This window comes from Burkholderia sp. 9120 (genome assembly GCF_000745015.1).
Taxonomy (GTDB): domain Bacteria; phylum Pseudomonadota; class Gammaproteobacteria; order Burkholderiales; family Burkholderiaceae; genus Paraburkholderia.
Genome location: NZ_JQNA01000002.1, coordinates 1,492,140 through 1,549,810 on the forward strand (window position 1 = coordinate 1,492,140; position 57,671 = coordinate 1,549,810).

General features: G+C 63.4%; 50 protein-coding genes, 1 other RNA gene and 1 pseudogene (2 of these 52 cut by a window edge). 25 read left to right on the forward strand and 27 right to left on the reverse strand.

The genetic code is table 11. The features are described from left to right. The 5 genes from FA94_RS14925 to apbC form a co-directional block, all read right to left on the reverse strand. Window positions 1-441: the 5' portion of a lysozyme inhibitor LprI family protein gene (locus FA94_RS14925; protein WP_081935942.1), read on the reverse strand. It extends 393 nt beyond the left edge of the window; 441 of the gene's 834 nt are visible here — the first part of the coding sequence; its start codon is at window positions 439-441; its stop codon lies off the left edge, out of view. A 2-nt stretch (window positions 442-443) separates the two neighbouring features. Further along, complete coding sequence (locus FA94_RS14930) at window positions 444-2,729, reverse strand: arginine/lysine/ornithine decarboxylase (RefSeq protein WP_035552457.1); 2,286 nt, start codon at window positions 2,727-2,729, stop codon at window positions 444-446. An 87-nt stretch (window positions 2,730-2,816) separates the two neighbouring features. Beyond that, window positions 2,817-3,386 (reverse strand): dCTP deaminase, encoded by a 570-nt coding sequence (gene dcd / locus FA94_RS14935; protein WP_035552459.1) that lies wholly within the window; start codon window positions 3,384-3,386, stop codon window positions 2,817-2,819. 216 nt (window positions 3,387-3,602) lie between these two features. Beyond that, window positions 3,603-4,136: a superoxide dismutase family protein gene (locus FA94_RS14940; protein WP_035552461.1), complete on the reverse strand. Its 534-nt coding sequence runs from the start codon at window positions 4,134-4,136 to the stop codon at window positions 3,603-3,605. A gap of 131 nt (window positions 4,137-4,267) precedes the next feature. Then, window positions 4,268-5,356, reverse strand: coding sequence for an iron-sulfur cluster carrier protein ApbC (gene apbC, locus FA94_RS14945; RefSeq protein WP_035552464.1), 1,089 nt, complete (start codon window positions 5,354-5,356; stop codon window positions 4,268-4,270). Between the two features lie 344 nt (window positions 5,357-5,700). Here apbC and FA94_RS14950 point away from each other — a divergent pair, with 344 nt between their 5' ends. Next, a complete protein-coding gene (locus FA94_RS14950; RefSeq protein ID WP_035552468.1) occupies window positions 5,701-6,354 on the forward strand; it encodes a YiaD family glycine zipper/OmpA-like lipoprotein in 654 nt (217 codons plus the stop codon). A gap of 370 nt (window positions 6,355-6,724) precedes the next feature. Beyond that, on the forward strand, window positions 6,725-8,860 hold the full coding sequence (gene metG, locus FA94_RS14955; protein ID WP_035552471.1) for a methionine--tRNA ligase: 2,136 nt from the start codon (window positions 6,725-6,727) through the stop codon (window positions 8,858-8,860). Window positions 8,861-9,033: 173 nt separating this feature from the next. On the opposite strand, the gene FA94_RS14960 is transcribed toward metG, so the two are convergent. Beyond that, window positions 9,034-13,422, reverse strand: a complete 4,389-nt coding sequence (locus tag FA94_RS14960) for a translocation/assembly module TamB domain-containing protein (RefSeq protein WP_035552473.1) — start codon at window positions 13,420-13,422, stop codon at window positions 9,034-9,036. A 28-nt stretch (window positions 13,423-13,450) separates the two neighbouring features. Then, a complete protein-coding gene (locus FA94_RS14965) occupies window positions 13,451-15,289 on the reverse strand; it encodes an autotransporter assembly complex protein TamA (RefSeq protein ID WP_035552475.1) in 1,839 nt (612 codons plus the stop codon). Window positions 15,290-15,698: 409 nt separating this feature from the next. Between FA94_RS14965 and FA94_RS14970 the strand changes: the two genes are divergently transcribed. The 4 genes from FA94_RS14970 to panD all read left to right on the forward strand — a co-directional run bounded on the left by FA94_RS14970 (window position 15,699) and on the right by panD (window position 18,212). Continuing rightward, entirely contained in the window at window positions 15,699-15,884 is a 186-nt protein-coding gene (locus FA94_RS14970; protein WP_035552477.1) for a DUF3460 family protein, read from the forward strand. Window positions 15,885-15,894: 10 nt separating this feature from the next. Next, window positions 15,895-16,770 carry a segregation and condensation protein A gene (locus FA94_RS14975; protein ID WP_035562181.1) on the forward strand — a complete coding sequence of 292 codons (876 nt, stop codon included), beginning with the start codon at window positions 15,895-15,897 and terminating at the stop codon, window positions 16,768-16,770. Window positions 16,771-16,937: 167 nt separating this feature from the next. After that, window positions 16,938-17,771: a pantoate--beta-alanine ligase gene (gene panC / locus FA94_RS14980; protein ID WP_035552480.1), complete on the forward strand. Its 834-nt coding sequence runs from the start codon at window positions 16,938-16,940 to the stop codon at window positions 17,769-17,771. A 54-nt stretch (window positions 17,772-17,825) separates the two neighbouring features. Next, complete coding sequence (gene panD, locus FA94_RS14985; RefSeq protein ID WP_012432059.1) at window positions 17,826-18,212, forward strand: aspartate 1-decarboxylase; 387 nt, start codon at window positions 17,826-17,828, stop codon at window positions 18,210-18,212. Between the two features lie 89 nt (window positions 18,213-18,301). On the opposite strand, the gene FA94_RS14990 is transcribed toward panD, so the two are convergent. Further along, window positions 18,302-18,940, reverse strand: a complete 639-nt coding sequence (locus FA94_RS14990; RefSeq protein WP_035552481.1) for a nucleotide-binding protein — start codon at window positions 18,938-18,940, stop codon at window positions 18,302-18,304. Window positions 18,941-19,173: 233 nt separating this feature from the next. Here FA94_RS14990 and FA94_RS14995 point away from each other — a divergent pair, with 233 nt between their 5' ends. Further along, entirely contained in the window at window positions 19,174-19,593 is a 420-nt protein-coding gene (locus FA94_RS14995; protein ID WP_035552483.1) for a PaaI family thioesterase, read from the forward strand. Between the two features lie 124 nt (window positions 19,594-19,717). Here FA94_RS14995 and FA94_RS15000 read toward each other — a convergent pair whose 3' ends face one another. Both FA94_RS15000 and FA94_RS15005 read right to left on the reverse strand, forming a co-directional pair. Next, entirely contained in the window at window positions 19,718-20,134 is a 417-nt protein-coding gene (locus FA94_RS15000) for a DoxX family protein (protein ID WP_035552485.1), read from the reverse strand. Between the two features lie 141 nt (window positions 20,135-20,275). Beyond that, the gene (locus FA94_RS15005; protein ID WP_408307345.1) at window positions 20,276-21,736 is read right to left on the reverse strand and encodes a cobyric acid synthase; all 1,461 of its coding nucleotides are present in this window, start codon (window positions 21,734-21,736) and stop codon (window positions 20,276-20,278) included. Window positions 21,737-21,882: 146 nt separating this feature from the next. On the opposite strand from FA94_RS15005, the gene cobU reads away from it, so the two are divergent. Genes cobU through FA94_RS15025 form a run of 4 tightly spaced genes read left to right on the forward strand, consistent with a single transcriptional unit; the run spans window position 21,883 to window position 25,372 of the window. Then, on the forward strand, window positions 21,883-22,437 hold the full coding sequence (cobU, locus tag FA94_RS15010; RefSeq protein ID WP_035552487.1) for a bifunctional adenosylcobinamide kinase/adenosylcobinamide-phosphate guanylyltransferase: 555 nt from the start codon (window positions 21,883-21,885) through the stop codon (window positions 22,435-22,437). Then, complete coding sequence (cbiB, locus tag FA94_RS15015; protein WP_035552489.1) at window positions 22,437-23,372, forward strand: adenosylcobinamide-phosphate synthase CbiB; 936 nt, start codon at window positions 22,437-22,439, stop codon at window positions 23,370-23,372. The genes cobU and cbiB overlap by 1 nt, the downstream gene beginning before the upstream one ends. Next, complete coding sequence (cobD, locus tag FA94_RS15020) at window positions 23,365-24,420, forward strand: threonine-phosphate decarboxylase CobD (protein WP_051980582.1); 1,056 nt, start codon at window positions 23,365-23,367, stop codon at window positions 24,418-24,420. Before cbiB ends, cobD begins: the two co-directional genes overlap by 8 nt. 40 nt (window positions 24,421-24,460) lie before the next feature. After that, window positions 24,461-25,372: a cobalamin-binding protein gene (locus FA94_RS15025; protein ID WP_035552491.1), complete on the forward strand. Its 912-nt coding sequence runs from the start codon at window positions 24,461-24,463 to the stop codon at window positions 25,370-25,372. Window positions 25,373-25,463: 91 nt separating this feature from the next. Here the strand turns inward: FA94_RS15025 and cobC are convergent, their stop codons facing one another. Genes cobC through FA94_RS15050 form a run of 5 tightly spaced genes read right to left on the reverse strand, consistent with a single transcriptional unit; the run spans window position 25,464 to window position 29,869 of the window. Beyond that, entirely contained in the window at window positions 25,464-26,054 is a 591-nt protein-coding gene (cobC, locus tag FA94_RS15030; protein ID WP_035552493.1) for an alpha-ribazole phosphatase, read from the reverse strand. Continuing rightward, complete coding sequence (locus FA94_RS15035; RefSeq protein WP_035552496.1) at window positions 26,039-26,824, reverse strand: adenosylcobinamide-GDP ribazoletransferase; 786 nt, start codon at window positions 26,822-26,824, stop codon at window positions 26,039-26,041. Before FA94_RS15035 ends, cobC begins: the two co-directional genes overlap by 16 nt. A 43-nt stretch (window positions 26,825-26,867) precedes the next feature. Further along, window positions 26,868-27,929 carry a nicotinate-nucleotide--dimethylbenzimidazole phosphoribosyltransferase gene (gene cobT, locus FA94_RS39450; protein WP_035552500.1) on the reverse strand — a complete coding sequence of 354 codons (1,062 nt, stop codon included), beginning with the start codon at window positions 27,927-27,929 and terminating at the stop codon, window positions 26,868-26,870. A 39-nt stretch (window positions 27,930-27,968) separates the two neighbouring features. Next, window positions 27,969-28,808, reverse strand: coding sequence for an ABC transporter ATP-binding protein (locus tag FA94_RS39455; RefSeq protein ID WP_035552503.1), 840 nt, complete (start codon window positions 28,806-28,808; stop codon window positions 27,969-27,971). Beyond that, on the reverse strand, window positions 28,805-29,869 hold the full coding sequence (locus tag FA94_RS15050) for a FecCD family ABC transporter permease (protein ID WP_035552505.1): 1,065 nt from the start codon (window positions 29,867-29,869) through the stop codon (window positions 28,805-28,807). The genes FA94_RS39455 and FA94_RS15050 overlap by 4 nt, the downstream gene beginning before the upstream one ends. 516 nt (window positions 29,870-30,385) lie before the next feature. Here FA94_RS15050 and FA94_RS15055 point away from each other — a divergent pair. From FA94_RS15055 to FA94_RS15070, 5 genes are all read left to right on the forward strand, one after another. Next, entirely contained in the window at window positions 30,386-30,742 is a 357-nt protein-coding gene (locus tag FA94_RS15055; protein ID WP_035552507.1) for an ATPase, read from the forward strand. Continuing rightward, the gene (locus FA94_RS15060; protein ID WP_035552510.1) at window positions 30,739-31,053 is read left to right on the forward strand and encodes a cell division protein ZapA; all 315 of its coding nucleotides are present in this window, start codon (window positions 30,739-30,741) and stop codon (window positions 31,051-31,053) included. The genes FA94_RS15055 and FA94_RS15060 overlap by 4 nt, the downstream gene beginning before the upstream one ends. 129 nt (window positions 31,054-31,182) lie before the next feature. Beyond that, window positions 31,183-31,364, forward strand: a non-coding RNA gene (gene ssrS / locus FA94_RS37565) — 6S RNA. A gap of 94 nt (window positions 31,365-31,458) precedes the next feature. Then, entirely contained in the window at window positions 31,459-31,920 is a 462-nt protein-coding gene (locus FA94_RS15065) for an EVE domain-containing protein (protein ID WP_035552512.1), read from the forward strand. Between the two features lie 156 nt (window positions 31,921-32,076). Further along, window positions 32,077-32,811: an SIMPL domain-containing protein gene (locus tag FA94_RS15070; RefSeq protein ID WP_035552514.1), complete on the forward strand. Its 735-nt coding sequence runs from the start codon at window positions 32,077-32,079 to the stop codon at window positions 32,809-32,811. Window positions 32,812-32,968: 157 nt separating this feature from the next. On the opposite strand, the gene lgt is transcribed toward FA94_RS15070, so the two are convergent. Beyond that, window positions 32,969-33,874, reverse strand: coding sequence for a prolipoprotein diacylglyceryl transferase (lgt, locus tag FA94_RS15075; protein ID WP_035552517.1), 906 nt, complete (start codon window positions 33,872-33,874; stop codon window positions 32,969-32,971). A gap of 143 nt (window positions 33,875-34,017) precedes the next feature. Further along, on the reverse strand, window positions 34,018-35,028 hold the full coding sequence (locus tag FA94_RS15080; RefSeq protein WP_035552519.1) for a LysR family transcriptional regulator: 1,011 nt from the start codon (window positions 35,026-35,028) through the stop codon (window positions 34,018-34,020). Between the two features lie 197 nt (window positions 35,029-35,225). Here FA94_RS15080 and ilvD point away from each other — a divergent pair, with 197 nt between their 5' ends. Then, a complete protein-coding gene (ilvD, locus tag FA94_RS15085; RefSeq protein ID WP_035552521.1) occupies window positions 35,226-36,899 on the forward strand; it encodes a dihydroxy-acid dehydratase in 1,674 nt (557 codons plus the stop codon). 82 nt (window positions 36,900-36,981) lie between these two features. On the opposite strand, the gene FA94_RS15090 is transcribed toward ilvD, so the two are convergent. Next, window positions 36,982-39,585 (reverse strand): enterotoxin A family protein, encoded by a 2,604-nt coding sequence (locus FA94_RS15090; RefSeq protein WP_197070207.1) that lies wholly within the window; start codon window positions 39,583-39,585, stop codon window positions 36,982-36,984. A gap of 651 nt (window positions 39,586-40,236) precedes the next feature. Here FA94_RS15090 and FA94_RS15095 point away from each other — a divergent pair. Next, window positions 40,237-40,578: a c-type cytochrome gene (locus tag FA94_RS15095; protein WP_035552523.1), complete on the forward strand. Its 342-nt coding sequence runs from the start codon at window positions 40,237-40,239 to the stop codon at window positions 40,576-40,578. A 113-nt stretch (window positions 40,579-40,691) separates the two neighbouring features. Here the strand turns inward: FA94_RS15095 and FA94_RS15100 are convergent, their stop codons facing one another. The 3 genes from FA94_RS15100 to FA94_RS15110 form a co-directional block, all read right to left on the reverse strand. Beyond that, window positions 40,692-41,399, reverse strand: a complete 708-nt coding sequence (locus FA94_RS15100; RefSeq protein ID WP_035552525.1) for a DUF2486 family protein — start codon at window positions 41,397-41,399, stop codon at window positions 40,692-40,694. A 93-nt stretch (window positions 41,400-41,492) separates the two neighbouring features. After that, complete coding sequence (locus tag FA94_RS15105) at window positions 41,493-41,909, reverse strand: DNA polymerase III subunit chi (protein WP_035552527.1); 417 nt, start codon at window positions 41,907-41,909, stop codon at window positions 41,493-41,495. Between the two features lie 106 nt (window positions 41,910-42,015). Next, entirely contained in the window at window positions 42,016-43,527 is a 1,512-nt protein-coding gene (locus FA94_RS15110) for a leucyl aminopeptidase (RefSeq protein ID WP_035552530.1), read from the reverse strand. Between the two features lie 137 nt (window positions 43,528-43,664). Between FA94_RS15110 and lptF the strand changes: the two genes are divergently transcribed. From lptF to FA94_RS15130, 4 genes and pseudogenes are all read left to right on the forward strand, one after another. Further along, window positions 43,665-44,762: an LPS export ABC transporter permease LptF gene (gene lptF, locus FA94_RS15115; RefSeq protein ID WP_035552534.1), complete on the forward strand. Its 1,098-nt coding sequence runs from the start codon at window positions 43,665-43,667 to the stop codon at window positions 44,760-44,762. 3 nt (window positions 44,763-44,765) lie between these two features. Then, window positions 44,766-45,914 carry an LPS export ABC transporter permease LptG gene (gene lptG / locus FA94_RS15120; RefSeq protein ID WP_035552536.1) on the forward strand — a complete coding sequence of 383 codons (1,149 nt, stop codon included), beginning with the start codon at window positions 44,766-44,768 and terminating at the stop codon, window positions 45,912-45,914. A 12-nt stretch (window positions 45,915-45,926) separates the two neighbouring features. Further along, entirely contained in the window at window positions 45,927-46,307 is a 381-nt protein-coding gene (locus FA94_RS15125; RefSeq protein ID WP_035552539.1) for a sirohydrochlorin chelatase, read from the forward strand. A 1,364-nt stretch (window positions 46,308-47,671) separates the two neighbouring features. Beyond that, window positions 47,672-48,125 (forward strand): annotated as a pseudogene (locus tag FA94_RS15130) (hypothetical protein). 481 nt (window positions 48,126-48,606) lie between these two features. On the opposite strand, the gene cobA reads toward FA94_RS15130, so the two are convergent. The 6 genes from cobA to FA94_RS15160 form a co-directional block, all read right to left on the reverse strand. Continuing rightward, entirely contained in the window at window positions 48,607-49,365 is a 759-nt protein-coding gene (cobA, locus tag FA94_RS15135) for a uroporphyrinogen-III C-methyltransferase (protein ID WP_035562193.1), read from the reverse strand. A gap of 76 nt (window positions 49,366-49,441) precedes the next feature. Next, a complete protein-coding gene (locus FA94_RS15140) occupies window positions 49,442-50,758 on the reverse strand; it encodes a sulfate adenylyltransferase subunit 1 (RefSeq protein ID WP_035552541.1) in 1,317 nt (438 codons plus the stop codon). Window positions 50,759-50,779: 21 nt separating this feature from the next. Further along, window positions 50,780-51,742 carry a sulfate adenylyltransferase subunit CysD gene (cysD, locus tag FA94_RS15145; RefSeq protein WP_035552543.1) on the reverse strand — a complete coding sequence of 321 codons (963 nt, stop codon included), beginning with the start codon at window positions 51,740-51,742 and terminating at the stop codon, window positions 50,780-50,782. Between the two features lie 106 nt (window positions 51,743-51,848). Next, window positions 51,849-52,604: a phosphoadenylyl-sulfate reductase gene (locus tag FA94_RS15150; RefSeq protein ID WP_035552545.1), complete on the reverse strand. Its 756-nt coding sequence runs from the start codon at window positions 52,602-52,604 to the stop codon at window positions 51,849-51,851. Continuing rightward, window positions 52,601-53,152, reverse strand: a complete 552-nt coding sequence (locus tag FA94_RS15155) for a DUF934 domain-containing protein (RefSeq protein WP_035552549.1) — start codon at window positions 53,150-53,152, stop codon at window positions 52,601-52,603. The genes FA94_RS15150 and FA94_RS15155 overlap by 4 nt, the downstream gene beginning before the upstream one ends. 22 nt (window positions 53,153-53,174) lie before the next feature. Continuing rightward, complete coding sequence (locus tag FA94_RS15160; protein WP_035552552.1) at window positions 53,175-54,854, reverse strand: nitrite/sulfite reductase; 1,680 nt, start codon at window positions 54,852-54,854, stop codon at window positions 53,175-53,177. A 237-nt stretch (window positions 54,855-55,091) separates the two neighbouring features. On the opposite strand from FA94_RS15160, the gene FA94_RS15165 reads away from it, so the two are divergent. From FA94_RS15165 to FA94_RS15175, 3 genes are all read left to right on the forward strand, one after another. After that, window positions 55,092-56,033 carry a CysB family HTH-type transcriptional regulator gene (locus tag FA94_RS15165; RefSeq protein ID WP_035552554.1) on the forward strand — a complete coding sequence of 314 codons (942 nt, stop codon included), beginning with the start codon at window positions 55,092-55,094 and terminating at the stop codon, window positions 56,031-56,033. Window positions 56,034-56,079: 46 nt separating this feature from the next. Continuing rightward, the gene (locus FA94_RS15170) at window positions 56,080-57,249 is read left to right on the forward strand and encodes an ABC transporter substrate-binding protein (protein WP_035552556.1); all 1,170 of its coding nucleotides are present in this window, start codon (window positions 56,080-56,082) and stop codon (window positions 57,247-57,249) included. A 304-nt stretch (window positions 57,250-57,553) separates the two neighbouring features. Then, window positions 57,554-57,671 carry the 5' end (the start) of an efflux RND transporter periplasmic adaptor subunit gene (locus tag FA94_RS15175; RefSeq protein ID WP_035552559.1) on the forward strand. Its footprint extends 1,076 nt past the window's final position, so 118 of the gene's 1,194 nt are visible here — the first part of the coding sequence; its start codon is at window positions 57,554-57,556; the stop codon falls past the right edge of the window.

Below are 57,671 nucleotides of genomic sequence, written 5' to 3' on the forward strand. Positions count from 1 at the left end.
GGCGTCGCGTGAAGCGAGCCAGCTTGCCTGGCTCTTTTCCCACTGCTTGCGACGCGCGGCCGGCAACTTCGGCTGAAGCTGCTGCCACGCGTTGTCGAGCGCGGTCTTCCAGCCGATCCGCGCATTGTCCATGCACTGCACCTGCCCGGTCGTCGACGACATGTCGCTGCGCGCCAGACACGCGCGCATCGACGCATCGATCGGATCGGCGGCGGCGACTTCGGCATGTGCCAACAAAGGCGCAGCGCCCAACAACGCGGCGAACAAAGTGGCCGCGGCCAGCGCCGAGGTCAACGTCGACGTCAACGCCGAAGTCAACGCAATCGGCAACGGCAGCGACAACGACAGCGCCGCAACCGCACGCCGCCATCCGCCGCGCGGCGACCCAATCGCGTCGCCGCCGCCGACCACCTCGACCACCTCGACCACCTTCTTCCGCATCCTCAACCGCGCACGCAATCGACGAAGTACTCGATGCGCCCGTTGATCGTTTCGCCCACCAACCCGTGGATATCCGTATGGAACCCCGGGAAGCGCTCGTTGAACTCGCGCGCGAACCGCAGATAGTTAACGATGGTCTTGTTGAAGCGCTCGCCCGGAATCAGCAGCGGAATGCCCGGCGGATACGGCGTCAACAGAATCGACGTGACGCGGCCTTCGAGTTCGTCGATCGGTACCCGGTCGATCTCGCGGTGCGCGAGCTTGGCGAACGCGTCGGACGGCTTCATCGCCGGTTCCATGCTCGACAGGTACATCTCGGTTGTCAGACGCGCAATGTCGTTGGCACGGTAGACGCCGTGGATCTGCTGGCACAGATCGCGCAGACCGACGCGCTCGTACATCGGGTGATGCGCGACGAACTCGGGCAGCACGCGCCACAGCGGCTGGTTGTTGTCGTAGTCGTCCTTGAACTGTTGCAGTTCGGTGACCATCGAGTTCCAGCGGCCCTTCGTGATGCCGATCGTGAACATGATGAAGAACGAATACAGCCCGGTCTTCTCGACGATGATGCCGTGCTCGGCCAGGTACTTCGTGACGATCGCGGCCGGAATGCCGGTCTCGCCGAAGCCGCCGTCCATGTCCAGACCCGGCGTGACGATGGTCGCCTTGATCGGGTCGAGCATGTTGAAGCCTTCGGCCAACGGGCCGAAACCGTGCCACGCTTCGTTCGGACGCAGCACCCAGTCTTCGCGCGAGCCGATACCTTCTTCGGCGAACTGTTCCGGGCCCCACACCTTGAAGAACCAGTCGTCGCCGTATTCGGTGTCGACCTTGATCATCGCGCGGCGGAAATCGAGCGCTTCGGCGATCGATTCTTCCACCAGCGCGGGACCGCCCGGCGCTTCCATCATGGCAGCGGCCACGTCGCACGAGGCGATGATCGCGTACTGCGGGCTGGTCGACGTGTGCATCAAGTACGCTTCGTTGAAGCGATGCTTGTCGAAGCGGCTGTTCTTCGAATCCTGCACGACGATCTGCGACGCTTGCGAAATGCCGGCCAGCAGTTTGTGCGTGGAGTGCGTGGCGAACACCAGCGCGCCGATCCGCGGACGACCCGCGCCGATCGCGTGCATGTCCTGATAGAACTCGTGGAATTCCGCGTGCGGCAGCCAGGCTTCGTCGAAGTGCAGCGTATCGAGCCAGTCGCCGAGCATTTCCTTGATCATCTCGACGTTGTAGATCACGCCGTCGTAAGTGCTCTGCGTGATGGTCAGAATGCGCGGCTTGAGACCCGGATTCTTCGCCAGCGCTTCACGGGCGAACGGGTTCGCTTCGATCTTCCGGCGGATGTTTTCCGGCTCGAACTCGCTGCGCGGAATCGGACCGATGATGCCGAAGTTATTGCGCGTCGGCGTCAGGAACACAGGAATCGAGCCGGTCATCGTGATCGCGTGCAGGATCGACTTGTGGCAGTTGCGGTCCACCAGCACGATGTCGCCCGGCGCGACCGTGCCGTGCCAGACGATCTTGTTCGACGTGGACGTGCCGTTGGTCACGAAGAACACGTGGTCGGCGCTGAAAATGCGCGCGGCGTTGCGCTCGGAGGCCGCCACCGGACCGGTGTGGTCGAGCAGCTGACCGAGCTCGTCGACGGCGTTACACACGTCGGCACGCAGCATGTTTTCGCCGAAAAACTGGTGGAACATCTGGCCGAGCGGGCTCTTCAGAAACGCCACGCCGCCCGAGTGCCCCGGGCAGTGCCACGAATACGAACCTTCATCCGCGTACTGCACCAGTTCCTTGAAGAACGGCGGCGCGAGCGAGTCCAGATACACCTTGGTTTCGCGGATGATATGGCGCGCGACGAACTCCGGCGTGTCCTCGAACATGTGGATGAAGCCGTGCAGTTCGCGCAGGATATCGTTCGGCAAGTGCCGCGACGTACGCGTTTCGCCGTACAGGAAGATTGGAATGTCCGCGTTGCGGCGGCGCACTTCGGTCACGAACGCGCGCAGCGCGACGATCGCGGCGGCCAGTTCGGGCGTCTCGCCTTCCACCACCACGTTATCGACGTACGGCAGCAGTTCGTCGTCGTCGATCGACAGGATGAAGCACGACGCGCGGCTCGATTGCTGCGCGAACGAAGTCAGATCGCCGTAGCTCGTCAACCCGAGGACTTCCGCGCCTTCTTTTTCGATGGCTTCGGCCAAAGCCCGGATGCCGGAACCCGAGATATTCTCGGAGCGAAAATCTTCGTCGATGATGACGACGGGAAAACGAAACTTCATGGGCGATTCTCCAAAAAGAACGACCGCTGCATTCTGTAAATAGCAGCGGTCACCCGGTGTAGCTGGTGAGTCAATACGCTGCCGGCGTCAGGTCCTGGGCAACGTGACGCCGTGCTGACCTTGATATTTGCCGCCGCGATCCGCGTACGACGTTTCACAAATCTCGTCGCTTTCGAAAAACAGCACCTGGGCGACGCCTTCGTTCGCGTAGATTTTCGCAGGCAAAGGTGTCGTATTCGAGAATTCCAGCGTGACGTGCCCTTCCCATTCCGGCTCGAACGGCGTCACGTTGACGATGATCCCGCAACGCGCATACGTGGACTTACCCAGACACACGGTCAGGACGCTGCGCGGAATGCGGAAATACTCGACCGTGCGGGCCAGCGCGAACGAATTCGGCGGGATGATGCAGACGTCGCCCTTGAAGTCGACAAACGACTTCTCGTCGAAGTTCTTCGGATCGACGATGGTCGAGTTGATATTGGTGAAGATCTTGAATTCGTCGGCGCAGCGAATGTCGTAGCCGTAGCTCGACGTGCCGTAGCTGACGATCTTCCGGCCGTCTTCGGAGACGCGCACCTGATCGGGCGCGAACGGCTCGATCATATTGGTCGACGCGGCCATGCGGCGGATCCACTTGTCGGATTTGATGGTCATAGGTGAACGCTGCTCGACGTGAATGACAGAGGTGTGACGGATAACAACCCGGTTGGGACCGGGATCCGCCGACGAAAGGCGCTTATTTTACGCGATCGTGAGAATGCTGCCGCGGGTAGGGGCTGAGATCGACCCGACGCGCGCCTCTAGACGGCTGGCCGGCCAGCCGGGCTGTTCGGCCGCGCCCTATGGAGCGCCCTCGGGCGGCGCCGCCAATTACTGACGAATCAACCCGCAAGCGAGCGCGGGGCCCGCGCCATGCGGCGGATACGCGTACGAATCGCTCGGGTCGCGATGCAGCACGACCGCGCGTTGCAACACCGAGCGGATGCCGTCCAGCGACACATCTGGCGCGACGATGAAACCGGTGGCCACGCCGTTCGAATCCGCATGAATATTGCCGAGGTCGCCTTCCACCCGCGCGCCCGCTTTCAGACGCTCGGCGGCCGGCGAGAACACTTCACCCGCGCTGGAGCCGTCGGCGGCATTGCAGTCGCCGCGCTCGTGAACCTGCAACGCGTGGTCGCTATTGGGCGGCATGCCCGCAAGGTTGTAGGTCACTTGCACGCCGTCCGACCGCTCGATGAACGTGACGAGGCCGCGCGCCTGGTTGCCCACGGTGGGCAGCAACTGCGCGTCGGCGCGCTTTTCCTGTGGTCTCAGGAACGTGCTGCAGCCGCACAGCAGCACGCTGCCGGCAGCCAGGACGATGAACGCATGTACCGCGTGCCCGTCGATTCGTTTTCCCATGCGATCCTCTTGCCGGCCAGGCGGCCGCCCCTGCGGCCGCTGAGCCGAACTTGTGAAGCCGACATGATACCGCGAGACCCGGCGCAAATAGCCCCCTTGCGCCCTGCATAAGCCCTTTGGCCAGGGGCCGCTCAGGTGTTCTGCACGACGATGCTGGGAAACTTCGACGTCATGTCGCGCGCGCGCTCGGCGATATGGACCGCGACCTTGCGCGCGATCGACCGGTAGATCTCCGCGATACGCCCGTCCGGGTCCGCCACGACAGTCGGCTTACCCGAGTCGGCCTGCTCGCGGATCGCGATGTCGAGCGGCAAGCTGCCGAGCACCTCGACGCCATATTCCTTGCCCATCCGCTCGCCGCCACCGGCGCCGAAGATATGCTCTTCGTGCCCGCAATTCGAGCAGATATGCATACCCATGTTCTCGACGATACCGAGAATCGGAATGCCGACCTTCTCGAACATCTTGAGGCCCTTCTTCGCGTCGAGCAGCGCGATGTCCTGCGGCGTCGTGACGATCACCGCGCCGGTCACCGGCACGCGTTGTGACAGCGTCAGCTGAATGTCGCCGGTGCCCGGCGGCATGTCGACGATCAGGTAGTCGAGGTCGTGCCAGTTGGTCTGCCGCAGCAACTGTTCAAGCGCCGACGTGGCCATCGGGCCGCGCCACACCATCGGGTTGTCCTGCTCGATCAGAAAACCGATCGAATTGGCTTGCAGGCCGTGGCCGGTCATGGGGTTCATCGACTTCTCGTCGGGCGACTCGGGCCGGCCTTCGATGCCCAGCATCATGGGCAGCGAAGGGCCGTAGATGTCCGCGTCGAGGATGCCGACCGAGGCGCCTTCGCTCGCCAGCGCCAGCGCGAGGTTCACGGCGGTCGTGCTCTTGCCGACGCCGCCCTTGCCCGACGCCACCGCGACGATGTTTTTAACGTTCGGCAAGAGTTTCACGCCGCGCTGTACGGTGTGCGCGGCGACGTCCTGGCTCACCTCGACGCGCGCGTTCGCCACACCCGGCACGGCTTGCAGCGCCGCGCCGAACTGCGCGCGGATCGCCTCGAACTGGCGCCTGGCCGGATAGCCGAGTACCACCTGGAGGCTAACCGTGTCATCCTGCACGGCGACGTTTTTGATGTTCTTGGCCGCCGCGTACGGCCGGCCGGTGTTGGGGTCAGTGACGGCTGCGAGGGCAGCGTCGACCATAGCCCGATCGATACTCATTGACACTCCGTGGGGAACACCTGCGGCGCGGCGGAATCGAAGTCTCGGCCACGCGCCGGAATTTGAAAGAAATTGTTAGACGGCATTGCGAAAACCAGACGTGCCGGGCACGCTTCGGGCAGGCGAAACGCCATGGGGCCGCATCGCCGTGTACGTCTGCCATTATTGTAGTGGCTCGCGCCGGGCCGTGCCTGAAGACCCTGCTTCACTGTCGGACCGGGGCGGTGAAAGAGCCGGAATTTCCCGTCTTTCGATCCGTCTGCTTTACTGAATTACTGGAACGGTCAGCTCCTAGATTGGCCGCCACTCGCTGCTTTACCCGCTTCACTCAAGAGGAATCGAAAATGAATGCAAAAATCATGACTCGCCTGGCCGTTTTCGCCGTTGCCGGCTCGCTGCTGGCAGGCTGCGCCACCCAACAGGGCACTAACACCGCAGTCGGCACGGGCGTAGGCGCCGGCACCGGCGCGGCGATCGGCGCGATCTTCGGCGGCGGCAAGGGCGCCGCGATCGGCGCGGGCGTCGGCGCGGCGGTGGGCGGTGTCACCGGTTACAACTGGCAAGCCATTCACAACAAGCTGTCGGGCGCCACCAAGGGCACGGGCACGCAGATCACCGAACAGCCGGATGGCTCGCTTAAGCTGAACATCCCGAGCTCGGTCACGTTCGACACCAACAGCTACGCGATCAAGTCGTCGTTCGCGCCGGTGCTGGACCAGCTGACGCAGACGCTGCAGCAGAACCCGGAAGTGATCGCGCAAGTGGTCGGCTATACGGACAGCACGGGTCAGCCGGCTTATAACCAGACGCTGTCGGTCAATCGCGCGCAAAGCGTGACGGGTTATCTGGGTCAGCGCGGCGTGGCGCCGCAGCGCCTGTCGGCACAAGGCATGGGCCAGAACCAGCCGATCGCCGACAACAACACCGAAGCCGGCCGTGCGGCGAACCGTCGCGTGGAAATCTATCTGCGCGCCACGGCTCAGCACACGACGCAATAAGCCTCTGACTTAAGAGGAAGGTGGGAGCCGGCCAACGAGATCTGAGCGCCGGCTCGTGACAAACCGTAAAAAGCGGAAGAATCAAAATCTCGCGCGGACCGAAAAAATTTCGAACTCTGCCGAAAATCCGCTGTCTGTCTATTCGGTACGCGGTTGGCAATCGCCGCCGCGTCACCATTCTCCTCTTGTCGTTGTTGCTCCGGGGTTAATAACCCCGGTTTTTTTTGGGCGCTCGGTTTACGCACCTTCGCACTCAGCAACGATCCGGCGCCGCCTCACGCGGGCCGTCCGGGCACCCGGCCCGCTCCGCGCCGAACGCCTGCCCTGCTAGAATCAACCTTTCGTCCCACCGCAGGCTCCCACCATCCCTATGTCAGCACCCGCAACCGATCTCTCCGCAGGCGCGCCGTCAGGCCGTCGCCAGGTTCTCGTCACGTCGGCCCTTCCGTATGCGAATGGGCAAATCCATATCGGCCATCTGGTTGAATATATCCAGACGGACATCTGGGTCCGGACGTTGCGAATGCACGGGCACGAGGTCTATTACGTGGGCGCCGACGACACGCACGGCACGCCGGTCATGCTGCGCGCGGAAAAGGAAGGTCTCACGCCGAAGCAGCTGATCGACCGCGTCTGGCAGGAACACAAGCGCGACTTCGACAGCTTCGGGATTTCGTTCGACAATTACTACTCGACCGATACCGAAGAGAACCGCGTTCTCAGCGAAAACGTCTACCTGGCGCTCAAGGAAGCGGGCCTGATCGAAGCGCGCGACATCGAACAGGCATACGACCCGGTCAAGGAAATGTTCCTGCCGGATCGCTTCATCAAGGGCGAGTGCCCGAAGTGCGGCGCGAAAGATCAATACGGCGATAGCTGCGAAGTCTGCGGTTCCACGTACCAGCCGACCGAGCTGATCAACCCGTTCTCGGTCGTCTCGGGCGCCACGCCGATCCGCAAGACCTCGACGCACTACTTCTTCCGCCTGTCCGATCCGCGCTGCGAGAATTTCCTGCGCGCATGGGTGGGCGGTCTGGCGCAGCCGGAAGCGACCAACAAGATGCGCGAATGGCTCGGCGACGCCGGCGAAGCCAAGCTCGCCGACTGGGACATCTCGCGCGACGCGCCGTATTTCGGCTTCGAAATTCCGGGCGCGCCGGGCAAGTATTTCTACGTGTGGCTGGACGCGCCGGTCGGCTACTACGCGAGCTTCAAGAACCTCGCGGAAAAGCGCGGCCTCGATTTCGACGCGTGGGTCAACAAGGGGTCGAAGGCCGAGCAGTATCACTTCATCGGCAAAGACATTCTGTATTTCCACACGCTGTTCTGGCCGGCCATGCTCGAATTCTCGGGTCATCGCACGCCGACCAACGTGTTCGCGCACGGCTTCCTGACCGTGGACGGCGCGAAGATGTCGAAGTCGCGCGGCACCTTCATCACCGCACAAAGCGTGATCGACACGGGCCTGAATCCGGAATGGCTGCGCTATTACTTCGCGGCCAAGCTGAACAGCACAATGGAAGACCTCGACCTGAACCTCGACGACTTCCAGGCGCGCGTGAACAGCGATCTGGTCGGCAAGTACGTGAACATCGCGAGCCGCGCCGCCGGTTTTCTGAGCAAGCGTTTCGACGGCCGCGTGCAGGACAGCGCGATGCAGCACCCGCTGCTGGCCACGCTGCGCGCCGCCGTGCCGCAGATCGCCGCGAACTACGAAGCCCGTGAGTACAACCGCGCGCTGCGTCAAACCATGGACCTGGCGGACGCGGTCAACGCGTACGTCGACACCGCGAAGCCGTGGGATCAGGCGAAAGACCCGGCGAACGGTGTCGCGTTGCACGAAACGTGTAGCGTGAGCGTCGAGGCGTTCCGTCTGTTGTCGCTGGCGCTGAAGCCGGTGTTGCCGAAGCTGGCCGAAGCAGTCGAAGCGTTCCTCGGCATCGAGCCACTGGTGTGGGCCGACGCGAACGTGCCGCTCAGCTCGGCGCGCCCGATCAACGCATACAAGCATCTGATGACGCGTGTCGATCCGAAGCAGATCGAGGCACTGCTGGCCGCCAATCGCGATTCGCTGCAAGCCACGCCGGAAGCAGCGGCGCCGGCCGACGCGAAGGCCAAGGCGAAGGCAGCGAAAGCCGCCGCGGCAGACCAGGACGACGCGTCGGGCATCATCTCGATCGACGACTTCGCGAAGATCGATCTGCGCATCGCGAAGATCGTCGACTGCAAGGCGGTGGAAGGATCGGACAAGCTGCTGCAACTCACGCTGGACATCGGCGAAGAGAAGACCCGCAACGTGTTTTCCGGCATCAAGTCGGCGTATCAGCCGGAGCAACTGGTCGGCAAGCTGACGGTGATGGTCGCGAACCTCGCGCCGCGCAAGATGAAGTTCGGCCTGTCGGAAGGCATGGTGCTGGCTGCATCGGCAACGGATGAAAAGGCTGAACCGGGTCTCTACATTCTCGAACCGCACAGCGGCGCAAAGCCGGGCATGCGCGTGAAGTAAAACGCATTGCGCTGCTTCGCGGCAGCGCTTGCTGATCGCTACAACGCGGCGCACTGCAGTGCACCGCAACGCACTTCAGCGCATTTCAGGCACGAACAAAAACGGCACGCTTTTAAAAAGCGTGCCGTTTTTTTCGCCTGCGGAATGGCTATGCTCACCCCCGCGTCAGCGCATCACCACTGAATCCGGTCGAAGCGTCGCGTATAAAGTAGCGTCGCGCCATAGAACGTGCCGCCATACGCTGCCACGGACCAATACCGCGTCAGGTTGACGGTCGCCTTGATCGCATTGCTCGCCGACTGCAGACCCTGCTCATAGCCCAGCACGAGCCATTCGCTGATCGCCTTCGACACCATCACCACCTGCGGATCGGTCAGCCCGACCTCGCTCTGCCCGATCGAAAACTCGTCGAGCCCGAAGGTCTGCGCGATCCGCTTGCCGCTTGCGCTGCCGAGCAACGCGAGCGCCGTGGTCATGGTGCTTTGCTGACCGAGGTTATTGCCCTGGTCGGTGCCGTGCCCGAACAGCAGCCACGAGAGCTTTTCGTTGTCCGCCACGTTCGGCTCGGACACCAGCTTCGCCACCGGGAACTGCACGGTGCCCGTCACCTGCACGCCAGCCTCGACCTGCTGATTGCGGCGCATGGCGAGAATGTTGATGCCGGGATTGGCCACCGGACCGTTGAACGTGAAGAAGCCGTTCTCGATGTTGAGCTTGCGGCCGAACGCGGTGTAGGTCGACCCTTGCGTGACCCGCACGTTGCCGACCGCGCGCAGCGGCAGGTTGGGCGCGCTCAACGCGGTGATCGTGCCGGTCAGGCCGAGATCGGCACCTTGTCCGCGGAAACGGAAGTTGTTGCCGAGGCTGATGTCGATATCGGCGCGCGGCGCGAAGGGGCCGACCGGCTTGTTGGTGCCCGCGATCGGCGGCGACCGCTCGCCGGCCACGGTGCCGTCCGGGCGCACGATCACCACGTCGTCGCCGAGCTTCGGCGCGGCCTGCTCCGGCAAGTCGAACAACGCGTGATCGACGGCGAACTTGCCGTTGATCGCGAGGCCACCTTGCGCGCCCGCGTTCGCGACGCTCGCGCTGCCCGACAGCGACAGACTGCGGTCCGGCGCCGCGAACAGTTCGAGCTTGTCGGCGACGATACTCGCCGTCAGGTCCGGTTCCGCGCCATCCAGACGCACGCGGCCGGTGGCGCGCAGCGTGCCGCTCGCGCCGTGAAACTCGACCTGCTGGAAGTCCACCAGATTCTGCGACAGCGCGATGCGCACCACGCCGTCCTTCAACTGCACGCCCTGATCGACCATTGTCGCGGAAAGGCCGTCGCCGAGCAGCGAGCCGGTCAGGTTCGGCTTGGCGACGGTGCCGCCGAGCGCGAGCTTGAGCGCCAGGTGACCGTCCAGCAGATAGCTCGGGCCGAATAGCCCGCCGGTCGTTTTCAGCGACGGCACGTTTGCATTCACGTTACCGCTCAGCGCACCCTCTTCGTTGACGGTCAGAAAGCCGTCGCGCGCCACCAGCGTGGTGTGCGCGTCGGCGTCGATCACGCCGATCCGGCTCGCCTGCGCGTGCACGGTGGCGTTGAGCCGGTTGCCGCCGCTGAATTCGGCGCGCGCGGTGATGTCCGTAATGCCGAGCGACGCGAGTCCGCGGCCAATTTCGACGGTGACGTCGCCGCCGCGCCGCTTCAACTGGATATGGCCGCTCGCCGTGCTGCCGAGCACGAAGTCCCAGTCACCGTCGAAGATCAGATCGGTTTTGACGGCCGCCGGCTCGCCGGTGATCTCACGCCGCAGGTCCTGCAAACGGGCGAGCGAAATGTCGGTCAAGGTGCCGGCCGACTGAATCTTGCCGTGGTCGAAGGCGAAGGTTTTCAGGCTCAAGACCGCGCCTTCGAGCGTCAGGCGCGTGGCGCCGAGCGTGAGGCGCTGCGGACCGGCGCTCACGGCCAGTGGCGACTCGAGATTCAACGCGGGCGTGCCGCGATTCTGGAAACGGGTGACGGTGCCGTCCCAATGCGTTCCATCGCGCGCATCGGTCAGCTTGCCGTTGGCGGCGAGCGTCAGATCGAGCGGTCGATCCTGCAATTTGCCGGTGGCCGCAGCTTCCAGCGTGTGATTCGCGCGCGTGCCGGACAAGCGCGCGGTGAGCGTGGTCAGGTCGACGCCGCCCGCGCTCAGATCGCGCGCGTCGGTCGTGAAGACGAGCGCGCCGTTCGCGCCGTCGCGCAACTCCGCGTGACCTTCCGCGTGACCGATGCGGTTGCTGCTGAACACCACGCTGTCAGCCTTGTAGTTCAGCATGACATTCGGATGCGCGAACGAGCCGGTCACGTCGCCGTCGGCCGCGATCAGGCCCGCGAGGCCGAAACCGAGGCGTTCGAGTTGCGGCGCGTCGACGCGGAATCGCAAGCGGTCGCCCGGCGCGCCGAAGCTGCCTTGCAGATCCACCTGGTTGCCCGCCACCGACAGGTTCGCGCGGCTCGGCAGAATCCGCGAGCCGGCCAACTGGACGGTGCCGCCGCCGGTTAGCGGCAGGTTGTCGTAGACGCTCGGGCCGAGCTTGAATTCGGCCTTGGTCGTGAAGACCGGGCCGAGCATGCCGGCCGCGGTAAGCGTGCCGTTCACGCGCGCTTCGATCTTGCTCTTGCGGGGTGCCGGTGCGACGTGTTTGGACGGCGCGGTCTTGCGCTGGGCGAGTTCGGTTTTCACCGCCGCTTTGGCGGTGTTTTTCACGGCGGCGGCGGCCTGGTCGGCGGGCGCGGCGCTTTTCGCGCCGGCCGTGCTGCCCACTTCGGCTGCGGCTTCGGCTTGCACTTGTGCTTTGCTGGCTTGCGTGAGCTTCTTGCCTTTCGCACTAACGGCTGTGGGTGCAGAAGCCGACGCCGCGCCGCTCACCGGCTTGCGCGACGGCATCTGCGATGTCAGCGTCAACGGATCGAAATCGGTGAGCTGCGCTTTCAGGTTGTAGGTGGAATTCGCGTCGTGCTTGAGCGCGCCGGACAGGTCGATACGGCCTTTGCCCGACGAGATGCGCACATCGCTGAAGCTGGTTCGCGCGGGGTCGAACGTGATCTTGCCTTGAGCTCGCAGCGCCGCTTTCGGATCGGCGAGATCGAGCGTGACGCTCTGTATGTCGTCGTTCAAACGAATGCCGATAGGCCCGGAAAGTTGCGTAGGCCGCACGGTGGCTTCGAGCGCGTTCAGGTCGAGCCCGGCCACCTGCAGATCGAACTGCCCGCGTTTGCCGGTCAGCGTCCCGCCGCCGCTGAGCGTGGCGCTTTTGACGAGCCGCACGGCCAGGTTCGAGATGCGCTGCGACTCGGCGTCGAGACGCACGTCCGCGTTGGCGTCGATGATCGGCAGCAGGTTCTGGTCGATCGCGCCGGGCTTGGCGTTGACGATCGAGACATGGCCGGCGACGGCGAAGGTCGTGGCGGCGGATTTGGCGGTGTCGTTGCTGGCGCCTTTGGCGTTACTGGCGCTGACAAGTGGCGCTACCGCTGTGGTGGACGCGCCGGTCATCGCGGCGCTGGCGGGTATTGCCGCGCTAGCCGCGCTCGCCCCCAACACAACCGTCCCCGCCCCGTCCTGCGTCACCGGCTGCAACTCCGCCCGCACGGCCAGATCCGCCAGCGGCGCACCCGGCGCAAACGCCTGCGGATTCACATGATCGAAAGTCAGCGTGGCGCGCTTCAACGGCACGGTGCCGAACGGCGTGGCCTCGACGCGCGCGTGACCGGCGAGCTTCATGCCGCTGGCATCGAGTTCAGCGATCAGATTCTCCAGCGAGCCGCTCAGATGGCCGCCCACCTGCACCGCCTCGTTATTCACCTTGCCCGAATAGCCGATGTCTCCGGTCAGCGGAAACGGCCGCACGCCGTCCAGTTTCGCCGACGCCGTCACCGCGCCGAACGGCGTATCGAGCCGCTCGATCGCGGCCTCGTGATGACGCCCGTCGCTGCGCCCATGAAACATGAAGCGCGAGAACTCGGTGGTCGAGCCACCCTCGCGTAGCAGCAGTTTGTCGAGCTGAACGTCGCGGACCTCGAGTTGCATCGGCAAACGCAAATCTTGCGGCAGCTTCAGCGGCTCGCTGCTGCTCGACGACGAAGCGCCGATGCGCGCGTCGACGGTACCGACATGCAGATAGTCGATCGTCAAACGCCACGGCTTGCGCGTCAGCCCCCAGCGGGCCGCCACACGATCGATCTGAATATCGGTGCCGCTGCCGTCGAGGCTGCGCCAACGCACCTCGCGCAACTGCAAGCCGTTCGCGAGCGTGCCGCTTTCGAGCGTGCCGCTCAGCTTGCCGCCCAGCAGTTTGACCGCCGCCTGCCACGCATAGGCGGTGCCGCGCTCGGTGGTCAGCGCGCCATACACCAGGCCGACCGCCAGCGCGACCAGCAGCACCAGCACGCCTATCGTCCATGCGAGTGTTTTCAGCAACAGACGGCCGGGCCGGCGCTTCGGCGGCGGCGCTTCGGGCGACGGCGGGTCCGACGGATACGCGCCGGGCGGCTGTGCGGGTGGTTGGGCGGAAACGTCCGTTGTCATGCGGGAATCATGTCGAAGCAGGTGTCCATCAGAAGGCGATGCCCAGCGTCAGATACGGTCGCACGTCTTTATTGCGGATGCCATACGCGACGTCGACATTGACCGGGCCGACCGGGCTGCGCCAACGCGCGCCCACCCCGACGCCGGGATAAAAGACTTTTTCGCCCCAGGTATCCGTGGCGGTGCCGACATCGAAGAACGCGGCAGCGCCCCAGTCGTGCGAAAACCAGTGTTGATACTCGGCCGCGGCCGTGACGAGATATTTGGTGGGCAGCACCGAACCGTCGACCTCGTTACCGATGCTCTGATAACCATAGCCGCGCACCGAATTCGAACCACCCGCGCGGAATAGCAGCGAAGCCGGTATGCCGCTCGAACTGCCGCTGGTAAACACGCCGCCGAGTTCGGCGCGCAGCACCACGAGGTCTTGCTTGCCGATCGGCAGGTACTGCTGGCCGCGCGCATAGCCGCGCACGAAGGTCTGATCGGTCAGCACGCCCTTTATCGCGAAGCCCGCCTCGGCGTGAATCAGGTTGCCTTTGCGCGGGAACAGCGGGTCGTCGGTATCGCGCCGGGTCCACGACCACGACGGCACCAGCGCGCGGCTCGTGGTCGGCGCAATCGCGTTCTGATCGAGCCGGTCCTGGTAGTAGAGGATCGAGTAGTTGTAGTCGATGAACTGCGACGTGCGCGCCCGCTGCACACCGCCGCGGATACTGTAGATGCGTGTGTCGGAAACGTCGGTCGTGGTGTAGGACGCCAGCACGCTATTGGTCCACGCGCGCGGGCCCGGCGGCATGGCCAACTGGATTTGCCCGTATTGCTGGATCTGGTCGGCGCGGCCTTCGACGGTGAACGGCCATGCCTTGCCGAAGGTATCCAGATACGAATACGCGCCCTGGATCAGCGGGCCGTTGTCGGTCGAATAACCGAGACCGCCGCGGAAGCTGTTGTACGGATACTCGGACACTTTCACGTGCACCGGCGTGTCGGCCGGTTTGGCCGGGTCGCTGTCCACGTCGATCGCCACACTCGCGTAGTACGGCGTGTTCTGCAGTTGCCGCTGCAATTCGGCGACGCGCTGCACGTCGTAAATATCGCCGACCGCGATCGGATTGACGTTGTCGACGATCTGTTCCGGATAGCGCCGCGTGCCGGAGACGTCGAGTTTGCCCATCGTGAAGGTCGGCCCGCTGTCATACGTGACCGACAGTTTGGCCTCGTGCGTGCGCGGATCGACGCGCGCCTCGGAATGGTAGATTTTCGCGCCCAGGTAACGCCGCGCCTGCAGCGCCTTCAGCGACGCGTTCTTCGCGTCTTCCCAGTCGCCCTGCGAGAACGCGTCGCCTTCGTGCAGCGAAAACGCGAACCGCGCGGCGTTTTCCTGCGCAGGATCTTCGGTCAGCACCGGCCCGCGAAACGACAGCGACACCGATGAAATGTGGGTTTGCGGCCCCGGGTCGACACTGACCGTGACGCGCTTCGCGTTGTCCACGGTGCGCACGTCGGTACGCACGACCGGCGTGAAATAGCCCTGCGTGGCCGCCAGATCGCGCACCTGCTGGGGCGTGGCGGTGATCAGAAACTCGAACTGGTCGTCGCTGATGTCGGGCCGTTTGGCGAAGCGCGCGATATCCAGATGCGCCTCGAGCAGCTTGCGCAGCGAGCGCGGCGAGGCGTCGATGTCGACCTTGTAGCTGGCGGCGGGGCGCGCGGCGTGCGCGGCGCCGGCCGACAGCGCCAGCATGACGATGCCGAACGCCAGCCACGCGCGCAACCAGCGCAACACGGGCGCGGTGGAATAGCCACGCCCGGTGCCGGCCCTGCCGCGCCGCTGACGCGGCTTTTCGATCGCACTTACCGCCAAACAGGACCTCCGGCCGGGTTGATGAATGTGTCGCTCAGGCGCGCCGCGGCGGCCGAAGCACGCTATTTGACCACATCGGCGCAAGGCCGCCGATCTCTAAAAGGGCGCGAAGCGCGCGACGACGGCTTGCCGGCGGCCGCCGCGCAACGCGCGTTCAGCCGCGCCAAGGAGCCGTACGCCGGACGCCCGCCTTTGACGCACCGCACACAAGCCAGGTTCCGGATTGTTTGCAGCGGCGCGCGCCGGCCGCGCACGCCACCGCCTCTTCCACCACCCTGCCCACGTTTTTCGACCGCGCGCGGCGCATCGGGTAAAATTATGGAATAACGGCGCGGCCACCCGGCACCCTCCCGCTGCACCAGCGGATTCCGGGAGAGCAGCCGCCCTCACCCACCACGGACGTCGAGCCATGTATCAATCGGACATCACCCAGTTCCTGAACCAGCTCAAGCAACAGAAGCCCAGCCTGGAAGCCGAGCAACGCCGCGGCCGCGCGCTGCTGTGGGACAAACAGCCGATCGATCTGGAAGAACGCGCCGAGCAGACAGCCTCGCGCGTGGAGCAGACGCCTTACTCGTACTATCAAAACTTCTAAACGGGTGAGCGTGAGTCACGCCGACGAGGCTCACAGCGCCACGCCGGCATCCGCCGACGCCGCGCTAGCCGCGCCCGCCACCGATTCGACGCCCGACACCGTCGATGGCATCGCCTTCGCGCGCCTGTACGGCGAGCCGCTCTTCAAGCTGCCCACCGATCTGTACATTCCGCCCGACGCCCTCGAGGTCTTCCTCGAAACGTTCGAAGGACCGCTGGATCTGTTGCTGTACCTGATCCGCAAGCAGAACTTCAACGTGCTCGACATTCCCATGGCGGATGTCACGGTGCAGTACCTCGGCTACGTCGACCAGTTGCGCCAGACCAACCTCGAACTCGCGTCCGAATATCTGCTGATGGCCGCGATGCTGATCGAGATCAAGTCGCGCATGCTGCTGCCGGTGAAGAAGGCCGACAGCGGCGAAGAAGCCGAAGATCCGCGCGCGGAACTGGTGCGCCGCCTGCTCGAATACGAGCAGATGAAGCTGGCCGCGCAGCGTATCGACCAGCTGCCGCAACTCGGGCGCGACTTCCTGCGCGCCGAGGTCTACATCGAGCAAAGCATCACGCCGCGTTTTCCGGACGTGGACAGCGAAGACCTGCGCGCCGCGTGGGCCGACGTGATCAAGCGTGCCAAGCTGGTCCAGCATCACAAGATTTCGCGTGAAGAGCTGTCGGTGCGCGAGCATATGAGTTCGATCCTGCGGCAGTTGCAGAACGCGCGCTTCGTCGAATTCGCCGACCTGTTCGACACGACCAAGGGCGTGCCGGTCGTGGTGGTGAATTTCATCGCCATGCTGGAGCTGTGCCGCGAGTCGCTGGTCGAGATCACCCAGGCCGAACCGTTCGCGCCGATCTACGTGCGGCTCGCGTATTCGCCGGCCTGACCTCAGCGTACGCACCGACACGCCTCGTTTCGGTGCGTACGGCGCGCAAATCCACTACAATCCCGCGCTCCGAACCTGTCATTACCAGTGAGGCGGCGGACCGCGCGATTCCTTGAGGTTTCGCATCGACCGAGTCTCGCGCCGCGCGAGGAATTCCCTGTCCGATCATGAAAGTCATCAGCTCGATCCATGAATTGCGCGACCAGTTGCGCGGCCAGAATCGCACGGCCTTCGTGCCGACCATGGGCAATCTGCACGAAGGGCATCTGTCGCTGATGCGTCTCGCGCGCCAGCACGGCGATCCGGTGGTGGCGAGCATCTTCGTCAACCGTCTGCAATTCGGTCCGAACGAAGATTTCGACAAATACCCGCGCACGATGGAAGCGGACATCGAAAAGCTGCAGAAGGAAAACGTCTACGTGCTGTTCGCGCCGACCGAGCGCGATCTGTATCCGGAGCCGCAGGAGTATCGCGTGCATCCGCCGCACGATCTGGGCGACATCCTCGAAGGCGAATTCCGGCCCGGCTTCTTCCAGGGCGTGTGTACGGTCGTGATGAAGCTGATGTCGTGCGTGCAGCCGCGCGTCGCGGTGTTCGGCAAGAAGGATTACCAGCAGTTGATGATCGTGCGCCGCATGTGCAACCAGTTCGCGCTGCCGACCGACATCATCGCCGCCGAAACCATTCGCGACGCCGACGGCCTCGCGCTCAGCTCGCGCAACCGCTACCTGCAGACCGCCGAGCGCGCCGAAGCGCCGGTGCTGGCCGCGGAGCTGAACCGCGTGCGCGAAGCCGTGCTGTCCGGCAACCGCGATTTCGCGAAGATCGAGCAGGCCGCGATGGCCACGTTGGCCGCGCGCGGCTGGCAGCCCGACTACATCGCGGTGCGCAAGCGCTCGGATCTGCTGCCGCCGGGTCCGCAAGACACGGAGGCGGAACTGGTCGTGCTGGCGGCCGCCAAACTCGGCGCCACGCGCCTCATCGACAACCTCGAAATCTGACCCGGCCTCGGCCGGCGCAGACAAGCATCAGAAGCCACAAGGGATTGATTGGTCATGCAACGCAACATGCTGAAGTCGAAGATCCACCGTGTCGCGGTCACGCACTGCGAGCTGCACTACGAAGGCTCGTGCGCGATCGACGAAGACTTGCTGGAAGCAGCGAACATCGTCGAAAACGAACGGATCGACATCTGGAATATCAACAACGGCGAGCGTTTCTCGACCTACGCGATCAAGGGCGAGCGCGGCAGCGGCATGATTTCGCTGAACGGTTCGGCCGCGCGGCGCGCGCAACTGGGCGATCTGGTGATCATCGCCGCGTTCGCGGTGGTCGACGAGGCCGAGTTGAAGGCGGGCTGGAAGCCGGATCTGGTGTTCGTCGACGACAACAACAAGATCAAGGGCAGCCGCGATCACGTGCCAACGCAGAACTGGACCTGAAGATCGGCGCGGCTAGCGTGAAACTTCAACGCGTTCGCCGCGCGCTTTGCGGATAATTCGGCACTGCCCGTTTCCGCCGGGAGCCCGCCTCAGCCCTTCTTCGCCGTCCCGTCGACCCATTCGATGATCGACTGCCACTGCTCCAGATCCTTCTCCACGCGGCTTTTCGCGACGTCCCACAGCGTCAGGCCGTGCGCCGCGAGTTGCACGTAGTTCTGCGTGTCGCGCAAAAAGCCCAGCACCGGCAGATTCAATCCTTCGACAAACCGATGCAGTTGTTCCGCCGAACGCGTGCGCGCATCGACACGCATGCCGACCACACCGATTTCGATCGTGCCCTTGCGGACCGCTTTTTCCTTCGCCAGACGCTCGAGAAAGTCCTGCGTGGCGAGAATGTCGAAGATGGACGGCTGCAGCGGCACGATCACCTTGTCGGCCAGATCCAGCGCGATGTTCATCCGGTTGCCGTGCAATCCGGCAGGGGTGTCGATGACCGCGTGCTCCAGCCCCTTGGGCGGCTTGACCGGCGTGTCCTGGCTGACTTCCCAGGTTTCGATGGCCGGCAGCGTGTCGGGGCGCAACGACAGCCACGCGTGCGCGGACTGCTGCTTGTCGAGGTCCGCCAACGCAACCCATTCGCCCGACGCCGCGAAATAGCCGGCCAGATTGGTGGACAGCGTGCTTTTGCCCACGCCGCCCTTCGGATTCGCCACCACAATCACCGTCATGAATTCTCCCGGAAAGAAGACTGGTCGCCGCCAGCCGGTTTGCCGCGTATGTCGTTCTGACTTCGCTCTGATCTCGCGCCGGCCCGCTGCCGCACCGGCTGAAGCTGCCGGTTTCGGGCACGCATGCCGATCCAGCCGTTGATAATATCGAGAAATGCACTGGGGCCGAAGCCCCAAGGCGGCCAAATGACCGCCCGGCACCGTCGATTTCTCCACTTGGGACCCACCAATCCATGAGCAAACTCCGCCCGGAATACACCGTCGAACGCCTGCACGAACGCCAGCGGGGCAAGCTGCCCGGCTTGCTGGGCGTGCAGGTCCTGTCGCTGGAACAAGGCGTCCTGACCGCGGAATTGACCGTGCGGGAAGAATTGCTCGCGCCGAACGGTTTTTTGCATGCCGCCACCGTAATCGGGCTCGCCGACACCGCGTGCGGCTACGCGTGCCTCGCGCATCTGCCGGAAACGGCGCGCAATTTCACGACTGTCGAACTGAAAAGCAATTTTCTCGGCACGGCGACCGAAGGCACGATCCGCGCGGTCGCCAAGGGCGTACATCTCGGGCGCAGCACGCAGGTGTGGGATGCGACCGTGACTGATCCGAATGGCAAGACGATCGCGCTGTTTCGTTGCACGCAGATCGTGTTGTATTGAGGGGGTGGGTGCGCGGCGGTGAGCGCCGACAAAACCGCAGCCTCATGCCATAAAAAAAGCACGCGACCTCACGGCGCGTGCTTTTTTGTTGTCCGGCGTTGTTGCCGGCGAGACTGCGCAGCCCTTACGCCACCGCAGCCCGCACCGTCTTCACGCTGCCCAGCGCCAGCGCACCGCCGCCCAGCAACGACTGCACCGCCAGCGTCACCGCCCAGAACGCCGGATATTCCCAGCCGCCGTTCGGCGACGCGAAACCCCAGCCGTTATGCCAATGCGCCGACATCGCGCCGAGCATGAACGGCAGCAGCACCAGCGCGACCCAGCGGACCTGCACGCCGAGCAGCAACGCGATACCGCCGAGCAATTCGACGAACGCCGTCACATAGCCGAGCCAGCCCGGCAAACCCAGCGAAACGAAAAATTGCGCCGTGCCCGGCAGTGTGAAAACGAAGATTTTTTGCAGGCTGTGCGCGAGATACAGCACGCCCAAGGCCACGCGCAGCAGTAAAGCAGCCAGATCGGCGGAGCGATTCGAGTTCATGACGAGTCCTTGAAGAGAGAGACGGCCAGAACCAGCCGTCGATGTCAGGACTCTATTCGAACCATACGGAGTGAAAAACCACGTCGCAGGCTTAGATTATTTCCCAATAGGATTTAATCGGCATTGCCGTGTTGATCCAGATCAGGCCATCGCGCCAAAAAGCTTCGCCAGATCGAGATGGTCGGCCAGCGTGTCGGCGAGTCGCTCCAGCGACGCCTCACGCAACGCCGGATAGTCGATCGCCTCGGCGTCGCTCAACCCCGCCCACGCCAGCAACGCGGCGCACGCGGACGGCGTGTCGAATAGACCATGCACATAGGTGGCGAGAATCTGGCCGTCGGCGGACAGCGCGCCATCGGGACGCGCGGCAGCCGCATCGCCCAACTGGAGCGCGGGCGAGTCTAGCGCCGGTCCGTGCGTCTCGCCCATATGAATTTCGTAACCCGACACCTCGGGCAAACCGGGCAACGCGAGGCGTCCGGTGACATTCTTCAGCGTCTTGTCGCGCGTAAGCACCGTCGAGTAATCGAGCCAACCGAGTCCCGCCGACGTCCCCGGCGCGCCTTCCACGCCATGCGGATCGGCCACTTCGCGCCCGAGCATCTGCATGCCGCCGCAAATGCCGATCACCCGTCCGCCGTAACGCAGATGCCGCTGCAGCACCGCGTCCCACCCTTGCGTGCGCAGAAACGCCAGATCGCCGGGCACGTTCTTCGAGCCTGGCAGAATGATCAGATCGGCCGGCGGCATCGGCATGCCGCTTCGCACGTAATGAAAATCGACCTGCGGATGCGCGCGCAGCGCATCGAAATCAGTGTGGTTGCTGATGTGCGGCAGCACCGGCACGACCACGCGCAGCATCCGCTGCGCGTCGCCGCGATGGGCCGCGCGCAGTTCCGGCGGCAGCATGTCTTCCGCGTCGAGCGTCAGGCCGTGCAGATACGGCACGACCCCGAGCACCGGCTTGCCGGTCTTCGCTTCGAGCCAGTCGAGACCGGGTTGCAGCAGACTGATGTCGCCACGAAACCGGTTGATGACGAAGCCCCGCACCCGCGCCTGCTCGCTCGCCGACAGACACGCGAGCGTGCCGGTCAGATGCGCGAACACGCCGCCGCGATCGATATCGGCCACCAGCACGACCGGGCAATCCACGGCTTCCGCGAAACCCATGTTGGCGATGTCGCGATCGCGCAGATTGATCTCGGCGGGGCTGCCCGCGCCTTCGACGAAAATCGCGTCGTAGCCGGCCTGCAAACGCGCATACGATTCCAGCACCGCTTCGAACGCGATGGGTTTGTAGTCGTGATACGCGCGGGCATCGAGATTCATGCGCGCCTTGCCGTGGATGATCACCTGCGCGCCGCGATCGCTCGTCGGTTTGAGCAGCACGGGATTCAGATCGGTGTGCGCGGCGATCCCCGCGGCCACCGCCTGCAACGCCTGGGCACGGCCGATCTCGCCGCCGTCGACCGTGACCGCGCTGTTGAGCGCCATGTTCTGCGGCTTGAACGGCGCGACCCGCACACCCGCGCGCCGCGCGAGCCGGCATAGACCCGCCACCAGCGTGCTCTTGCCGGCGTCGGACGTGGTGCCCTGAATCATCAGCGTGCCGTGTGGGACGGGCATGGCGTCCCGGGGAATCGAAGTAATCGAAGTGGTGGTCACGAGGTGGGGTGGGTCGGCCGTGAAGAGAAACGCGGCATTATCCCACCCCGCCGCCGCCATCCGCGCGCCGGTACAATCACGCGATGACTCCCCGCGACCTCACCTTCGTCCTTGGCGGCGCCCGTTCCGGCAAGAGCTTGCACGCCGAGCAACTGGCCGATCGCAGTGCCCTTCCCGTCACCTACATCGCCACCGCGCGCGTCAGCGACGACGCCGAATTCGCCGCGCGTATCGCGCATCATCGCGAGCGGCGTCCGGCGCATTGGCGGCTGGTCGAAGCGGGCGTGGATCTCGCCGCTGCGCTCACGCAAGCGGACGCGCCCAAGCATTGCGTGCTGATCGATTGCCTGACGCTGTGGCTGGCCAACCTGCTGTGTCCGTCCGAAGGTGAAGCGCTGTCGCTCGATCGCTATCACGCGCAAGTCGCCGCGCTCGAAACGGCGCTCGTCGCCGCGCACGGCAAAGTCATCGTGGTCAGCAACGAAATCGGCCTGGGCGTTGTGCCGCTCGGCGCGGCCACGCGTCTTTACGTCGACGAACTCGGCCGGCTCAATCAGCGCATCGCCGCGTTGAGCACGCAAGCCACGATGATGGTCGCGGGCCTGCCGCTCGCGTTGAAAACGGCGGGCCACGCGTGATGCTGTCGCTTCCTCTGATCGTCACGCTGGCGACCGCGGGCGTCGCGGTTGACCGTTGGCTCGGCGAGCCGCGCACCGCGCATCCGCTGGTCGGCTTCGGCAACTGGGCGAAGCGCCTCGAAGCGCGCTACAACACCGGCCGCCGTTTGCGGCTCAAGGGCTTGCTCGCGTGGACGCTGGCCGTGCTGCCGCCGGTGCTGATCGCGTGGTGGCTGGTCTCGGTGCTGCCGTTTTTCGCGGCCTGCGCGGTGCATGTCGTGCTGTTGTGGTTCGCGCTCGGCGCGCGCAGTCTGCACGATCACATCGCGCCGATCGCCCAGGCGCTCGCGCAACGCGATCTCGCGCAGGCGCGGCTGCTGACCGCGCGGATCGTCTCACGCGAAACCGCGCACGCCGACGAAGGCGCGTTGTCGCGCGCCGCCGTGGAATCGGCGCTCGAAAACGGCAATGACGCGATCTTCGGCGCGCTGTTCTGGTTCGCGATCGCGGGCGGTCCGGGCGCACTCGGCTTCCGTCTCGCCAACACGCTGGATGCCATGTGGGGCTATCGCACGCCGCGCTATTTGCGCTACGGCTGGGCGGCTGCACGCATCGACGACGTACTCAACTGGATTCCCGCGCGTCTGACCGCCACGAGTTACGCGTTGCTCGGCGATACGCGCACGGCGTGGCGCTGCTGGCGCGAGCAGGCGCCGCGCTGGGACAGTCCGAATGCCGGGCCGGTGATGGCGGCGGGTGCGGGCAGTTTGAACGTGCTGATCGGCGGGCCGGCGGTGTATCACGGCACGCTGGAGCAGCGGCCCACGCTCGGCTTCGGACATCCCGCGAAGGCCGCGCATGTGACGGCCGCGTTGATGCTGGTGGAACGCACGGTGATTCTCTGGCTGGCGATGTTGATCGTGCTGGCGCTGTTGAGCGTGCCGTTTCATGCGTGAGGGTGTGAACGATCCGGTGACCGGAAGCGTTAGCGCGGCAAGTGCCCCCGCCGTTCACGGCGGCAATCTGCACGAAGCCGCCACACGTTATGGCATGCCGTACGCGCAGTGGCTCGATCTGTCGACGGGCATCAATCCTCACGGCTATCCGGTGCCGCCGGTTCCCGCCGATGCATGGCGGCGCCTGCCCGACGACGGCGACGACTTCGCCGCCTGCGCCGCGCGCTACTACGGCGCGCCGGATGCCGCCCACGTGCTGCCCGTCGCAGGCAGTCAAGCCGCGATTCGCGCGCTACCCGCGCTACTGCCACGCGCCCAGGTCGGCATCGCGCCGCTCACTTACAGCGAGTACGCGCCCGCGTTCGAACGCGCCGGTCATGACGTCGTGCCGCTCGACGTGTCCTGCGAATCCTTGCCCGACACGCTCACGCATGCGGTTATCGTGAACCCGAACAATCCGACGGCTGAGCACGTAAGCGCCGCGAGGCTGTTGCAGTGGCATGCGCAACTCAGCGCACGCGGCGGCACGCTGCTAGTCGACGAAGCATTCGCCGATACGATGCCGTCGGCGTCGCTCGCGGCCCATACGCATCGCGACGGCCTGCTCGTGTTGCGCTCGCCGGGAAAGTTCTTCGGCCTGGCCGGCGTACGCGCGGGTTTCGTACTCGGTGCGCCGGCGTTGCTCGGTGCCTTGCGACAGACGCTCGGTGCGTGGACGGTCAGCAGTCCCGCTCGCCATGCGGTCAAAGCCGCGTTCGCGGACGAAGCCTGGCAACAGCAAATGCGTTCGCAACTCAACCTGGAGAGCGAGCGTCTGACCAACCTGTTGCACGCGCAAGGACTTGCCACGCGCAGCACGCCGCTTTTCGCCTGGACCGACGACGCACGCGCGCCCGCTTTACACGACGCATTGGCACGACGCGGCGTGTGGACCCGACTCTTTACTTCCTCGCGCAGCGTGCGTTTCGGCTTGCCTGGTAGCGAGACGGAATGGGCGCGCTTCGAGCAAAGCCTGATCGAAGCAATGCGAGAAATCGACGCCGCATGAATACGCCGATCCAACCCGTCCTTTTCAACACGCAGCGCCGATGACCCCACTCACCCGCTTCCTGCTAGCCCTCTCGCTGTGCGCGGCGACCTTGCCCGCACACGCCGCCATCACCGTCACCGACGATACCGGCGCAACCGTCACCCTGCCCGCTCCCGCACAACGCGTGATCAGCCTCGCGCCGCACGTCACCGAATTGCTCTATGCCGCGGGCGGCGGCGCAAAAATGGTCGGCGCGGTGTCGTACAGCGACTACCCGCCGGAGGCAAAACAACTGCCGCGCGTCGGCGATAACAAGGCGCTCGACCTCGAACGCATCGTCGCGTTGAAGCCGGACCTGATCGTCGTGTGGCGGCATGGCAATGCGCAACGTCAACTCGATCGTCTGCGCGAATTGCACGTGCCGTTGTTCTTCAGCGAGCCGCATCGTCTCGACGACGTCGCCGTATCGTTGACCAAGCTCGGGCAATTGCTCGGCACGTCACCGACCGCGGATGCGGCGGCGGCCGCGTATCGCCGCGACATCGCAACGTTGCGCACGCAGTACACGAGCCGGCCGCCCGTCAGTGTTTTTTATCAAGTGTGGGATCAACCGTTGATGACGCTCAATGGCGACCATATGATCAGCGATGTCATCGCGCTGTGCGGCGGCCGCAATGTGTTTGCGAAACTCGAGCCGCTAGTGCCGACGGTTTCCACCGAGGCCGTGCTCGCCGCGAATCCGGAAGCAATCGTCACGGCCGCGCCCGGCGCGACCAAACCGGATACCCCGTTGCCGCAACTCGCCACATGGCGCGCGTGGCCGAGTCTGACCGCGGTGGCGAACAACAATCTGTTTGCGATCGACGGCGATCTGATCAATCGCCCGGCGCCGCGCATCGCGCAGGGCGCGAAGCAACTCTGCGAAGACCTGGAAGCCGCGCGCTCACACAGAAAGCCTGGCGCGCAATAAAGCAGCGACGCCCGGCACTCGCTCATTCACATGACGAGCGCCAGGCGCGAGCACGGGGCTCGCACTGCAAGCGTTCCTCGACCCGCCGCCCTCACGCATTCCACCTCACCAACGACCACTGCTGCGTTTCGTCATCGCGCCTCAGCCAGACGATCCCGGTCATATCCAGCGACCATTGCAGACAGCGCTCCAGTTGCACGTCCAGCACCAGCGACGCGATCACCCGCATCACCCCCGCATGCGTGACCACATACGCGGGCGACAATTCGCGGGTCTGCGCGAACGCATCGAGCCAGGCTCGCACGCGCGTGACGAATTGCGCGACGCTCTCGCCGCCATGCGCACGCGCGTGTTCGAAGTTAGCCGCCCAGGCGTCGAGCAACTCGCGATCGATCGCGTCCCAACGTTGCGTCTCCCAATCGCCGAAATCCATTTCCTTCAGACGATCGTCGTGACTGATCACGCACCCGAACGCGTTCGCCAGTTCAGTCGCGAGCGCCGAACAGCGCGTGAGCGGACTCGACATCAGCACGCGCGGCGCGGGCACCTGCAAGGTGGCGAGTTTCAACGCGAGCGCGTCGGACGATACTTCGGCGTCTTCGGCCAGCGCTACATCGCTATGGCCATAACAAACGCCCGCCTCGAGCGCAACGGCAGGATGGCGAATCAGGACGATATCCATGCAAGCCCCACCAGATAGATGCTCAATTCAAAGATCTGCTGCGCGAAGCCGAGACAGTCGCCGGTATAACCGCCGATGCGTCTGACGAAATATCGCCCCATGACGAAGCGAAGCGCCAGCAGTAACACGAGCGCCGAGGCAGCGAAGCGCCAGGCGGAGGCATCGGGCCACATGAGCCCATTCGGCCACCACAGCCACGGCAAGCCAAACAGCACGGCACACAACAACGCCGGGCCGCTCAAGCGCTGTGCGACCGGTTTGGCCTTGCCTTCGGCGCGCACGTAGTCGAGCGTCGCCAGATAGCTGATCGCGCACGTGCGGCTCGCCGCGTGCGCGGCAATCATCAGACTTGCGGCGCGCAGCGGCGGCAACGCGGCGAGCGTTTGCCACTTCAATGCCAAGGCGATCACGAGAGCGATGGCGCCAAAGGCGCCGATGCGCGAGTCATGCATGATGCGCAGCACGTCGTCGCGTGTATAGGCGCCACCGAACGCATCGACGCAATCGGCGAGACCGTCTTCGTGAAACGCGCCGGTGACGAGCAGCGACGCGGCCATCGACAGCAACACGGCAACGCCGGCCGGAAACACGTGCAGCGCGGCGAGATAGACCAGCGCGCTCAAGCCGCCGACCAATGCGCCGACCAGCGGAAAATAGCGCGCCGCCGCATTCAGATAATGCGGCTCGAAGCCGACCCAGCGCGGCACGGGCACGCGCGTGAAATAGCCGAGCGCCGTGAAGAAATAGCGCAGTTCAGCGAGCGGATTCATGAAAGGCTCCGGGGCACGCGCCGCGCCGTTTCCGTATGACGGATCACGCGTCGCGGTTCGCGACGCCGGCCGATTCGAAGCTGGCCATGTCGTTGATGAACGCCGTCGCCGCGCGCAGCAGCGGCACCGCGAGCGCCGCGCCGGTGCCTTCGCCGAGACGCAGGTCGAGCGACAGCAGCGGCAGGCCGCCGAAATGATCGAGCATGCGCCGATGCCCCGCCTCGTTCGACGCATGCGCGAACACGCAGTATTCGCGCACGTTCGGCGCGAGCGCGTCGGCGATCAGCAACGCCGACGTCGCGATGAAGCCGTCCACCAGAATCGTCATGCGCGCTTCGGCGGCGGCGAGATACGCGCCGGCCATCATCGCGATTTCGAAGCCGCCGAAGGTGGCGAGCACCGTCAGCGGATCGCCGGACACATCGTGATGCGCGAGCGCCGAGGCCAGTACGTTGCGCTTTTTAGCGAGCCCGGCATTGTCGAGACCGGTGCCGCGTCCGACGCATTCGTCGATCGGCACGCCGCACAGGCGGCTCATCAGGCACGCGGCGGACGAGGTATTCGCGATCCCCATTTCGCCGAAACCGATCACGTTGGTGCCGAGCGCCGCGTGATGCCGCACGCGCGCCGCGCCCGCCTGCATCGCGGCGAGCGCCTGCTGCGGCGTCATCGCCGGTTCGCGCGCGAAGTTGCGCGTGCCGGCGGCGACCGGAATGTCGACGAGTCCTTCCGTCGACGGCAACGGCGTCGCAATGCCCGCGTTGACCACTTCGAGTTCGATACCCGCGACGCGGCTCAACGCATTGATCGCCGCGCCGCCCGCGAGAAAATTCGCGACCATCTGCGCGGTCACCGCTTGCGGATACGGGCTCACGCCTTCGTCGGCAATGCCGTGATCGCCGGCGAACACGATCATCGCCGGACGCTGCACCGTGGGATGCGTGGTGCGCTGGATCAGCCCCATCTGCCGCGCGAGCGTTTCGAGCCGGCCAAGGCTGCCGGGCGGCTTGGTCTTGGTATCGATGATGTGTTGCAGTTCGGCCCGCAGCGATTGATCGAGCGGCGCGACTTCGGGCAAACCGGCCAGGCGGGACAAAGAAGTCATAGATCTATCTGAAAGAGAATGTGTGTTTGGGTAGAACGCTCAGCTTGCCGGTCCATCATGAACCGCAAGCGATTCGTGACGCGCGCGCGGCGCCGGAATCAGCGCCTCGTGTTCGCCGTCGCGAATCAGAATCAGCGGATAGCCGAATGCGCGGCTCGTCAACGTGGGCGTCAGCACGTCGTGCGCGGGGCCGGCGTACGCGCCGCCCTCGCCGTCGAGCAATAACGCGTGCGTGGCGAAGCGGCGCGCCAGGTTCAGGTCATGGCACGAAAACAGCACGGTACGGCGCGGCTCGCGGGTCCACGCGGCCAGCGCTTCGAGACAATCGATCTGATGATGCAGGTCGAGATGCGATAAGGGTTCGTCGAGCAGCAGCAACGGCGCGTCCTGACACAACACCGCCGCTAGCGCCACGCGTTGACGCTCGCCGCCCGACAGCGACAGCACGTCGCGCGCGGCAAATGCGGTGAGGCCCAACAGGTCCAGCGCCGCGTGCGCCGCGTCGCGATCCGCTGCACCTTCCCAGCCCCAGCCGTTCAGATGCGGGAAGCGGTTCAACATCACAATGTCGAGAACGCTCGCGCTGAATGCGTCGGCGGCGCTTTGCGGCATCAGCGCCCGGCGCTGGGCAAGCGGTAACGGCGGCCAGTCGGCGACCCGCATGCCGTCGAGCTCGACGTGCCCCGCCGACGGTTGCAGCAAGCCCGCGAGCGCGGACAGCAGCGTCGTCTTGCCCGCGCCGTTCGGCCCGGCGACGCACCAGATTTCGCCCGCGTAGAACGTGTGCGTGAAGGCGTCGAGCAAGGTACGCGAGCCGGCGCGCAAGGTCAGACGTTGCGCGCTGAGCGAAGCTTGAACGAGGTCGTGGGATGGGGTCATCGGCGTTTGCGCAGCAGCATCCACAGAAACACCGGCACGCCGACGATCGACGTAATCACGCCGACCGGCAATTGCGCCGGCGCGATCACCGTGCGCGCGATCAGGTCCGCGCCCATCACCGCGACACCGCCGCCGAGCGCCGCGGCCGGCAGCAACATGCGTTGATCGTTGCCGAACGCGAGCCGCAACATGTGCGGCACGACGAGCCCGACAAAGCTGACGGTGCCCGCGGTGGTCACGGCCGCGGCCGCCGCGAGCGACGCCGCCAGATACACGCGCAAGCGCAGCGGCATGACGGCGACGCCCAACGCTTGCGCGGCGGCGTCGCCGCGCAGCAAGACATTGAGACGCGGCGCAACCGGCACGATCGCGACCAGCACGATCACGAGCGCGACGAGTGCAACCCATGGCATCGTGCCGCCGTTGAGATCGCCGGTCAGCCAGAACAGCATGCCGCGCAAACGGTTGTCGGGCGCGAGATTCAGCAGCAAAGTGATCAGCGCCGCCCAACCGGATGCGACCACCGCGCCGGTCAGCAGCAAACGCGGCGACGTGTCCTGCGGTTCGCCACGCCACAACTCGCGGCGCGCGAGTCCGAGCACCAGCAGGATCGACACGAAGGCGCCGGCGAACGCGCTGGCGTCGACCATCCACCATGCGCAGCCCGCAATCATCGCGACGAGGGCGAAGGTCGCCGCGCCGCCGGACACACCCAGCACGTACGGCTCAGCCAACGGATTGCGCAACAGCACCTGCAGCAACGCGCCGGCCAACGCGAGCAGCGCGCCGCACGCAAAGCCGGCGAGCGCACGCGGCAGACGCAAGTTGCGGACGATCTCGCCGGCCAGATCCGCCGACGAACCGAGCGAGCTTCCCTCGGACGCGTGCGAAGGTAGTAGCGCCGCGAGCACACGCATCGGCGCGAGCGACACGCTGCCGAGCGCGAGCGACGCCATCAGCACTGCCAGCGCGATCAGCGCAAGCACGAGCCAGATCGCGGCGGCGCGCTTCGCGTTCATCACGCGCAGTGTGGCGGGCATCGACCCCGACTGGCGGTTCATTCGCGCGATCCCGACGCGCTCGGTTCGTCACCGCGGATACCGACCGGCAGTGACGGACGCGATGCGGCGCGGCGCTGGATACGAATAAGCCTTTTCATGGTCCCTGTTCAACGGATTCTAATTAGCGTGGCCGCGTACCACGTCGTCGTGACGTTATAACGCGCGGACAGACTCATGACGACGTGACGTCGTGAAGTCACGACGCCGAAGGCGAGATAGTAACTGTTCGACCTTGCGGAATCGGAATAGCGGGTGCGCCGCTTCTGCGCCGCCTTCCCACGCGCGACGCGCAGTGGCACACTCGCAGGTTGAACTTTGAACGCACGATCCGGACTGGTGAATCCGCGCGCGATCTGTTCTGTTAAGTGCAGGTTATTGTCCGATGCATGAGTACTTTTTCATCATAAGGTCGATAAAAGCCGGCACAAAGCGATGTTGTTACGTCTCGAAACGAGACAATTGTCGGAACCTGCGACATTCCGCGCTAAAATGCGATGTCTTTAGAGGACGCAGCAGATGCTCACCGAACTCGAATCACTTTCACAAAATATCGGCAAGCTGATCACGATCAGCCAACGCCACAATGAAGCGCGTCTCGCGCTCGAAGAGCAGCTCGCCCAATCACGTGCCGAGGTGGAAGCCACGCGCACGGAACTTGCGCTGTTGCGCGAGGAACGCGACACGCTGCAAGCGGAACGCGACGCCCTGTCCGCGAAAATCGACGACGCCCAGGTGCGCCTGAATGCGATTCTCGAGAAGCTGCCGCGGGCGCGCGCGCACAACGAGCCGGATAGCCAGCTCGATCTGCTCGAACCCGCGCAGCACGAAGTCGAAGCGCAGGGCGACGTGACCCGACACGGAGAAAATGCATGACCACCAAGCAGATCGAAGTATCGATTCTCGGCGTGCCGTATCGCCTCGCCTGCTCACCGGAAACGGAAGGCGCGCTGCTTGAGGCCGTCGCACGCGTCGACGCCGAAATGTCGAAGATCCGCAATAACAGCAACGTACGCGGCACGGATCGCATTGCTGTCATGGCTTGCCTGTCGCTGGCATCGGAACTGCTTAAGCTGCAATCGAGCGTGCGACACGGAGAAGCATTTCCCGCAGAGGAAATCCGGCGTACAATGCATCAAATGAACGAACAACTGGGTACTGTGATTCAGCAGTACAGCATGCAGTAAGCACCAGCGGTATCGAGCAGTATCAAGGTTCCAAGCAGTCGTTCCTGAGATCGGCTGCGAATTCAAACGGAGTGATCGAGCTAGAGTCGTGAAACGTTTGAGTTGCATCGTTTAAGCTTTACTGGTTTAGCTTCCCTGCCTGGTTCGCCAAGGTCATATATTCCTTGAACCAATGCCATGTGCACGGTTGCGGAAATTTGTAGCACGGGTGTGCGCGTCACTCTGTCTGATGTACCCGAAGTGTTGCTAACTGCGACCAATTCTGAACCCCCGGTTCAGGATGCCGGCCTAGCGGCTAAGGCGGGGACCTTATTTAGAACGGCATCGGACTTCGGTTCGATGCCGTTTTTCTTTGGGTCACGGCTTTTCTCTGTGTTGTCAAACCCTTAACGTTCAATTCGATTCATGCGCTACTGGCTAATGAAGTCCGAACCGGACGAAGCAAGCATCGACCATCTCGCCCAAGCGGCGCATCACACGTTGCCGTGGACCGGCGTGCGCAACTATCAGGCGCGCAACTTCATGCGCGACATGATGCAGGTCGGCGACGGTGTGCTGTTCTATCACTCGAGCTGTCCCGAGCCGGGTATCGCAGGGCTCGCGGAAGTCTCGTCGACCGCTTATCCGGACCCCACGCAGTTCGATAAGAAGAGCCCCTACTTCGACCCGAAGTCGTCGCAGGAAACGCCACGCTGGTTGCTCGTCGACGTGGTGTTCAAGAAGAAGATCCCGCTGATTCCACTCGCCGCGTTGCGCGAGCACGAGGAATTGAAGGACATGCGCGTGCTCGCTCGAGGCAACCGTCTGTCGATCACGCCGGTGAGCGAAGCCGAGTGGCGCTTCATCATCAAACGGCTTGCGCAATGATGCGTAATGCGCACGCAGTTGCAAGCAAACGTGAAGGCATTGTCAAATTGGGGAACCAAGCTTAGGTTACAAGCGCCTAACGGTCGCGCAAACGTTGTGCCACCGCACAGCGCTTGCTCTTATCGTGCATAACCTGTTCAAGCAAGGAGTCCAACAATGACGAAAAACACCGCACGGGCACTCGCTCTCGCTCTCGTATGCGCTACGCCGGTTGCGCTCGCACTCACGCCGACTCTGGCTCGCGCGCAGAACGCCGCGCCGTATCAGCCCGCCGGCGTGCTGTCGCTCAATGCGCAGGCCAGCTCGGAAGTCCCGCAAGACGTGGTCGATATCACGCTGTTCTTCGAGCAGGAAGCGAGCGATCCGTCGGCGCTGACCGCCACGTTGAATCAGCGCGCTGATTCGGCGCTGCAAAAAGCCAAGGGCGTGAGCGGCGTGACGGCCCGCACGGGTTCGTTCTCGATCTATCCGTCCACCGATCGCGACGGCCGCATTTCCGCATGGCGCGGCCGCACGGAGATCGTGCTCGAGTCGCACGACTTCGCTGCGGCATCGAAGCTCGCGGGTCAAATGGCATCGATCATGCAGGTCGGCAACGTGCAGTTCTCGTTGTCGCCGGAAGCACAGCGCGCCGCCGAGCAGAAGCTCACCGGCGAAGCGATCAAGTCGTTCCGCCAGCAAGCGGCTTCGTCCGCGCAGGCATTCGGCTATAGCGGCTATGCGATTCGCGAAGTTAACGTCGGTCAGAACGGTGGCGTGATGCCGCGTCCCATGATGATGATGAGCGCCCGTGCCATGAGTTCGGATGCGAAGATGTCGGCGCCGGTGCCAATCGAAGGCGGTACGTCGACGGTAACGGTCAACGTGTCGGGCTCGGTGCAGATGAAGTAATGCGTGTGGGTTCGGGCGCTGCTTTACGCGTGCCCGAGCCGCTAGCGGATGCAAAAAAAGCCACGGCATGCCGTGGCTTTTTTCGTTGAGCGCTCATCGACAGATCGTTTGATAACGCTCGATACCGCTGGCTACGATAACCCGTAGCCGCAATCAATCAGTTCGCGCTAACCGCCTGCGCCGGTTCACGACGCGCACGGCGATATGCCCACACCAGCAGGCCGATACCGACGAGGATCATCGGCAGCGACAGCCATTGGCCCATGGAGAGACCCATTGCCAGCAGACCGAGGAAGTCGTCCGGCTCACGCGCGAATTCCACTGTGAAGCGCGCGAGGCCGTAGCCGATCAGGAACACCGCGGAAATCGCGCCCAACGGCTTCGGTTTGCGCGAGAAGAAGATCAGCACGAAGAACAGCGCGATACCTTCCAGCGCGATCTCATACAGCTCCGACGGATGACGCGGCAGCATGTGATATTGCGCGAACACTTCGTTCAGATGCCACTGTGCGGCCAGTTGCGGATGCGCGATGAGCCATGCGGCGTCGTCAGGCGCGGCGCCGGGAAACATCATCGCCCACGGCGAAGACGGATCGGTCACGCGGCCCCACAACTCGCCGTTGATAAAGTTGCCGAGACGCCCTGCCGCGAGCCCGGTCGGCACCATCGGCGCGACGAAATCGGTGACTTGCAGCCACGAGCGTTTGCGTTGATACGCGAACAGCACCATGGCCAGCGTCACGCCAAGGAAGCCGCCGTGGAACGACATGCCGCCTTCCCACACCTTGAAGATGTCGAGCGGATGCGCGAAATAGAAGCTCGCTTTATAGAACAGCACGTAGCCGAGGCGGCCGCCGAGAATCGTGCCCAGCACGCCGTAAAACAGCATGTCGTCGATATCTTTCGCGGTCCAGCCTTGCGCCGCGACGTACGGCAAACGCAGCCGCAGCCGGCCGACGACGATCGCCGCGATAAAGGCGACGACGTACATCAGTCCATACCAGCGCACTGCGAGCGGCCCCAGATGAATGGCAACGGGGTCGAAATTCGGGTGAATGAGCATCGTGTTGTTATGGGCAGTTCAGGTTCAGAAGCGGGTTTTCTAATCGATTCTTTGGGACAGGTGACGGCTTGCGCACGCCGCTAGCACAGACTGCGGCGCAAGCATTGGACGGCGCCGCGCGCAATGCGTTCGCAGCCGCGCCGTTAAACATGCTGCGCGCCGGCGTGCTGCGCCTCGACGGTAGCGGCATGCGCCCGCGCGATGTCGATGAAGCCCGCCAGCACCGGACTCACCTCCGCCGTGCGCCAGACCAGCCCCGTTTCGATCGCCGGCACCGACTCGACCAGCGGACGATACACCACGCCGGTGCGGCGCAGATTACGTAACGATTGCGGCACCAGTGCGACACCCATGCCGGCCGACACGAGGCTCACGATCGTCTGCATCTGGATCGCCTCCTGGCCGATGTGGGGCGTCAGGCCCGCCACGCCGTAGCAATCCATAATGATGTCATAAAAGCCAGGCGCCAAACGTCTTGGGAAGATCACGAGCGGCGCATCGGCGACGTCGCGCAGGCTGATCGGTGTCTCGAGCCATTCGGCTTCGGGGCTCACGTCGGGGTCCACGTCATGGCAGGCATTGTGCCCGGCGGCCTCGGCCACCCGCGCCGCCGTCTCCGTCGACATCGCGACGATCAGCGGCTCGCGCGCGATCGGCAGCCACGACAACTGCGTGCCGTGGCGCGACGGCAGCGGCGCGATCACGAGGCCCGCGTCGATGCGTCCGGCCACCAGTTCGTCTATTTGAACGTCGCTGGTGGCCTCGGTCAGTTCGAGCCGTACGCGCGGATGGCGCGCGCCGAAATCGCGCAACAGCAGCGGCAGAAGCCCGTAGTCCGCGGTCGAAACGAACGCCAGCGACAACACCCCCGCCTCGCCGCGCGCCAGACTCTGCGCGAGCGGCCGCAGCCCTTCGGCGCCGGCCAGCAGGCGCTGCACTTCGGGCAACAGATCCGCGCCCACCGGCGTGAGCTCGACCGAGCGCTTGGTGCGCGCGAACAGTTCGACGCCGAGCGTCTCCTCCAGCGCGCGGATGGCTTGCGACAACGGCGGCTGCGTCATCGAAAGACGCACGGCCGCGCGCCCGAAGTGCTTTTCTTCGGCGACGGTCACGAAATAGCGCAACTGGCGCAGGTCGGGGATGGCGGGCAGCATGATTAATATATTTTACGACCTAATCTGCCCTCAATAATATATTGGACACGTAGTTTGCAAAACCGCATCCTTGCATTGCGCGTCGGAACTACACTGGATTGACGCACGACACCCGCCGCACCCAGGCCGCAGTACAGCCGCAGTACAGCAAGACAGACACGCAGCACAGACCAGAACAAAACAGACTGGAGTTCCCCATGGCATACAACCGTCGTTCGAAGAACATCACGCAAGGCGTGGCGCGTTCACCGAATCGCTCCATGTACTACGCCCTCGGCTACAAGAAGGAAGACTTCGACAAGCCGATGATCGGCATCGCCAACGGCCACTCGACCATCACGCCGTGCAACTCCGGCCTGCAGCGTCTGGCCGACGCGGCCGTCGCCGCGGTCAAGGGCGCCGACGCGAATCCGCAGATCTTCGGCACGCCGACCATCTCCGACGGCATGTCGATGGGCACCGAGGGCATGAAGTACTCGCTCGTCTCGCGCGAAGTAATCGCCGACTGCATCGAGACCTGCGTGCAAGGGCAATGGATGGACGGCGTAGTCGTGATCGGCGGCTGCGACAAGAACATGCCGGGCGGCATGATCGGCCTTGCCCGCACCAACGTGCCGGGCATCTACGTGTATGGCGGCACGATCCGTCCGGGCAACTGGAAGGGCGTGGACCTGACCATCGTGTCGTCGTTCGAAGCGGTCGGCGAATTCACGGCCGGCCGTATGTCGGAAGAGGATTTCGAAGGGGTCGAAAAGAACGCGTGCCCGTCTTCCGGATCGTGCGGCGGGATGTACACCGCCAACACGATGAGCTCGTCGTTCGAGGCGCTCGGCATGTCGCTGCTGTATTCGTCGACGATGGCCAATCCCGACGACGAAAAGGTCGACTCCGCCGCCGAATCGGCACGCGTGCTGGTCGAAGCCGTCAAGAAGGACCTGAAGCCGCGCGACATCATCACGAAGAAGTCGATCGAGAACGCCGTCGCGCTGATCATGGCGACCGGCGGCTCGACCAATGCCGTGCTGCACTACCTGGCGATCGCGCACGCGGCCGAGGTGGAATGGAGCATTGAAGACTTCGAGCGTATGCGCAAGAAAGTGCCGGTGATCTGCAACCTGAAGCCGTCCGGCCAATACGTCGCGACGGATCTGCATAAGGCCGGCGGCATTCCGCAAGTCATGAAGATCCTGCTCGACGCGGGGATGTTGCACGGCGATTGCATTACCATCACCGGCAAGACGCTGGCGGAAGAGCTCAAGGACGTGCCGGGCAAACCGCGCGCCGATCAGCAGGTGATTTTCCCGATCGAGAAAGCGCTGTACAAGGAAGGCCACCTCGCGATCCTGAAGGGCAATCTCGCCGAAGACGGCGCGGTCGCCAAGATCACCGGCTTGAAGAACCCGGTCATCACCGGCCCGGCCCGCGTGTTCGAGGACGAACAAAGCGCGCTCGAAGCGATTCTGGCCGACAAGATCGTCGCCGGCGACGTGGTGGTGCTGCGTTACCTCGGTCCGAAGGGCGGACCCGGCATGCCGGAGATGCTGGCGCCGACCTCGGCGATTATCGGCAAGGGGCTCGGCGAAACCGTCGGCCTGATCACCGACGGCCGCTTCTCGGGCGGCACGTGGGGCATGGTGGTCGGCCACGTCGCGCCGGAAGCGTTCGTGGGCGGCACGATCGCGTTCGTGCAGGAAGGCGATTCGATCACGATCGACGCACACAAGCTGCTGCTGCAATTGAATATCGACGACGCCGAGTTGCAGCGCCGCCGCGCCGCCTGGCAGCAGCCGAAGCCGCGCTATACGCGTGGTGTGCTGGCGAAGTATTCGGCGTTGGCGTTGCCGGCTAACAAAGGGGCGATTACCGGCTGATGCTGCGGGTCCGGCGGACATCGGGCACGCCTCCTTGCGGGTGTCCTGTTCGCCGGATTGTTTCTGTCTTTGCGCGGGCTCGTCACATATAGAAGTGCTGCGCACGACCCTCGAGCTCGGCGTACCTCGCCTGTTGCGCGATGATGCGATTCCAGATCGGCTCGGGAAGCTTGAAGGTCGACTTCAGCGGCGGCGCCTGCAGCGAGTCGTAGAGCACGTGGCTGCCAGCCGCCGGATCGGCCCTCGTGCGCCAAACCGGCGTACCGCCGATCGTGCGTATCTCCAACTGGCCGCGCGCCGCGGGAATGGCCATCAACCCATCACGAAACAGCCACGCCGCGTTGTGCGACTTGAGCCATGCACCGATACGTGCGATCTCATCCTGCCGCAGCGAGGGCTGGGACTCAACGAGAGCCTGGCCGCGGTGCGGATTGTCCGCCGACGGCACCTCGGTCACGAAGTGCGTGGCACCACGAGGTAACGCCGAATCCGGATCCAGGTAAAGCCGGTATTGCTGCTCCGACGTGGCGACAGGATTGCCAACGAATGCGGCCATCGGCAGTGGAGGAAAAACCGCCTGCCGTTTGGCATTCTCCAGCCGCCAGGATTGCCGCGTGGCGAGTTGGCCGTCTCGCGACTGCGGCGGCGAAACATAAGGCGTGACCGCGAAGACGCCCTCGGTCAGCCACTTGCGGTCTTCGACATGCAGCAGACCGTCAATCCCGCGAACATAAACAAACACGCCGTTCAGGTCGGTCGGATCCTTCGGGGCGCCGCCAATGTACGCATTGCCGTCCTTGTCGATTCGCAGCACCTGCCCATAGTCGTGCGCGGAATGGATGCGGCCATCGTCCCCAAATGAAAATTCATACTGGGAAAGGCCCGTATCGGACAAATCGACCGCCGGATACCCGTTGCCGTTGTGAAAGCTCAGCTTCGTGCCGCCCTTGCCGTCGTTGTTATTGAAGTACGGTTTGATATGGACTGGCTCGCGATAGTCCTCGCCTTTCTCCAACTGGCTCGCCGCGTAATGGATTTTGTCGAAAGCACGTCGGTAGAAAGCGGCCGACGTCAGCGCTGGATCCTCGTTTGGCAGATAGCGCACCTTGCCGCCGATGTTCACCCCCGATACGAACGGCTTGTGATCGCTATCCGCCCACGCGGGGTCGTCCGGAGAAAAGTGCGCGAGCTGCGGTTGCGCGCCGGACGTGCGAGTGTGGTCGAAGATGTCGTAACGATAGTCGGGGTTGGCCACGAAGGGACCCGGCACCCCAGCCACGACCTTGCTCCAGCCACACACCTGGGCATCGTCGATCCGGCCCATCGCGGCAACTTCGCGGTCGCCCGGGATGCGATCGGCCTTGCCCAGGCTGCCATGGACGTCGACCATGTTGGGGCTCGGCTTGATGTAATAGATATAGCCGCTTTGTTGCCCGCCGCCTGAGAGCCGCTTCTTCGCGGTCTCGCTGTCACGGAACGTGCCGAGATAGCCGCCGCCGTCAGTGGCACCCGGGCTCAATGACAGCGCGCAGTTATGCAGCGCCAGGTTGACGTTGTTCATCCGCGTGTTTTCCGCACTGAAGCCGTGCGCCTTGCGCATCGCTTCGGGCGGCACGTCCGAGGGACGATAGAGCACATAAGGCTGCGGGTCGGAAGCCGTGCTGACGTCACGCTTGAGTTCGTCATGCGGTGGCCGCGGCAACTGCGTGAAATCCGGCCTCGGCAGATTCACCGGCGGGAGAGATAAAGCATGAGCGCCCTGGAGTTCGGGCGCATCGTCCACGGCGGCGAGCGTAGCGTTGCCAAGGGACGAAGCAGCCGCGCTCGCACCGTCATTCGGCCGATACGTATTCTCGGCGTCATAGGGCAACGTGCGCACGCGAGCGATAAAACCGTACTGCTGATAGCCATAATCGAGCAACCGAGCCATGACAACCGCCATCTGATCGAAATTTTCGTACTCGAAGGCGCCGAATTGCGGGTCGTAAATCTGGTATCGGTCATTCCGGAAGTTATCGGAAGGATCGAGCCGTTGCACCATGATCATATGGCCGGGGCGCTCCACGCTGCCGCCGTCTGGCCTTTGTTCCGAAGCGGGCGCGGCGCGGAACTGAATGCGTATCGGCATCATCGTGGTTTGATAACTGCCGCGGCCGTCGGCCGAACTGTGACGCTGCCCGAATTCAGACTCCAGCGTTCTGCGCAACTCCGCACTGGTTCGAATCGAGTCGAAATTGGGTCGCGCGATAAGACCCGGAACGTTGCCGATAGGATCGCGCACGGTATCTCGCTGCACCTGATAGATCGACGTCAACGCCGCCTGTCTCAGTTGCCAATCGCCAAGGGAATCACGCATGACGGAAGTCATCTCGAACAGATTCGGCGCTTTTCCTGTCGCCACCAGGTAGAGCGTGCCTAGCACGAGGCCGGCGCACACATTGTTCAATGCGCTGGGCTGTCCGGCGGCTTGCGACAGGACCGAGGAAGAGAGGCCGTTGTGCCTCGTCGCGGGGCCGTTATAGATATCGAAGGTGTGTTCCGTCGCCGGAAGGGTCGCCTCTGGAGGTAGCGGCCAAGGCGGCGGCGTCCTGCGAGTGCGCTGCAACGTGTCCGAACTCTGCGCTGGCAACAGCGCGCCGGCGCCAGCTCCAGCAAGTTCGCCGGGCGCCCGTTCTTTGGCGGGCACACTCCCGTGCTCCGGTTGAGCCCGCTCATTGGCGCTCGTGGCAGCTACAAGGCGTCTGGCTGTCGGGAGGCCCGGCTCTTTGGCCGCAGCCTTAGCGGCCGGCGCCGGCAGAGTTGCGTCACCCGGTCTTCCAACTCCGAACGGGGATGACGCTCCGGCGTTTGGCTCATGGGGCGGTGCACTGAGTTCGCTGGCCGATTCGCCATTGCGGCGTGCGGTTGGAGATAGCGGACCGGACCGGTCCGTCTCTTTGGGCAAAAGCCTGAGCGGATGATTGCCAACGCCGAGTGTCGTCATCATTGCACCTTGTGGAAGCAAACCTGGGGCCTCCGCGCGCGAGCAATGACGGCAGAGGGCAATGACAATGAAACCCGCTTTGCCCACGATGCCGGTAGTACCCGGCGATACATTGAGAGCCGCGCCACGGCTAACGAGCAACGCCGACGAGAGCCGGCCCGTGGACTGTCCCAAAGACCCGACGAATCGCTCTGGATCCGCGAACGGTGCAGGACGTCATCGCTCCGCTACGTCCGGATTCATGCCCGCAAGGCGCAACAGAATGTCGAAAGGACGTAGTTCAAAAACCGTGCGTCCCTTTCCTTTTATAATGCCCGCACCACGAGTCGGGCATCTGCACCGACGGAGACCAGAATGAAATCCATGTCGCATGCAGCGCTTGCAACCGCCGGCCTGCTGGGCGTTATCTTGAGCGTCGGCAGTCCGGTCGCGCATGCCGAGGCCGCCGCCGGTCTGGCGCTGGCCCAGCAGGAGAACTGTATGAGTTGCCACGCGGTCGCGCGTCCGTTCATGGGACCGGCGCTACATGATGTCGCAGCGAAATACGCGGGTCGCGACGACGCCGCAACCTATCTGAAGAACAAGATTCTGGATGGCAGCGCAGGCGTGTGGGGAATCGTGCCCATGCCCGCGAACACGCAACTCACGCCCGATCAGGCGGCCACGTTGGCAGGCTGGGTGTTGTCGCTGAAATGATGACGCGTACGCATTGGTGAGCGTGCATCGATGAACGTGCATTGCTGAACGTCCACGGTTGAAGGCGCTGAAACGCATGATCGCGTTTCAAGCCGCCTTCCCTTCCCTTCGAATCACGCGTGGCCTGAGCGCCGCGCGATCTCTTCTTCCACCGCTTCCCGCACCCACGCGGTCATTTCGGTTTCCAGCGTCAGCGCGACTTCACGCGTGATCTGGCTGACCAGCCAGCCCGTGTGCTCCTGCAATGCATCGCGGCAACGCGCCTCGATGACCTCGCGTCCCTCGCCCGTCAGAAAACCCGCAAAGCGTCCACGCAGACGCTCGGCGATGAGATTCGCATCGAGGCCCGGCTGCGGCGCCGCAGTGGTTTCGTGAGCGATATCGGGCGGCACGCTCGTACCGGCTTCGAACGGAGCAAGAGGCTCGGCGCGATTGAAGACGCCGGCATCGCGCTCGGGCACATCGTCATGCGCGTGATGCGAGCGCGAACGCTTCTTCGGATGATGATCCGCCGCATGCGCCGGCGCATGTAAGGGTTCCGGCGCGGCCGCACGGCCTAGCTCGAGCACCTCGTCCAGCGTCGGCAAGGGCGGTGGCTCGGCCGCGGGTTCCTGCACGGCAGCGAGTTCATGCGCATGCAGGGTGTCCGGCTCGAGCACCGGCTCAGTGCGAAAGCCAGGCTCACGCGGCGCACCGTCGTCAGTGATGGCGTGTTCCGCCGGCACAGCCGCGTCGTTCGACGGGTGACGCGCCTGCACAGGATTACCCGGCACGAGAATCTCGCTTAACACCGGAATCGAATTGTCGTGGGGATCGGACACGTGCGCTCTCCCTGTTTGAGTCGAAGCCAAGGCAGGCCGCATCCACGCCGGATCCTTCAGACAGGAAACCACGCGACGCGGATGGAAAAAGGCCTAGCTGCCTTGCTTGTAGTTGTTCAAAGCATAGCCGCGATCGCGATAGAAACGATAGCGTTCGCGGCCCGCAGCGAGTTCGTCGTGTGCGTTACCGACCACTTCCAGCAATCTTTCGAAGCGGGCGAACTGGGCCGGCACCGCAGCGCCCAGATTGAGCAGCACCTGGTGATGCGGCACGTCGTCGAGATTCGACGCCAGCACGATAGGCGTTTGCGCGGCGAGCGGCGTGCCCGCCATGCAGTGCGGCACGAAGTCGAGCGGCGAGAAGGTCCACAGCTGTTCGTCGAAAGCCCGCAGACGCTCGGGCTCGGCCAGCACGATGGTCGGCTGGCCCGCCTGATACGCCTTGCGGATCAGGCGGCACGCATACAGCAGCGAATCGCCGACGTTCGAGTGAAAATCGATCCTCGTCATCGGCGGCTCCGCCTTGCGTCCACAGCCAGGCTTACGCGCCGTTGCACGACCCGGACCCGGCTTGACGCCGGGTCCGCGACCGCGCTGGCCACCTTACTGCATTGCGTCATTGTGCAGCGCGGTCGATCAGGAACTGCGAGAGCAACGGCACCGGACGACCGGTCGCGCCCTTCGCCGCGCCGCTCTTCCACGCCGTACCCGCGATGTCCAGATGCGCCCACGGATACGCTTCGGTGAAGCGCGACAGGAAGCACGCCGCCGTCACGCTGCCGCCAGGACGGCCGCCGATGTTCGCCAGATCGGCGAAGTTCGACTTGAGCTGGTCCTGATACTCGTCGTCGAGCGGCATGCGCCAGGCCGGGTCCGAAGCCTCACGCGATGCGTCGAGCAACTCGCCCGCCAGCGCGTCGTCTTTCGAGAACAGGCCGCTGTTGTGGTGACCCAGCGCGATGACGCAGGCGCCCGTCAGCGTAGCGACGTCGATCACGGCTGCCGGCTTGAAGCGCTCGGCGTAGGTGAGTGCGTCGCACAGGATCAGCCGGCCTTCGGCGTCCGTGTTCAGCACTTCGATCGTCAAACCCTTCATGCTGGTGACGATGTCGCCCGGCTTGGTGGCCGTAGCCGACGGCATGTTCTCAACCGCCGCGATGATCGCCACGACGTTGATTTTCAAGCCCATTTCGGCGACGGCGCGGATCGTGCCCAGCACCGAACCGGCGCCGCACATGTCGTACTTCATCTCGTCCATGCCTTCGCCCGGCTTCAGCGAGATGCCGCCGGTGTCGAACGTGACGCCCTTGCCGACCAGCACCACCGGCGCGGCCTTCGCGGCGCCGCCGTGGTACTGCAGCACGATGAACTGCGCCGGTTCGACCGAGCCGGCCGTGACCGACAGGAACGAGCCCATCTTCAGCGCTTCGCATTGTTTCTCGCCGAGCACTTCGACCTTCAGCTTCCAGTCTTTGGCGAGCTTCTTCGCGGTGTTGGCGAGGTAGGTCGGCGTGCAGACGTTGCTCGGCAGGTTGCCGAGGTCGCGCGTCAGGTCCATGCCGTTGGCCAGCGCCGCGCCTTGCTTGGCGGCCAGCTTGGCGGCCTTGTCGTCGCCGGTGTTGACGCTGAACACGATGCGCTTCAGCGCGCGCGGCGTGGTGTCCGGCTTGCTCTTCATCTGCGTGAACTTGTACGTCAGCTCGCGCAGCGCGAGGATCGCGGCGCGCACGCCCCAATCGGCCGAGCGTTCGAGGATAGGCAGTTGCGCGAGCGTGAACGTGACCTGGACGATCTTCGTGCCCAGCAACGCACGCCAGGCGGCGCGCGCAGCGTCGCCGTAGGCTTTCTGATTGAAAGCGTCCTGCTTGCCGAGACCGACCAGCAGCACACGCGAAGCGCCGATACCCGACACTTCGTGCAGGAACAGCGTGGAGCCGGCTTTGCCTTCCATATCGCCGGCTTTGATGACACGGGTCAACAGCCCTTTGGTGGCCGCATCGATCTCGAGCGCCGCGCCCGAAAGCGTCTGCGACTCGAACACACCGATCACGATGCAATCGGATTTACCGGTCAGGAAACCGTTTGACGAGCCTTTGGTCCAATCACAGGCTTTTATGCTAAAGTCCATCGCGCTTGTCCTCGGATAAAATCTGGGCTTAGGATGAAAGCCGCAATTATCCGCTATTTTTCCTGCGGCGGCTGCACCGGAGGTGTGACGGGGAGTAACCCTCGCGCCGCTGAGAGCGCCCCCTCTCATCATCAATAATGATCTTCGAACGCTCCCTCCAGCGCGAACTCGCGTATACGGCTGGTGCCGTGTTCATGGTTCTCCTCACGCTCGTGCTGACGACGATGATGATCCGCATCGTCGGCTTCGCGGCCTCGGGCGAGATCGATCCACGCGACGTGCTGGTCCTGATCGGACTGACCGTGATCGGCTACCTGGCGATCATGCTCGTCGCGACCCTGTTCGTGTCGATCCTGTTCGTCCTGACACGCTGGTACAAAGACTCCGAGATGGTCGTGTGGCTGTCCTCGGGCGTCAGCCTGACCCAGTTCATCAAGCCGATCGGTATTTTTGCCACGCCGATCATCATCCTCATCATGTTCTTCGTGTTCGTCGGCTGGCCGTGGTCGAACCAGCAGAGCAAGCTGATCCGCGCGCGCTTCCAGCAGCGCGACGAGGTCTCGCTGCTGGCGCCGGGTCAATTCCGCGAGTCGGCCACTAGCCACCGGGTGTTCTTCATCGAGAAGATGTCGCCCGATCAGGGGCACGTGGAGAACGTGTTCGTGACCAGCACCGAGAACGGCAAGGTCAACGTGGTGGTGTCGAAGAACGGACACACCGAGACGCATAAGAACGGCGACCGCTTCGTCGTGCTCGAAAACGGCCGGCGCTACGACGGCGAGCCGGGGCACCCCGACTTCCGCATCATGGAGTTCGAGCGCTATGGCGTGAAAATCCAGAGCCAGCCGGTCGTCAATACGGCGACCAGCACCGGCATGTCGACGCTCGCGCTGCTGCGCAATCCGACCAAAGAGAATCTCGCCGAATTCGCGTGGCGCGCCGGGCTGCCTTTGATCGCGCTCAATCTGATGCTGCTGGCGATTCCTCTCGCGCACCAGAATCCGCGACGCAGTCGCACCATCAATCTGGTGATGGCGGTGCTGATCTATCTGACGTATTCGAATCTGTTGAACGTGGTGCAGTCGTGGATCGAGCAAGGCAAGATGTCGTTCGGCGTCGGGCTGGTGGGACTCCATGTGATCGTCGCGGTGATCGTCGCGTTTATCTTCTGGCTGCGCGTGCGCAACCGCCCGCTGTTCACGCGGGCCATGTTCAACCGTTCGCAGGGGACCTGACCGATGCGCATTTATGAAAGGTATTTCGCGCGTCAGATCTACCTCACGTTCATCTTCATTCTGTTTGCGTTTTCGGGTCTGTTCTTCTTCTTCGACCTGATCAACGAACTGAATTCGGTTGGGCACGGTAACTACAAGTTTCAATATGCGGTGCTGCGGGTCGCGCTGCAGACGCCGTCGCGCTTCTACGAAATCATTCCGGTTGCCGCGTTGATCAGCGCGATTTATGTGTTCGCGCAGATGGCGGCGAATTCCGAGTACACGATTTTTCGGGTGTCCGGGCTGGCGACCAATCAGGCGTTGCGGTCATTGCTGAAGATCGGGATTCCGCTGGTGTTCCTGACGTATCTGATCGGCGAAGTGGTTGGACCTTATACGGATCAGTTGTCGGAGCGGGTGCGGCTGGAGGCACTGGGGTCGTCGGTGTCGAGTAACTTCCAGTCGGGTGTGTGGGTGAAGGACACGCTTACCGCGCGGGCCGATGGTGAGCAGGTGACGCGCTTCGTGAACGTCGGCGAGTTGAAGCCGGATGCGACGATCAGCAATGTGCGGATCTATGAGTTCGATTCGAAATTCCGTTTGTCGAATGTGCGGATCGCTAAAAGCGGTAAGTATCAGCCGCCGGGCCATTGGCAATTGACCGATGTGACCGATACGCAGTTGATCGACGTGCCGCCGCCTCCCGGGACGCCTGCGGATGCGTTGAATCCGGTTTATCGCGCGACTCAGGTTAGCTTGCCGGAGTATTCGCTGCGCTCGGAATTGACGCCGCAGATTCTGTCAGTGCTGCTGGTGTCGCCGGATCGGATGTCGATGTTCAATCTGTTCCGGTATATCCAGCATCTGACCGAGAATCATCAGGATACGCAGCGGTATGAGATCGCGCTCTGGCGTAAGGTCTTGTATCCGTTTGCGGTGTTCGTGATGCTGGTTTTGTCGTTGCCGTTTGCTTATCTGCATACGCGGGCTGGAGTGGTGGGGGTCAAGGTGTTCGGTGGGATCATGCTAGGGATGAGTTTTCAACTCTTCAACACGCTGTTCTCGCATATCGGCACTTTGAATACCTGGCCTGCGCCTTTGACCGCGGCTACGCCTGGGTTGGTTTATCTCGTGCTTGGGCTGGTTGGGTTAAAGTGGGTTGATCGGCATTAGGGGTATCGTTCCATGGCTACGCATGGGCTGGTTTTGTTTGGGCACGGTGCAAGGGATGCGCGCTGGCGGGAGCCGTTTGAGAGGCTCGCTGAGAAGCTGCGCGGAGCTCGTACGGCTGATGCCTCGGCCGGGCCGGTTGTGCTGGCGTTTCTTGAGTTGATGGAGCCGGATTTGCCTGCCGCTGTGGGTGAGCTTGCCTCCGGTGGCTGTGACCTTGTGACCGTTGTGCCGGTTTTTTTTGGGCAAGGGGGGCATGTACGGAAAGATTTGCCTCTCGTCATCGAGCGCTGTCGCGGGCTTTATCCCTCTGTTCAGATTAAGTGCGCGGGTGCTGTTGGGGAAGATGAGGGTGTTCTTGATGCTGTCGCGCTTTATTGCCTTCGGCAGGTTTAGGGTTTCGGTTCTGCACTCTCTTCAGGCGCGCTCCTTCTGCGCCCGGTCGCTTGTTCTGTCGTCGTACTGCTCGCCCCACTCTTTCTGCTCTCGCTGCGCTTTCGGTTGTTCTCTTCGGGCGTTGGCCTTTCCTTGTGATCACGGTGGTCTATTAGCGTCGCCCCTGTGCGGGGCGGCACTTACTTTTCTTTGCCTGCCGCAAAGCAAAGTAAGCAAAAGAAAGCGGCTCACACCGCTAGCTCATAAGCGGGTCTCTCGCACAGTTCGGGTAGTGGCTCATCTGGAATCTGTGCTCTCGCACACTCCACGTTGGTGACATAGCAGTCATTCTTCCGGCGGCGCTGCGCGCGCCGTCGCGGTCGTTCACACATTGCCCTTGCTAAGCGGATCCCCCGCGCAGCCACGGTAGTGGTGCATCTGGAATCTGTGCTCTCGCGCACTCCACGTCAGCGGCACAGCAGTCATTCTTCCGGCGGCGCTGCGCGCGCCGTCGCGGTCGTTCACACATTGCCCCTGCTAAGCGGATCCCCCGCGCAGCCACGGTAGTGGTGCATCTGGAATCTGTGCTCTCGCGCACTCCACGTCAGCGGCACAGCAGTCATTCTTCCGGCGGCGCTGCGCGCGCCGTCGCGGTCGTTCACACATTGCCCCTGCTAAGCGGATCCCCCGCGCAGCCACGGTAGTGGTGCATCTGGAATCTGTGCTCTCGCGCACTCCACGTCAGCGGCACAGCAGTCATTCTTCCGGCGGCGCTGCGCGCGCCGGGGCGGTTGTTCACATACTGCAAACTCTGAAGCCGGTGCCTGCCGCCGCGTTAGCGGAGCAACTGATAACCGCGCTCTCGCTGGCTCGACGTCGCCGATAGGGCAATCAATCCGCCCTCTCTCGGACGTTCCGCAATCATCGCCAGACTTGCCCAATTAAGACAATTCAACGTTCGGGTTTGCACCTCATTCGGCACGCAGTTCTCGCACGCCGACGTTCATTCGAAATGCTTAGAAGTTTGCGACACATGCCGATCCCCGTGAACTAATGCCTAGGAAATTTCAGAACGTGGCGCCGCGCGACGCATTTAGCCCGGGCAGGCAATCGCCCCCGGAGCGATACGTTTTAGACTTGTTTTCAACGTCGAAACATCGACGGGCAGGCTTGGCGGCCTACAAGTGGAGTGGAACCTGTGCGTCGGCGAAAGCAGACGTGCATTAGCTTCTGCGCGTCTCTTTTCAAGGGGCGGGCCGTGGCAAGGAGACCTTCGGGTCTGCCGGTTATGGTTCCACGCCGGGCTGCCAACCTTGTTACTGTGCCCGCTCACCACTTTTTCAAGCGCGTGTCGGGCGATCCAAGTCAGCAATTGGAGATCGCACATGAGCAAATCCCCCAAGAATTCTCGAAGCGCTTCGCGCCCGCCTGTTGACGCGATCCAGTATGAAAAACTCGCACTATCGGCTTTTGAACTCGTTGACCGGCAGATCGCAAACCTGGGGAAAACTGGTCACGCTTGCGACCTCGATATACAGAAGTCCGGCTATTACGCGTGACGAAATAGCACGCCAGCGATCGCTACTGGGCGTGTTGATCGATACCGCCGAGAACTACCAGCAGGAAGTCGAGACTGACCGCGAGTTGTATCAGATCATCGCGCTGGATGCGCACGGAATTCCTGAGCGCCGCATCACAGCCCGCCACGCCGCGAAGCTTCTGGCAAAGGCCACGCAGAAGGCCGCGAGGAACGGCGCGAGCACTTGCGCAGCCCGGTTGACGGCGAACCGGCGAGTGCCCTTCAAAGGCAATTTTCGGCGCCTGGTGATTACGCATTAACTGGCGCTCGGCGATCCATTACCCGCGAGCCACTGGGATGGATCGACGTGCAAATCCACATGCACACGCACGCATACCGCTGCAGAGAGACAACGTGTTTCTAGTCACACCGTCCCGGCGCGCGCATAGCGCGAACCGGGACAACTGCCCGCCGTTTTATCGACCATGAATGTGTAAGAGACGAGCTTGTGGGAACGACCGCTGCGGCGCGCGCAGCGCCGCCGGAAGAATGACGGCTGTGTCACTGAAGCGGAATGTGCGAGAGCACAGATTCCAGATGAGCCACTACCGTGACTGCGCGGGGGACCCGCTTATGAGCTGGCGGTGTGAGCCGCTTTCTTTTGCTTACTTTGCTTTGCGGCAGGCAAAGAAAAGTGAGTGCCGCCCCGCACAGGGGCAACGCTAGTAGACCACTAAGACAGCAAGGAAAGGCCAACACCCGAAGAGAACAAACCAAAAGCGCCGCACTGGCAAAAGCCGATCAAGCCGCCGCCAGAATCCCATCCGCGGAGCGACCAACCCCATCCACCTGCCGCTCAGCAAAAGCCTCCCCAATCATCAACAAGCTAGGCTGCGCAGCATCAACCCACCTCACCGCCTCACCACAGGCGAGACCCTCAAGCGTGAGCGTCAGAATCCGTTCCCGAGGCGTACTACAAGCCTCAACGATCGCCACAGGCGTAGAAGCAGGCCGCCCAGCCTCGATCAACTGCTGAGCAATCTCAACCCCACTATCCCGGCCCATATAAAACACAACCGAATCCGCATTAACCTGCTCACGAATCTCATCAGACCCAGCAGCCCGACTAAAAGTCGCCAAAGCCACACTCCGAGAAACCCCTCGCAGCGTCAAAGACCGCTTCAAAGAAGCCGCACTAGCCAGCGCAGCGGTGATGCCAGGCACAACCTCATACTCGATCCCAGCCGCCTCAAGCGCCCGCATTTCCTCATCGGCGCGCCCGAACAGCATAGGATCGCCGCCCTTGAGCCGGACAACAACCTGATGTTCAAGCGCAGCATCCACAATCTGCTTATTGATGAACTGCTGCGCGGTAGAAAGCTGCCCACACCGCTTCCCAACAGCAATCCGCCGCGCGTGCGAAGGTGCATAGTCGAGCATAGCCGGCTCGACCAAAGCATCATGCAGCACCACATCAGCCGAACCCAAAAGCCGCGCACCGCGCACGGTAATGAGATCCGCGGCACCCGGCCCTGCGCCGATCAAATAAACCTTACCCATTTGCATCAACCTGTCCGTAAGGGCGCCAAAGGCACGCAGCAACCAACCAGCAAAGCCGGCAGCGCGTCACCCAACCTTAAGCCGAAAACGCCCGAATCATCCCAGCCGCGACGGTATGGTGCGTCGCCTCGTCGATCAGCACGAACGCCCCCGTCCCCTGATGCGAATCATACACATCGCACACCAGCGGCTTCTGCAAGGTCAGCGCAACACGGCCGATATCGTTCATCGCCAGTTCCTTGCGATCGGTCGCCTGCGACAGCGTATGCACGTCGAGCACTTCCTTGATCGCACCGATGCGCGCGAACACCGTATTGGTGGTCTGCTTCAACAGATACTTGCGTTGCGTCGACAGCGGCGTGTCGTCGAACCAGCAGAGATCGGCTTCGAGCTTCTTCGCCGGCTCCGGCGCTTCTTCACGCAGCACGAACGTATCGCCACGCGACACGTCGACGTCTTCCGCGAGACGGATCGTCACCGTCTGACCGGCAAACGCACGATCCACCAGCGCCGTGCCGCCCACCACCGGCGCGATAATCTCGGCCACCGTGGCTTCGCGATTCGCCGGCAGCACGACGACCGTGTCGCCCACCTTCACTTCGCCCGCTTCGACACGGCCCATGTAGCCGCGGAAATCGTCGGCCTGGCTGCCGTCCTGACGCGCGACCCATTGCACCGGGAAACGCAGCGCCTGACCCGTCGGAATCTCCACCGGCAACGCTTCGAGCAAGTCCAGCAGCGGCTCGCCCGCATACCACGGCATGCTTTCGCTCGCGGTCACGATGTTGTCGCCCTTCAACGCCGACACCGGCACGAAGCGCACATCGCTTAGACCCAACTGACGCGCGAGTTCGACATACGCATCGCGAATCTCGTTGAAGCGTTGCTCGCTGTAGTCGACCAGATCCATCTTGTTGATCGCGACGATCGCATGCTGCAAACCGAGCAGCTTGACGATCGCGCTGTGACGCTTGGTCTGCGGCAGCAATTGCGCGACGCCATCGACAAACGTGACGCGCGTCGCATCGACCAGAATGATCGCCGCATGCGCGGTCGACGCACCCGTCACCATATTGCGCGTGTACTGCTCGTGACCCGGCGTATCGGCAATGATGAACTTGCGCTTCGCGGTCGCGAAGTAACGATACGCGACGTCGATCGTAATGCCCTGCTCGCGTTCGGCTTCGAGGCCGTCGGTCAGCAGCGACAGATCGATTTCGTCGCCGACGGTACGCTTATTCTTCGCGCGCGACAGCGCCGAGAGCTGGTCGCTCAACACGGCCTTGCTGTCGTACAGCAGGCGGCCGATCAACGTGCTCTTGCCATCGTCGACACTGCCCGCGGTGATGAAACGCAGCACGCCGAGGTCTTCTGGTTGGTGAATACCGCTCATGATTGTCTTACCCTCGTGTGCTTAAAAGTAACCTTGCTTCTTACGCTGTTCCATCGCGGCTTCGGACACCTGGTCGTCCATCCGCGTCGCGCCGCGTTCCGTGATTTCGGTCACGGCCGTTTCGGCGATGATCTTCTCGAGATCATCCGCATCGCTTTCCACCGGGCACGTGCAGCTAATATCGCCAACGGTCCGGAAACGCACCAGCGCGGTCTCGCTGGTCTCGCCTTCACGCATCGGCGTGAGCGGCGTAACCGGCACGAGCAGACCATTGCGGCGCACGATCTCGCGCTCATGCGCGTAATAGATCGACGGCAACTCAAGCTGTTCGCGAGCGATGTACTGCCACACGTCGAGTTCGGTCCAGTTCGAAATCGGAAACACGCGCAGATGTTCGCCGTTATGCAGACGCGCGTTATACAGGCTCCACAGTTCCGGGCGTTGCGCCTTCGGATCCCACTGACCGAATTCGTCGCGGAACGAGAAGATGCGTTCTTTCGCACGGGCCTTTTCTTCGTCACGGCGCGCGCCGCCGATCAGCGCGGTATAGCCGTGTTCGGCGATAGTCTCGAGCAGCGTCACCGCTTGCGCGGCGTTGCGCGAATCCAGTTCGCGGCGCAGACGTACGGTGCCGCGTTTGATCGAATCTTCGACGTGACCCACCACCAGCTCCGCGCCGATCTCTTTCGCGCGGCGATCGCGGAAGTCGATCACTTCGTCGTAGTTGTGGCCGGTATCGATATGCACAAGCGGGAACGGCAGCACGGTCTTGCGATTCGCGCCGATGCCGAAGGCCTTCAGCGCCAGATGCAGCACGACGACCGAATCCTTGCCGCCCGAAAACAGCAGCGCGGGCTTACTGCATTCGGCGACCAGTTCGCGCAGGATATGAATCGACTCGGCTTCGAGCCAATCGAGGTGATCCATCCGGTTTGCCGTATTAGCGAGTGGTGCGTTCACAGTGGAGTCGAGCGTGGTGCTCATGTTCGGTCCTTCGTTGATTCGCCCGGCAAGCGGTGGCTTGCCGACGCGGAAGTATTCAAATCAGTATGTGCGGCGTTCAAACCGAAAGCCAAGGTCCATTCAAGACCTAAACTTTCAGGCCCGATGCACTCTCGCTGCTATTGAACGGAATCGGGGTAATCGTCGTGATATGCAACCCACATTCCTTCGTATCGCGAGATTCCCACCACCAGCGTCCTGCCCGGCTATCTTCACCGGGACGGATCGCGCGCGTACACGGCTCGCAGCCAATGCTCGGATAGCCGCGCGCATGCAGCGGATTGACCGGCACGTCGAACGCCTTCAGATAATCCCACACTTCGGTTTCGGTCCAATCGGTAAGCGGATTGAACTTGGCGATGTCGCGCGCGGCGTCGTGCTCTTCCGCGTGCAGTTCGGCACGTGTCACCGACTGCTCGCGGCGTTGCCCCGTCACCCACGCGCTGACATCCGACAGCGCGCGATTCAGCGGCTCGACCTTGCGGACTTCGCAGCAGCGCTTGCGCAAATCGACGCTTTCATAGAACGCGTTCAGGCCGTGCGAGCTGACATATTCGTCAACCGACGCCGCCAGCGGATGAAACTGTTCGATGTCGTAGCCATAGCGATCCTTCACGCGATCGAGCATGCCGAGCGTTTCCGCATGCAAACGGCCCGTGTTCAGCGAGAAGATGCCGATCTTCACGCCGCGCGACAGGATCGCGTGGGTGAGCAGCATGTCTTCCGCCGCGAGGCTGCTGGCGAGCTTCACGTTCTCGTGACGCGCGGCGATCGAATCGAGCAGCGCATCGAGGCGCTCGACCTTCGCAGCGAGTTCCGGCGTGAGCGAGGTGGCGATCGTCATGCCGAAGCCTTTTCCGATGCAGCAGCGGCAGCCGCTTCACGACGGCGGAACCACGGCAACGGGTTATCCACCGCGCCCTGATACTGCACGCTGAATTCGTCGAACGCCTTCAGCGCGTCGTCAAAATCTTTGTCCTCGCGCAGCGCGTAAGCATCGAAACCGCAGCGAAACATAAACGTAATCTGATCGCGCAGCACGTCGCCGATCGCACGCAGTTCGCCCTTGTAGCCATAACGCTCGCGCAGCAGGCGGCCAATGCTGTAACCACGACCGTCGCGGAACACCGGGAAGTCCACGCCGATCAGCGCGATCTTGTCGAAGTCGGCGACGAGATCCGCCGGTTCGCTATCCGGCGCGAGCCACACGCCGATTTCGGCGGCGCCGCGCGAAGCGGCAAGCGCATCGCGTTCAGCCTGCCACAACGCGAGCGGCACCAGCACCTTGCCCGCGGGCAAGTCGTTCACGGCCGGCAGCGAGCCGTCTTCGGCGGGACGCACGAGCGTCCAGTCATCGTTGACGATCGCGCGATTCTTGATGATAGAAGCCATCTGTTCAGTATCCTTGTCGCGGTTACGCGTGAGCCGGTTGACGCGAGGCGTACACACGTTCCTTGAACGGAGCCATGCCGATGCGGTTATACGTTTCGATGAAGCGCTCGCCTTCGTGGCGATTTTCGACAAACGTATCGATCACTTTGCTCATCACGTCCGGCATTTCTTCCGCAGAGAACGACGGGCCGATCACGCGGCCGAGGTTCGCGCCGTTCGCACCCGATCCCTGCTCGCCGCCGAGCGTCACCTGATACCACTCCGAGCCGTCCTTATCGACGCCCAGAATGCCGATGTTGCCGACGTGGTGGTGACCGCACGCATTGATACAACCCGAGATATTCAGCGACACGTCGCCGAGGTCGTACACGTAGTCGAGATCGTTGAAGCGCTCCTGGATCGCCAGCGCGATCGGAATCGACTTCGCATTCGCGAGCGAGCAGAAATCGCCGCCCGGGCACGCGATGATATCGGTCAGCAACCCGATATTCGGCGTCGCGAAACCCTGCGCCTTGGCCTTTTCCCACAGCGCGAACAGATCGCGCTTCTTGACGTTCGCGAGAATCAGATTCTGTTCGTGCGACACGCGAATCTCGCCGAGCGAATACTCGTCGGCCCAATCGGCGACGGCTTCCATCTGCGCATCCGTCGCATCGCCCGGGGCGATGGTGGTCGGCTTCAGCGACAGCGTCACCGACGAATAGCCCGACACCTTATGCGGACGCACATTACGCTCGACCCAACGGGCGAACGCACGGTTTTCCAGCAGATGCTTTTCGAACGAAGCGTCGGTATCGGCCAGTTTTTCGTACACCGGCGGCTGGAAGTACTGCGACACGCGATCCACTTCGGCTTGCGTGAGCGTCGCCGGACCGTCCTTCAGGTGCTGCCATTCTTCTTCGACCTGCGCCGAGAATTTCTCCGGGCTCAATGCCTTCACGAGAATCTTGATCCGCGCTTTGTAGATGTTGTCGCGGCGACCGTAGCGGTTATACACGCGCAGCACGGCTTCGCAGTACGACAGCAGGTGTTGCCACGGCAAGTCTTTGCGGATGATCGCGCCGATGATCGGCGTGCGGCCCATGCCGCCGCCGGCCAGAATGTCGGCCACCAGTTCGCCCTGCTCGTTCTTCTTCAGATACACGCCCATGTCGTGAATCTGCACGGCAGCGCGGTCTTCTTTCGAACCCGACACGGCGATCTTGAACTTGCGCGGCAGCCACGCGAATTCCGGGTGGAACGTCGACCATTGACGCAGGATTTCCGCCCACGGCCGCGGATCGACCATTTCGTCCGGCGCGACGCCGGCGAACTGGTCCGCGGTGATGTTGCGGATGCAATTGCCCGAGGTCTGGATGCCGTGCATCTGCACCGCGGCGAGCTTGCGCAGGATTTCCGGCGTTTCTTCGAGCTGGATCCAGTTGTACTGGATGTTCGAGCGCGTCGAGAAATGGCCGTAACCGCGGTCGTGTTCGCGTGCGATCTGCGCGAGCACGCGCATCTGGTCGCTGCGCAGGTTGCCGTAAGGAATCGCGATGCGGTGCATGTACGCGTGGCGCTGCATGTACAGGCCATTCTGCAGACGCAGCGGACGAAACTCCTCTTCGCTCAATTCGCCCGACAAGCGGCGGCGAACCTGATCGGCGTACTGCGCGACGCGTTCATCGACGATGGTCTGGTCGTACTGATCGTATTGGTACATTCGGGGACCCCAATTTTTTGCGTGACACACACAGCGGTCCGGCGGCCGGCGATCCGGTTCCGCTGCGCCTTGAATACCTGGTGTTAGTCAGCTGCTGCAAACGAGCGTTTAGACCCATCTCTCATTTGCTTATGACAAATACAGATATCCATATTGAAAAAGATGGACAGATCGTAATAAACTCGCCTTATATTTCAAACGACTAAAAAATTACTTTGATATGCGGAGAGGTTATATATGAACCTGCACCAATTCCGCTTCGTCCGCGAGGCCGTGCGGCAGAATTTCAACCTGACGGAAGCGGCCAAGGCGCTGTTCACCAGCCAGCCGGGCGTTTCCAAGGCGATCATCGAGCTGGAAGACGAACTGGGCGTCGAGATCTTCACGCGGCACGGCAAGCGGGTACGCTCGCTGACCGAGCCGGGGCGCATCATTTTGCAGTCAGTCGAGAAGATCCTGCAGGAAGTGGAGAGTCTCAAGCGGGTCGGTAAAGATTACGCGGCGCAGGATCAGGGCAATCTGGTCATTGCCGCGACCCACACGCAGGCGCGCTATTCGCTGCCAGCGGCAATCGCCGAGTTCAAAAAGCGTTTCCCGAAGGTTCACCTTTCGATTCTGCAAGGCAGCCCGACCCAGGTTGCCGAAATGGTGATCCACGATCAGGCCGACCTGGCGATCGCCACCGAAGCCATCGCCAACTATAAGGAGCTGGTGTCGCTGCCCTGCTTCCAGTGGCATCACGTCGCGGTGATGCAGCCGGATCATCCCCTACTCGACCGAAAACTTTTGTCGCTGGATGATCTGACCCAGTATCCGCTGATCACCTACGACAACGCGTTCGCCGGCCGCACCAAGATCAACGAGGCGTTCCGCCTGCGCGGGCTGCACCCGGACATCGTGCTGGAGGCGATCGACGCCGACGTGATCAAGACCTACGTGGAGTTGGGTCTGGGCGTCGGCATCATGGCGGATATCGCGTTCAACGCCGAACGCGACCGTCATTTGCGCGCCATGCCGGTCGGCCACCTGTTCGGCAGCAACGTGACGCGGGTCGCGCTGAAAAACGGCGCGTATCTGCGCAGCTATGTGTACACGCTCGTCGAGCTGTTGTCGCCGAGCATGAATCGCAAGCTGATCGAACAGGCGCTGAAGGGCGAACACGAAACCTACGAACTTTGACCGCAGTATTTGACAGCAGCACGCTTCCCGCTACGGAGACCTCTCGATGACGTCGTATCAGTCGCATAAAAACAGCATTCGCGGCCTGGCCGCCCTCGGCGCGCTGCTGCTCGCCACCGCCGCGCACGCCGACATCAAGGTCGGCATCGATCTGTCGAGCACCGGCCCGGCCGCCGTGATCGGCATCACGAGCAAGAACGCGATGCTGATGTGGCCGGCCACGATCGCCGGCCAGAAAGCCGACTACATCTTCCTCGACGACGGCTCCGATCCGGGCGCCGCGGTGCGCAATATCCACAAGCTGATCAATGAGGACCACGTCGACGTCATCGTCGGCCCGAACATCACGCCGGCGGCAATGGCGGCGCTTGATCCGGTCGCCGAAAGCCAAACGCCGATGATCACGCTGATCGGCTCGGCCAGCGTCGTCGAGCCGCAGGAAGGCAAGAAGGTGTGGGCCTACAAGATGGCGCAGACCGATAGCGCGATGGCCGACGTGATGACACGCTACATGTCGAACCACAACGTGAAGACGGTGGGCTTCATCGGTTTCGCGGATGGTTACGGCGAAAGCTGGCTCAACGAGTTCAGCAAGTTCGCGGCCTTGCGTCACATCCAACTGGTCGCCACCGAGCGCTATAACCGCACCGATGCCAGCGTTACCGGCCAGATTCTGAAGCTGATGGCCGCCAAACCGGACGCGATCCTGATCGCCGGCGCGGGCACGCCGACCGTGTTGCCGGAGCGCACGCTGATCGAACGCGGCTTTAAAGGCCCGATCTATCAGACACACGGCATCGCCACGCCGGAGTTCATCAAGCTCGGCGGCAAGGATGTAGAAGGCACGCTGTTCCCGACCCAGCCGGTCGTGGTGGCGCGCACGCTGCCGGCCGATCATCCGGCGAAGAAAGCGGCGCTCGCGTTCACCAACGAATATGAAGCGAAGTACGGCGCGGGCAGCGTGACGCAGTTCGCGGGCGACGCGGCCGGTGTTTATCCGCGCCTGCAGGATGCCGTGGCGCGTGCGTTGAAGACGGCGCAGCCGGGCACCCCGGCGTTTCGCGCCGCGTTGCGCGACGAGCTGGAGCACGCGCATGAGCTGGTCGTGCCGAACGGCGTGGTCAATACGAGCCCGAAGGATCATGTGGGTTTGGATCAGCGCGCGAGCGTGATGGGCATCATTAAAAACGGCAAGTTTGTCTACCTGAGTCAGTGAGTGACTGGGTGAATGACTTCGTGAGCGGCTGAGCCGCGGAACCCGCCGTTATGCGCGGCGAGTTCCGCACCGCTCAACGCCGCGCACGGCGCGGCGGCCGCCTTCCGGCCGCTGCGCCTGCCCGCTATTCGCGCACCCCGTTCGGGAGGCGCATCGCACCCACGCTGCGTGTACCATGCTGACGGCCAGCTTGCGATGAACGCGGGCTCAGGCTAATTCGCCGATTCCGTGCGAGCGCGCGGCGCCTCGTGACCATGAGGCCGCTAGCGCGCCCGCCAGTGCCGTGAAGTCCGTCAGACCGCGCATGCTAAAAACCAGAAAACGTATCGTCATCGCCGCCGTTGTCGTCATCGTGATCCTCGCTATCGCGATCGCCCAGGCTATCAGGAAGCGCAGCGCACCCGCTGCCGCCACGGAAACCG

Excerpts from the sequence above, each read along its gene's own strand:
- FA94_RS14940 (WP_035552461.1), bottom strand. The coding sequence starts at position 4,136 with ATGGGAAAACGAATCGACGGGCACGCGGTACATGCGTTCATCGTCCTG.
- FA94_RS14950 (WP_035552468.1), top strand. The coding sequence starts at position 5,701 with ATGAATGCAAAAATCATGACTCGCCTGGCCGTTTTCGCCGTTGCCGGC.
- cobA (WP_035562193.1), bottom strand. The coding sequence starts at position 49,365 with ATGGGTAAGGTTTATTTGATCGGCGCAGGGCCGGGTGCCGCGGATCTC.
- panC (WP_035552480.1), top strand. The coding sequence starts at position 16,938 with ATGAAAGTCATCAGCTCGATCCATGAATTGCGCGACCAGTTGCGCGGC.
- panD (WP_012432059.1), top strand. The coding sequence starts at position 17,826 with ATGCAACGCAACATGCTGAAGTCGAAGATCCACCGTGTCGCGGTCACG.
- apbC (WP_035552464.1), bottom strand. The coding sequence starts at position 5,356 with ATGAGTATCGATCGGGCTATGGTCGACGCTGCCCTCGCAGCCGTCACT.
- FA94_RS15055 (WP_035552507.1), top strand. The coding sequence starts at position 30,386 with ATGCTCACCGAACTCGAATCACTTTCACAAAATATCGGCAAGCTGATC.
- lgt (WP_035552517.1), bottom strand. The coding sequence starts at position 33,874 with ATGCTCATTCACCCGAATTTCGACCCCGTTGCCATTCATCTGGGGCCG.
- FA94_RS15035 (WP_035552496.1), bottom strand. The coding sequence starts at position 26,824 with ATGAATCCGCTCGCTGAACTGCGCTATTTCTTCACGGCGCTCGGCTAT.
- ilvD (WP_035552521.1), top strand. The coding sequence starts at position 35,226 with ATGGCATACAACCGTCGTTCGAAGAACATCACGCAAGGCGTGGCGCGT.
- cysD (WP_035552543.1), bottom strand. The coding sequence starts at position 51,742 with ATGAGCACCACGCTCGACTCCACTGTGAACGCACCACTCGCTAATACG.
- cobT (WP_035552500.1), bottom strand. The coding sequence starts at position 27,929 with ATGACTTCTTTGTCCCGCCTGGCCGGTTTGCCCGAAGTCGCGCCGCTC.
- FA94_RS15005 (WP_408307345.1), bottom strand. The coding sequence starts at position 21,736 with ATGATTCAGGGCACCACGTCCGACGCCGGCAAGAGCACGCTGGTGGCG.
- FA94_RS15025 (WP_035552491.1), top strand. The coding sequence starts at position 24,461 with ATGACCCCACTCACCCGCTTCCTGCTAGCCCTCTCGCTGTGCGCGGCG.
- FA94_RS15095 (WP_035552523.1), top strand. The coding sequence starts at position 40,237 with ATGAAATCCATGTCGCATGCAGCGCTTGCAACCGCCGGCCTGCTGGGC.
- lptG (WP_035552536.1), top strand. The coding sequence starts at position 44,766 with ATGCGCATTTATGAAAGGTATTTCGCGCGTCAGATCTACCTCACGTTC.
- FA94_RS39455 (WP_035552503.1), bottom strand. The coding sequence starts at position 28,808 with ATGACCCCATCCCACGACCTCGTTCAAGCTTCGCTCAGCGCGCAACGT.
- cobU (WP_035552487.1), top strand. The coding sequence starts at position 21,883 with ATGACTCCCCGCGACCTCACCTTCGTCCTTGGCGGCGCCCGTTCCGGC.
- FA94_RS14960 (WP_035552473.1), bottom strand. The coding sequence starts at position 13,422 with ATGACAACGGACGTTTCCGCCCAACCACCCGCACAGCCGCCCGGCGCG.
- FA94_RS14995 (WP_035552483.1), top strand. The coding sequence starts at position 19,174 with ATGAGCAAACTCCGCCCGGAATACACCGTCGAACGCCTGCACGAACGC.
- FA94_RS15065 (WP_035552512.1), top strand. The coding sequence starts at position 31,459 with ATGCGCTACTGGCTAATGAAGTCCGAACCGGACGAAGCAAGCATCGAC.
- FA94_RS14990 (WP_035552481.1), bottom strand. The coding sequence starts at position 18,940 with ATGACGGTGATTGTGGTGGCGAATCCGAAGGGCGGCGTGGGCAAAAGC.
- metG (WP_035552471.1), top strand. The coding sequence starts at position 6,725 with ATGTCAGCACCCGCAACCGATCTCTCCGCAGGCGCGCCGTCAGGCCGT.
- FA94_RS15080 (WP_035552519.1), bottom strand. The coding sequence starts at position 35,028 with ATGCTGCCCGCCATCCCCGACCTGCGCCAGTTGCGCTATTTCGTGACC.
- FA94_RS14970 (WP_035552477.1), top strand. The coding sequence starts at position 15,699 with ATGTATCAATCGGACATCACCCAGTTCCTGAACCAGCTCAAGCAACAG.
- FA94_RS15170 (WP_035552556.1), top strand. The coding sequence starts at position 56,080 with ATGACGTCGTATCAGTCGCATAAAAACAGCATTCGCGGCCTGGCCGCC.
- FA94_RS15150 (WP_035552545.1), bottom strand. The coding sequence starts at position 52,604 with ATGACGATCGCCACCTCGCTCACGCCGGAACTCGCTGCGAAGGTCGAG.
- lptF (WP_035552534.1), top strand. The coding sequence starts at position 43,665 with ATGATCTTCGAACGCTCCCTCCAGCGCGAACTCGCGTATACGGCTGGT.
- FA94_RS15000 (WP_035552485.1), bottom strand. The coding sequence starts at position 20,134 with ATGAACTCGAATCGCTCCGCCGATCTGGCTGCTTTACTGCTGCGCGTG.
- FA94_RS15140 (WP_035552541.1), bottom strand. The coding sequence starts at position 50,758 with ATGAGCGGTATTCACCAACCAGAAGACCTCGGCGTGCTGCGTTTCATC.
- FA94_RS15160 (WP_035552552.1), bottom strand. The coding sequence starts at position 54,854 with ATGTACCAATACGATCAGTACGACCAGACCATCGTCGATGAACGCGTC.
- FA94_RS14930 (WP_035552457.1), bottom strand. The coding sequence starts at position 2,729 with ATGAAGTTTCGTTTTCCCGTCGTCATCATCGACGAAGATTTTCGCTCC.
- FA94_RS15165 (WP_035552554.1), top strand. The coding sequence starts at position 55,092 with ATGAACCTGCACCAATTCCGCTTCGTCCGCGAGGCCGTGCGGCAGAAT.
- FA94_RS15070 (WP_035552514.1), top strand. The coding sequence starts at position 32,077 with ATGACGAAAAACACCGCACGGGCACTCGCTCTCGCTCTCGTATGCGCT.
- FA94_RS15050 (WP_035552505.1), bottom strand. The coding sequence starts at position 29,869 with ATGAACCGCCAGTCGGGGTCGATGCCCGCCACACTGCGCGTGATGAAC.
- FA94_RS15105 (WP_035552527.1), bottom strand. The coding sequence starts at position 41,909 with ATGACGAGGATCGATTTTCACTCGAACGTCGGCGATTCGCTGCTGTAT.
- FA94_RS15060 (WP_035552510.1), top strand. The coding sequence starts at position 30,739 with ATGACCACCAAGCAGATCGAAGTATCGATTCTCGGCGTGCCGTATCGC.
- cobC (WP_035552493.1), bottom strand. The coding sequence starts at position 26,054 with ATGGATATCGTCCTGATTCGCCATCCTGCCGTTGCGCTCGAGGCGGGC.
- cobD (WP_051980582.1), top strand. The coding sequence starts at position 23,365 with ATGCGTGAGGGTGTGAACGATCCGGTGACCGGAAGCGTTAGCGCGGCA.
- dcd (WP_035552459.1), bottom strand. The coding sequence starts at position 3,386 with ATGACCATCAAATCCGACAAGTGGATCCGCCGCATGGCCGCGTCGACC.
- cbiB (WP_035552489.1), top strand. The coding sequence starts at position 22,437 with ATGCTGTCGCTTCCTCTGATCGTCACGCTGGCGACCGCGGGCGTCGCG.
- FA94_RS15125 (WP_035552539.1), top strand. The coding sequence starts at position 45,927 with ATGGCTACGCATGGGCTGGTTTTGTTTGGGCACGGTGCAAGGGATGCG.
- FA94_RS15110 (WP_035552530.1), bottom strand. The coding sequence starts at position 43,527 with ATGGACTTTAGCATAAAAGCCTGTGATTGGACCAAAGGCTCGTCAAAC.
- FA94_RS15155 (WP_035552549.1), bottom strand. The coding sequence starts at position 53,152 with ATGGCTTCTATCATCAAGAATCGCGCGATCGTCAACGATGACTGGACG.